Annotated in this window: 50 protein-coding genes, 2 tRNA genes and 2 pseudogenes (1 of these 54 cut by a window edge); 30 read left to right on the plus strand and 24 right to left on the minus strand. The window is 61.4% G+C overall.

The window, feature by feature from the left end; genetic code table 11:
• Positions 1-17 precede the first annotated feature (17 nt).
• Together AC0Z42_RS00005 and AC0Z42_RS00010 are read left to right on the plus strand one after the other, a co-directional pair.
• Positions 18-94 (plus strand) — tRNA-Arg (locus AC0Z42_RS00005).
• 75 nt (positions 95-169) lie between these two features.
• Positions 170-246 (plus strand) — tRNA-Arg (locus tag AC0Z42_RS00010).
• A gap of 76 nt (positions 247-322) precedes the next feature.
• On the opposite strand, the gene AC0Z42_RS00015 is transcribed toward AC0Z42_RS00010, so the two are convergent.
• The gene (locus tag AC0Z42_RS00015) at positions 323-1,177 is read right to left on the minus strand and encodes a cupin domain-containing protein (RefSeq protein ID WP_485466192.1); all 855 of its coding nucleotides are present in this window, start codon (positions 1,175-1,177) and stop codon (positions 323-325) included.
• 119 nt (positions 1,178-1,296) lie between these two features.
• Here AC0Z42_RS00015 and AC0Z42_RS00020 point away from each other — a divergent pair, with 119 nt between their 5' ends.
• The 3 genes and pseudogenes from AC0Z42_RS00020 to AC0Z42_RS00030 all read left to right on the plus strand — a co-directional run.
• A complete protein-coding gene (locus AC0Z42_RS00020; RefSeq protein WP_485466193.1) occupies positions 1,297-2,253 on the plus strand; it encodes a phytanoyl-CoA dioxygenase family protein in 957 nt (318 codons plus the stop codon).
• A 62-nt stretch (positions 2,254-2,315) separates the two neighbouring features.
• Positions 2,316-2,491: pseudogene (locus AC0Z42_RS00025) on the plus strand (alpha-hydroxy-acid oxidizing protein); the annotation flags it as partial.
• Positions 2,471-2,687, plus strand: a pseudogene (locus AC0Z42_RS00030) (alpha-hydroxy-acid oxidizing protein); the annotation flags it as partial. The pseudogenes AC0Z42_RS00025 and AC0Z42_RS00030, both read left to right, overlap by 21 nt.
• Here the strand turns inward: AC0Z42_RS00030 and AC0Z42_RS00035 are convergent.
• Both AC0Z42_RS00035 and AC0Z42_RS00040 read right to left on the minus strand, forming a co-directional pair.
• Positions 2,684-3,202, minus strand: coding sequence for a P-loop nucleotide/nucleoside kinase family protein (locus AC0Z42_RS00035; RefSeq protein WP_485466194.1), 519 nt, complete (start codon positions 3,200-3,202; stop codon positions 2,684-2,686). The pseudogene AC0Z42_RS00030 and the gene AC0Z42_RS00035 sit on opposite strands and share 4 nt — an antisense overlap.
• 35 nt (positions 3,203-3,237) lie before the next feature.
• Positions 3,238-3,900, minus strand: a complete 663-nt coding sequence (locus tag AC0Z42_RS00040; protein WP_485466195.1) for a hypothetical protein — start codon at positions 3,898-3,900, stop codon at positions 3,238-3,240.
• A gap of 100 nt (positions 3,901-4,000) precedes the next feature.
• On the opposite strand from AC0Z42_RS00040, the gene AC0Z42_RS00045 reads away from it, so the two are divergent.
• The 5 genes from AC0Z42_RS00045 to AC0Z42_RS00065 all read left to right on the plus strand — a co-directional run bounded on the left by AC0Z42_RS00045 (position 4,001) and on the right by AC0Z42_RS00065 (position 8,148).
• The gene (locus AC0Z42_RS00045; protein WP_485466196.1) at positions 4,001-4,672 is read left to right on the plus strand and encodes a DUF6630 family protein; all 672 of its coding nucleotides are present in this window, start codon (positions 4,001-4,003) and stop codon (positions 4,670-4,672) included.
• Positions 4,673-4,716: 44 nt separating this feature from the next.
• Positions 4,717-5,277, plus strand: coding sequence for a GNAT family N-acetyltransferase (locus AC0Z42_RS00050; RefSeq protein ID WP_485466197.1), 561 nt, complete (start codon positions 4,717-4,719; stop codon positions 5,275-5,277).
• A complete protein-coding gene (locus tag AC0Z42_RS00055; protein ID WP_485466198.1) occupies positions 5,274-5,975 on the plus strand; it encodes a response regulator transcription factor in 702 nt (233 codons plus the stop codon). Before AC0Z42_RS00050 ends, AC0Z42_RS00055 begins: the two co-directional genes overlap by 4 nt.
• A complete protein-coding gene (locus AC0Z42_RS00060) occupies positions 5,975-7,198 on the plus strand; it encodes a sensor histidine kinase (RefSeq protein ID WP_485466199.1) in 1,224 nt (407 codons plus the stop codon). The genes AC0Z42_RS00055 and AC0Z42_RS00060 overlap by 1 nt, the downstream gene beginning before the upstream one ends.
• A 71-nt stretch (positions 7,199-7,269) precedes the next feature.
• Complete coding sequence (locus tag AC0Z42_RS00065) at positions 7,270-8,148, plus strand: extracellular catalytic domain type 1 short-chain-length polyhydroxyalkanoate depolymerase (protein ID WP_485466200.1); 879 nt, start codon at positions 7,270-7,272, stop codon at positions 8,146-8,148.
• Positions 8,149-8,207: 59 nt separating this feature from the next.
• Here the strand turns inward: AC0Z42_RS00065 and AC0Z42_RS00070 are convergent, their stop codons facing one another.
• Positions 8,208-8,774 (minus strand): glutathione S-transferase N-terminal domain-containing protein, encoded by a 567-nt coding sequence (locus AC0Z42_RS00070; protein ID WP_485466201.1) that lies wholly within the window; start codon positions 8,772-8,774, stop codon positions 8,208-8,210.
• Positions 8,775-8,907: 133 nt separating this feature from the next.
• On the opposite strand from AC0Z42_RS00070, the gene AC0Z42_RS00075 reads away from it, so the two are divergent.
• Positions 8,908-9,228 carry a winged helix-turn-helix transcriptional regulator gene (locus tag AC0Z42_RS00075; protein WP_485466202.1) on the plus strand — a complete coding sequence of 107 codons (321 nt, stop codon included), beginning with the start codon at positions 8,908-8,910 and terminating at the stop codon, positions 9,226-9,228.
• A 23-nt stretch (positions 9,229-9,251) separates the two neighbouring features.
• Here the strand turns inward: AC0Z42_RS00075 and AC0Z42_RS00080 are convergent, their stop codons facing one another.
• Positions 9,252-9,608, minus strand: a complete 357-nt coding sequence (locus AC0Z42_RS00080; RefSeq protein WP_485466203.1) for a hypothetical protein — start codon at positions 9,606-9,608, stop codon at positions 9,252-9,254.
• Positions 9,605-10,399: a hypothetical protein gene (locus tag AC0Z42_RS00085; protein WP_485466204.1), complete on the minus strand. Its 795-nt coding sequence runs from the start codon at positions 10,397-10,399 to the stop codon at positions 9,605-9,607. Before AC0Z42_RS00085 ends, AC0Z42_RS00080 begins: the two co-directional genes overlap by 4 nt.
• 147 nt (positions 10,400-10,546) lie before the next feature.
• Between AC0Z42_RS00085 and AC0Z42_RS00090 the strand changes: the two genes are divergently transcribed.
• From AC0Z42_RS00090 to AC0Z42_RS00100, 3 genes are read left to right on the plus strand one after another with little or no spacing between them, the layout of a single operon-like run.
• On the plus strand, positions 10,547-11,200 hold the full coding sequence (locus AC0Z42_RS00090) for a response regulator (RefSeq protein ID WP_485466205.1): 654 nt from the start codon (positions 10,547-10,549) through the stop codon (positions 11,198-11,200).
• The gene (locus tag AC0Z42_RS00095) at positions 11,197-12,582 is read left to right on the plus strand and encodes a sensor histidine kinase (protein ID WP_485466206.1); all 1,386 of its coding nucleotides are present in this window, start codon (positions 11,197-11,199) and stop codon (positions 12,580-12,582) included. The genes AC0Z42_RS00090 and AC0Z42_RS00095 overlap by 4 nt, the downstream gene beginning before the upstream one ends.
• A 13-nt stretch (positions 12,583-12,595) precedes the next feature.
• Complete coding sequence (locus AC0Z42_RS00100) at positions 12,596-13,096, plus strand: DUF1993 family protein (protein WP_485466207.1); 501 nt, start codon at positions 12,596-12,598, stop codon at positions 13,094-13,096.
• A gap of 15 nt (positions 13,097-13,111) precedes the next feature.
• Here AC0Z42_RS00100 and AC0Z42_RS00105 read toward each other — a convergent pair whose 3' ends face one another.
• Both AC0Z42_RS00105 and AC0Z42_RS00110 read right to left on the minus strand, forming a co-directional pair.
• On the minus strand, positions 13,112-14,095 hold the full coding sequence (locus AC0Z42_RS00105) for a D-2-hydroxyacid dehydrogenase (protein WP_485466208.1): 984 nt from the start codon (positions 14,093-14,095) through the stop codon (positions 13,112-13,114).
• Complete coding sequence (locus AC0Z42_RS00110) at positions 14,092-15,042, minus strand: LysR family transcriptional regulator (RefSeq protein WP_485466209.1); 951 nt, start codon at positions 15,040-15,042, stop codon at positions 14,092-14,094. Before AC0Z42_RS00110 ends, AC0Z42_RS00105 begins: the two co-directional genes overlap by 4 nt.
• Before the next feature lie 200 nt (positions 15,043-15,242).
• On the opposite strand from AC0Z42_RS00110, the gene AC0Z42_RS00115 reads away from it, so the two are divergent.
• From AC0Z42_RS00115 to AC0Z42_RS00140, 6 genes are all read left to right on the plus strand, one after another.
• Positions 15,243-15,410, plus strand: a complete 168-nt coding sequence (locus AC0Z42_RS00115; RefSeq protein ID WP_485466210.1) for a hypothetical protein — start codon at positions 15,243-15,245, stop codon at positions 15,408-15,410.
• Positions 15,407-16,267 carry an alpha/beta hydrolase gene (locus AC0Z42_RS00120; RefSeq protein WP_485466211.1) on the plus strand — a complete coding sequence of 287 codons (861 nt, stop codon included), beginning with the start codon at positions 15,407-15,409 and terminating at the stop codon, positions 16,265-16,267. Before AC0Z42_RS00115 ends, AC0Z42_RS00120 begins: the two co-directional genes overlap by 4 nt.
• A gap of 279 nt (positions 16,268-16,546) precedes the next feature.
• A complete protein-coding gene (locus tag AC0Z42_RS00125) occupies positions 16,547-17,791 on the plus strand; it encodes an efflux RND transporter periplasmic adaptor subunit (protein WP_485466212.1) in 1,245 nt (414 codons plus the stop codon).
• Between the two features lie 3 nt (positions 17,792-17,794).
• A complete protein-coding gene (locus AC0Z42_RS00130; protein ID WP_485466213.1) occupies positions 17,795-20,989 on the plus strand; it encodes an efflux RND transporter permease subunit in 3,195 nt (1,064 codons plus the stop codon).
• Between the two features lie 41 nt (positions 20,990-21,030).
• Positions 21,031-22,479, plus strand: a complete 1,449-nt coding sequence (locus tag AC0Z42_RS00135) for an efflux transporter outer membrane subunit (protein WP_485466757.1) — start codon at positions 21,031-21,033, stop codon at positions 22,477-22,479.
• Positions 22,480-22,643: 164 nt separating this feature from the next.
• Positions 22,644-23,201 carry a fasciclin domain-containing protein gene (locus AC0Z42_RS00140; protein WP_485466214.1) on the plus strand — a complete coding sequence of 186 codons (558 nt, stop codon included), beginning with the start codon at positions 22,644-22,646 and terminating at the stop codon, positions 23,199-23,201.
• Between the two features lie 10 nt (positions 23,202-23,211).
• Here the strand turns inward: AC0Z42_RS00140 and AC0Z42_RS00145 are convergent, their stop codons facing one another.
• The 5 genes from AC0Z42_RS00145 to AC0Z42_RS00165 form a co-directional block, all read right to left on the minus strand.
• Entirely contained in the window at positions 23,212-24,219 is a 1,008-nt protein-coding gene (locus AC0Z42_RS00145; protein WP_485466215.1) for a serine hydrolase domain-containing protein, read from the minus strand.
• 146 nt (positions 24,220-24,365) lie between these two features.
• Positions 24,366-24,689 (minus strand): hypothetical protein, encoded by a 324-nt coding sequence (locus AC0Z42_RS00150; RefSeq protein WP_485466216.1) that lies wholly within the window; start codon positions 24,687-24,689, stop codon positions 24,366-24,368.
• A gap of 55 nt (positions 24,690-24,744) precedes the next feature.
• On the minus strand, positions 24,745-25,077 hold the full coding sequence (locus tag AC0Z42_RS00155) for a hypothetical protein (RefSeq protein WP_485466217.1): 333 nt from the start codon (positions 25,075-25,077) through the stop codon (positions 24,745-24,747).
• Positions 25,078-25,199: 122 nt separating this feature from the next.
• Positions 25,200-26,390, minus strand: coding sequence for a PepSY-associated TM helix domain-containing protein (locus AC0Z42_RS00160; RefSeq protein ID WP_485466758.1), 1,191 nt, complete (start codon positions 26,388-26,390; stop codon positions 25,200-25,202).
• A 5-nt stretch (positions 26,391-26,395) separates the two neighbouring features.
• On the minus strand, positions 26,396-28,528 hold the full coding sequence (locus tag AC0Z42_RS00165; protein WP_485466218.1) for a TonB-dependent siderophore receptor: 2,133 nt from the start codon (positions 28,526-28,528) through the stop codon (positions 26,396-26,398).
• A 244-nt stretch (positions 28,529-28,772) separates the two neighbouring features.
• Between AC0Z42_RS00165 and AC0Z42_RS00170 the strand changes: the two genes are divergently transcribed.
• Positions 28,773-30,092 carry a sensor histidine kinase gene (locus AC0Z42_RS00170; protein WP_485466219.1) on the plus strand — a complete coding sequence of 440 codons (1,320 nt, stop codon included), beginning with the start codon at positions 28,773-28,775 and terminating at the stop codon, positions 30,090-30,092.
• Positions 30,089-30,838 carry a LytR/AlgR family response regulator transcription factor gene (locus tag AC0Z42_RS00175; RefSeq protein WP_485466220.1) on the plus strand — a complete coding sequence of 250 codons (750 nt, stop codon included), beginning with the start codon at positions 30,089-30,091 and terminating at the stop codon, positions 30,836-30,838. The genes AC0Z42_RS00170 and AC0Z42_RS00175 overlap by 4 nt, the downstream gene beginning before the upstream one ends.
• A gap of 56 nt (positions 30,839-30,894) precedes the next feature.
• On the opposite strand, the gene AC0Z42_RS00180 is transcribed toward AC0Z42_RS00175, so the two are convergent.
• Positions 30,895-31,218: a hypothetical protein gene (locus tag AC0Z42_RS00180; RefSeq protein WP_485466221.1), complete on the minus strand. Its 324-nt coding sequence runs from the start codon at positions 31,216-31,218 to the stop codon at positions 30,895-30,897.
• A 309-nt stretch (positions 31,219-31,527) separates the two neighbouring features.
• Between AC0Z42_RS00180 and AC0Z42_RS00185 the strand changes: the two genes are divergently transcribed.
• The 4 genes from AC0Z42_RS00185 to ligD all read left to right on the plus strand — a co-directional run bounded on the left by AC0Z42_RS00185 (position 31,528) and on the right by ligD (position 39,333).
• Positions 31,528-33,888 carry a GAF domain-containing protein gene (locus AC0Z42_RS00185; protein ID WP_485466222.1) on the plus strand — a complete coding sequence of 787 codons (2,361 nt, stop codon included), beginning with the start codon at positions 31,528-31,530 and terminating at the stop codon, positions 33,886-33,888.
• Positions 33,885-35,456, plus strand: a complete 1,572-nt coding sequence (locus AC0Z42_RS00190) for a CHAT domain-containing protein (RefSeq protein ID WP_485466223.1) — start codon at positions 33,885-33,887, stop codon at positions 35,454-35,456. The genes AC0Z42_RS00185 and AC0Z42_RS00190 overlap by 4 nt, the downstream gene beginning before the upstream one ends.
• A gap of 75 nt (positions 35,457-35,531) precedes the next feature.
• Positions 35,532-36,746, plus strand: a complete 1,215-nt coding sequence (locus tag AC0Z42_RS00195) for a hypothetical protein (protein ID WP_485466224.1) — start codon at positions 35,532-35,534, stop codon at positions 36,744-36,746.
• An 82-nt stretch (positions 36,747-36,828) separates the two neighbouring features.
• Positions 36,829-39,333: a DNA ligase D gene (gene ligD / locus AC0Z42_RS00200; RefSeq protein WP_485466225.1), complete on the plus strand. Its 2,505-nt coding sequence runs from the start codon at positions 36,829-36,831 to the stop codon at positions 39,331-39,333.
• A 111-nt stretch (positions 39,334-39,444) separates the two neighbouring features.
• Here ligD and ku read toward each other — a convergent pair whose 3' ends face one another.
• Positions 39,445-40,302: a non-homologous end joining protein Ku gene (ku, locus tag AC0Z42_RS00205; RefSeq protein ID WP_485466226.1), complete on the minus strand. Its 858-nt coding sequence runs from the start codon at positions 40,300-40,302 to the stop codon at positions 39,445-39,447.
• 8 nt (positions 40,303-40,310) lie between these two features.
• Positions 40,311-41,288 (minus strand): SDR family oxidoreductase, encoded by a 978-nt coding sequence (locus tag AC0Z42_RS00210; RefSeq protein ID WP_485466227.1) that lies wholly within the window; start codon positions 41,286-41,288, stop codon positions 40,311-40,313.
• A 126-nt stretch (positions 41,289-41,414) separates the two neighbouring features.
• Here AC0Z42_RS00210 and AC0Z42_RS00215 point away from each other — a divergent pair, with 126 nt between their 5' ends.
• From AC0Z42_RS00215 to AC0Z42_RS00225, 3 genes are all read left to right on the plus strand, one after another.
• Positions 41,415-41,960, plus strand: a complete 546-nt coding sequence (locus AC0Z42_RS00215) for a TetR/AcrR family transcriptional regulator (RefSeq protein ID WP_485466228.1) — start codon at positions 41,415-41,417, stop codon at positions 41,958-41,960.
• Between the two features lie 85 nt (positions 41,961-42,045).
• Entirely contained in the window at positions 42,046-43,686 is a 1,641-nt protein-coding gene (locus AC0Z42_RS00220) for a SulP family inorganic anion transporter (RefSeq protein ID WP_485466229.1), read from the plus strand.
• A complete protein-coding gene (locus AC0Z42_RS00225) occupies positions 43,683-44,072 on the plus strand; it encodes an Imm1 family immunity protein (RefSeq protein WP_485466230.1) in 390 nt (129 codons plus the stop codon). Before AC0Z42_RS00220 ends, AC0Z42_RS00225 begins: the two co-directional genes overlap by 4 nt.
• 6 nt (positions 44,073-44,078) lie before the next feature.
• On the opposite strand, the gene AC0Z42_RS00230 is transcribed toward AC0Z42_RS00225, so the two are convergent.
• The 8 genes from AC0Z42_RS00230 to tssF form a co-directional block, all read right to left on the minus strand.
• Entirely contained in the window at positions 44,079-44,555 is a 477-nt protein-coding gene (locus AC0Z42_RS00230) for a GNAT family N-acetyltransferase (protein WP_485466231.1), read from the minus strand.
• Between the two features lie 59 nt (positions 44,556-44,614).
• On the minus strand, positions 44,615-45,733 hold the full coding sequence (locus AC0Z42_RS00235) for a T6SS immunity protein Tli4 family protein (protein WP_485466232.1): 1,119 nt from the start codon (positions 45,731-45,733) through the stop codon (positions 44,615-44,617).
• 96 nt (positions 45,734-45,829) lie between these two features.
• Positions 45,830-46,969: a T6SS immunity protein Tli4 family protein gene (locus AC0Z42_RS00240; RefSeq protein WP_485466233.1), complete on the minus strand. Its 1,140-nt coding sequence runs from the start codon at positions 46,967-46,969 to the stop codon at positions 45,830-45,832.
• A gap of 3 nt (positions 46,970-46,972) precedes the next feature.
• A complete protein-coding gene (locus tag AC0Z42_RS00245) occupies positions 46,973-48,841 on the minus strand; it encodes an esterase/lipase family protein (protein ID WP_485466234.1) in 1,869 nt (622 codons plus the stop codon).
• A complete protein-coding gene (locus AC0Z42_RS00250) occupies positions 48,838-51,432 on the minus strand; it encodes a type VI secretion system Vgr family protein (RefSeq protein WP_485466235.1) in 2,595 nt (864 codons plus the stop codon). The genes AC0Z42_RS00245 and AC0Z42_RS00250 overlap by 4 nt, the downstream gene beginning before the upstream one ends.
• An 11-nt stretch (positions 51,433-51,443) precedes the next feature.
• Positions 51,444-51,698: a PAAR domain-containing protein gene (locus AC0Z42_RS00255; protein ID WP_485466236.1), complete on the minus strand. Its 255-nt coding sequence runs from the start codon at positions 51,696-51,698 to the stop codon at positions 51,444-51,446.
• A complete protein-coding gene (gene tssG, locus AC0Z42_RS00260) occupies positions 51,695-52,708 on the minus strand; it encodes a type VI secretion system baseplate subunit TssG (protein WP_485466237.1) in 1,014 nt (337 codons plus the stop codon). Before tssG ends, AC0Z42_RS00255 begins: the two co-directional genes overlap by 4 nt.
• Positions 52,672-54,477 (minus strand): type VI secretion system baseplate subunit TssF, encoded by a 1,806-nt coding sequence (gene tssF, locus AC0Z42_RS00265; RefSeq protein ID WP_485466238.1) that lies wholly within the window; start codon positions 54,475-54,477, stop codon positions 52,672-52,674. Before tssF ends, tssG begins: the two co-directional genes overlap by 37 nt.
• Before the next feature lie 180 nt (positions 54,478-54,657).
• Here tssF and tssK point away from each other — a divergent pair, with 180 nt between their 5' ends.
• Positions 54,658-55,768 carry the 5' portion of a type VI secretion system baseplate subunit TssK gene (gene tssK, locus AC0Z42_RS00270; RefSeq protein WP_485466239.1) on the plus strand. Its footprint extends 236 nt past the window's final position, so only the first 1,111 of its 1,347 coding nucleotides appear in the window; it begins with the start codon at positions 54,658-54,660; its stop codon lies beyond the right edge, outside the window.

The following is a 55,768-nucleotide window of genomic DNA, read 5'->3' on the forward strand; positions in this document are numbered from 1 at the left end:
GGTGAAGAGTAAGTTTTGCGGCTGTAGCTCAGCTGGATAGAGTACTTGGCTACGAACCAAGGGGTCGTGGGTTCAATTCCTGCCAGCCGCACCAGTATTACCCGGAGCCTGTTGTACAGGTTTTGGTTGAAGGTTGTGACTTCATGCAGTATGGTGAAGAGTAAGTTTTGCGGCTGTAGCTCAGCTGGATAGAGTACTTGGCTACGAACCAAGGGGTCGTGGGTTCAATTCCTGCCAGCCGCACCAGAATATCGGGGATCAGATTGTAAAATCTGATCCCCTTTTTCTATTCCGGCGCCGCTTTTCGTCCGTTGCCCATCCTTTAGCGGTATTGCTGGCGAAACGCGCGCGGCGTCATCTGCTTGTCGGCGCGGAATTGCCGGTTGAAATGGGCCAGGTTGCGGTAGCCGGCTTCCTGCGCGATGGCGGCGATGCCGTGCTGCGTCTGGATCAGCTGCTGGCAGGCGCGGCCGATGCGCAGCCGCGCCAGATAGGCGCTGGGCGTGCATAGCGCGTGGCGCTTGAAGAAGCGGTGAAACGCGCCCAGCGACAGCGCCGCCCGCTGTGCCAGGTCCTCCAGCGCAATCTCTTCCCTGAAATGCAGGTGCATATGGTCCAGCACGGCCGCCATGCGCTTTTGCTGGCCATCGGCCGCGATCAGCTTGCGCGCGCCGGATGCCAGCGGCCGCGCCTGCACGTCGCCGGCCAGGTCCAGCAGCACGTTGAGCAGCAGCGGCAAGCGCTGCGCCTGGGGCAGGGCTTGCAACTGCAACAGCGTGGCGGCGCTGCGCGCAGCTGCCTTGCTTGTGAATTGCAGCGCCGGCCCGGCCCGCTGCGCCAGTTGCCGCAGACTGTGCAGTTCCGGCAGCACGCTGGCCAGTTGCGCTATCCATTCCAGCGAAAACCACACCACCACTGCCAGCATCGGCTGCGTCTCGTCGATGCGCTCGCTGGCCGACCAGGTATGGGGCAAATTCGGTCCCACCAGCACCAGGTCGCCTGGTTCAAAGTTACCCAGATGGTCGCCGATATAGCGCTGGCCGCGCGCATTCACCGTCAAGGTCAGCTCGAACTGCGGGTGATAGTGCCAGATGAAAGGAATCGCTTCCAGCTCGCGCCACAGCAAGCCCCAGGACTGGCCGCTGGGGATCGTTACTTGTTCATATAAAGGTGTCATCGGGACGTTTTATCAGCCAGGATGATCACGATAGTATCAGTATCGGCTGTTGCCGGCATAGTTGGCCGCTGTGCCAGGGCGCACAATCGGTCCCACAACAATCATCACGGGAGACAGCGATGCAAGACCGGTACCAATATGGCGACGAGCGCCCGGGCAACCCTTCGGTAGCCTATATCGAGCAGGCCCAGCTGCGCGACATCAAGAAGCGGCTGCCGCTGCGCGTGTTGTCCGAGCAGGACTTTCTGCACTGGCAAACCTATGGCTATGTGATCGTCAAGGACGCCGTCAGCCCGGAGCAAGTGCAACGCACCGCGGATTTCCTGTGGCAGTTCCAGGGCCTGGACCAGCATGACCCCGCCACCTGGAACCATGCGCAATTGCGCGATCATGCAATGAAGGAGCTGAACGGTTCGGGCATGGTCGAGGCCTATCACAACCAGACCATGTGGGATAACCGCCAGACGCAGCGCGTATATGACGCCTTTGTCGATATCTGGGACCGCGAAGACCTGTGGGTGACAATCGACCGCGCCAACCTGAACACGCCCAACAATGGCAAGCGCAAGTTTGGCGGCTTTATCCACTGGGACGCCGACACCACGCTCGATCCTCTGCCGGTCAATGTGCAAGGCGTGCTGGCCCTGTCCGACACCTCGCCGGAAAGCGGAGGCTTCCAGTGCTATCCGGAACTGTTCAACAACCTGCTGGCCTGGCGCGAGCAGGCGCCCAAGGACCGCAATCCGTGGCAGCCGGACCTGGACACGGTGCCGTATCCGATGGAATTCATCCGCATGAAGAAGGGCGAATTGCTGATCTTTAACAGCCTGCTGGCGCATGGCATCCGCCCCAATACCTCGACCGACCAGGTCCGCCTGGCGCAATATATCGCGTTTACGCCAGCCCAGGAAAGCAATCAAGCCTTGCGCGACTGGCGCGTGCAAAGCTGGCGCGAGCGCAGTGCGCCACAGGGCTATGCCTTTCCCGGCGACCCGCTGGAGCAGGAAAAGCTGCTTTACCCGCAGGCGCAGCTGAGCGAATTGGGCGAAAAAATCCTCGGTGCGCGCAACTGGTAATCAGCTAGCTGATCGTTACTGGTCGGAGCTTGCCTGACAGATAGACAATCATCGTCAAATGCAGGATCAAGTTTCGCCAGCGCGTCGCCGTCAACCTGGAAAACCGCAGCCTGGCTTCGACCATGGTCGGCCAGCAGGTCAGCATGCCGGTGGCGAGATCCTCGCGGCGCAGGCGGCGGAACAGTTCGGCGTGCCGTTCACCCTGTCGACCATGAGCATCTGCTCGATCGAGGACGTGCTGAAAGCCGTGGCGCTGGGCGCGCGGCGTGTATATCGGCCGGCCCTTCCTGTACGGCCTGGACGCCAGGGGCCGCCCGGGCGTCACCAAATACCTCGATATCCTGCGCAACGAGCTGGACCTGACCATGGCTTTCTGCGGCCTGCGCGACCTGCAGCAGGTGGACAAAAAGATTTTGTTGCCGGGGACGTTTTAAGCCTGGCTTGCCCGCACGATATGGAAGCCTTCGCTGGCGTCGGGCGGCACGAAGTGCCGGGTGATGGCGTCGAATTGCGCCTCGCTCGTGTTAAACGGGTGTAGTCCGCTGGCATTGCGCTGGCGCAACCTGGCCTTGCACTCGGCGTCGCTGACGTCGAGAAAGTGCAGCACATGCGGCGCGCCTGACTGTTGCGCCAGCGCCAGCATCCAGCTGCGCGTGGCCGGCGTATTGGCAGGAAAGTCGAGCACCACCGACGTGCCAGCCTGCAGCATCTGCAGGCACAGTGGCGCAATGGCCGTGCGCAAACGCGCCGACAGGGCAGCATAGTCGGCCAGGCTGGCGATCTGGCCCGGATACAGCTGTGCCAGCAGGCTGTCTTCGCTGACCCTGACCGTACGCGGCAGCGCCGCCAGTTGCGCGCTCAAGGTGGATTTCCCCGAAGCGATTTTGCCGCAGACCAGGTGCAGGGTGGGCGTGGGGAAGGTAACAGGCTGGTTTGATGGTGTCGTCATGATTTGTTTGAAAAGTGGCATGTGCAGGGAAGGGTTCAGGCCCGCGCATCAGCTGCCTTGGCAAAGGTCCATTGTCCCTTGAATGTGTCGGCATCGAGCGCGCGTTCATGCGGATTTCCTGGCTTGAACAGGTCAGTCAACAGCAGGTCCTGGATGGCGCTGGAAAAGCCGCCCAGCATGGCCTTGCCCCATGGCCGCCTGGCGTGGGCAAACACGGGTGCCTGTTGCTTTGCGGCCAGTTGCACCAGCGCCACGCGCACGGTGGCGGCCGCTTCCTGCCCCAGGTCGGCGGCGACCGCGCACAGCAGGCGCTGGCCGAACAGCAGCGGCTTGCCGGCGCGGTTCAAATAGTCTTCATTGAACAGGCTGATGAACAGGTCCGGCGCCAGGTCATCTTTTTCACAGGTGGTCCAGGCGGGCGCCCACGCTTCCAGGCTCATGAAGCGCGCGTCCGTGTTGGCAGCGGCATGCGTCCATTTGGCATGTCCTTTGGCGTCCCAGCCCATGCGCCCGAAAGGGATCAATTTTCCTTGCGGATTGTACTGATGGCTGCGCACGGCACCCTTGCCGCGCGCTTGCGCCACGATGCTGTTGACGGCGTCGGCAAACGGCGTCCATTGTTCCTGCTGCCACAAGCCGGGCGAAGCGGGCGCGGCCAGCAGCAGGAAGACCTCATACTCACGTGAAAAAAACGCCATGGAACATCCTGTGACTGTTGGTAAAATAACTTGCCACACAATTATAGTTGCATGGAATAATAATTTCGTCCGATACACCAAAGCCGAACCGGAGCCCTTGATGCCAGACACCAGCTACGCCGCCCACGCCGCCTTTTTGATCGGATTGGCCGATCCGGCGCAGGCCTGCACCACCTTTTACGATGAAGACGACCAGACCGTGCACGAGTGGGAAGACGGCGTGCTGTCGATCTCGACCGACTTTACCGACTACACCACCTACAAGCTGACGCCGGTGGCGGCCAGTTCGCCGCTGCGCTTCGATGTGGTGGTGGAAAACGAGGACGGCGTGGCCGACTTCGACGACGATGCGCGCGAAGATCTCGCCGAGCGCTTGGAGCGGCTGGTGGCGCAGATACGCCAGTTCCAGGACAAGCGTGCGCTGTCCGATGAAGAGCTGGCAACCTTGCAAGCGATGCTGCTGCCGGCTGGCGAGTGGGAGTGGAAGGAGTGGCCGGAGATCGGCACGCAGGCGGTGCAGGACGCCAGCGCCGTGCATGAGCTTGGCCTGTCCATCACGGCACCCAATGCCAAGCAGCAGCGCGATGTGTTTGCCGGCGACGACTTCAGCACCAGCGTGCTGGCCTGGTTCCGGCAGCAATTGCAGCCGCAGGGCTGGACCCTGGTGGCGGTCACGCCATTTGACGAGCTGCAGAGTTTTTTCCTGGTCAGCAATGACAATGTCGAGACGGTGCGCGCGCTGCTGTATCAGCAGGGGCATCGCATGCTGTAATCGGTCACTCTGAACCCTGAACCCTGAACTTGAGACGGAACCGCATGGCCTATACCAAAACCATTACCACCGCGCGGCTGATCATGCGCCCGCCGCAACCCTCGGATGCGCCAGCGCTGCAGGCCATGCATTCCGATCCGGAGGTGATGCGCTACTTCAGCGAGTTGCCCTGGCAGGACCCGCAGCGCGCCACGCGGCAGATCGCCGACGACAGCGCCGCTTTTGAGAAAGAAGAATTCTTCCGCTTTGCCATTACTTTGACAGGCACCGGCGAGTATTTGGGCAGTTGCACGCTGTTCTCGCTGCATGCGCAAAACCGCCGCGCCGAGATCGGTTACGCGCTGGGCCGCCCGTACTGGGGCCAGGGCTACATGCACGAAGCGTTGACGGCGCTGCTGGAATACGCCTTTGTCGAGCGCGACCTGAACCGGCTGGAAGCCGATATCGACCCCTTGAACATCGGCTCGGCGAACGCTCTGCTGCGCCTGGGTTTCAAGCAGGAAGGCTACTTGCCCGAACGCTGGATCGTCGGCGGCGAGGTCAGCGACTCGGCGCTGTATGGCTTGCTGCGGCGCGATTGGCAGGCGCGGCGCGGTTCAGCGTGACACGGCTGGCCATCCTGCTGATCGAAGACCATGCCGGCATCGCGCGCCAGGTCGCCACTTTCCTCGACGGCCTGCACTGGCAATGTGACCATGCCGCCACCGGCGCGCTGGGCGTGCGGCTGGCCACCAGCAATATTTACGATGTGGTGCTGCTGGACCTGAACCTGCCCGATATCGACGGCTTGCAGGTATGCCGCGCCATCAAGGCGGGCGCACCCAGCAATGTGCCGGTCTTGATGCTGACGGCGCGCGACGCCTACGAAGACAAGGCGCGCGGTTTCAACGACGGCGCCGATGACTACCTGACCAAGCCGTTCGACTTGCGCGAGCTGGCCCTGCGCTGCGAGGCGCTGGCGCGGCGCAGCCAGTTGCATGTGCACCAGGAAATGCGCGTCGGTCCGCTGCTGTTGCTGGCGCGCGAAGGCCGTGCCCGGTATGGCGAGGCGCCACTGGCGCTGACGCAGACCGGCTTCAAGATCTTGCTGCTGCTGTGCCGCGAGCATCCGCACGCCGTCTCGCGCTCGGCCCTGATCGCCCATCTGTGGGGCAGCGAACCACCGGACAGCGACGCACTCAAATCGCATGTCTATGCGCTGCGCAAGCAATTGGACGCCGTCGGTGGCGCCGGCCTGCTGGTGACGATACCGCAGTTGGGCTACCGGCTGGCGATAGCCGCCGGCAGCCAGGCCGGGCAGTGATGGCCAGCACCATACGGCGTGGCCTGTTTGCGGCGCTGGCCAGTTTTGCCGTGCTGCTGTGCCTGTGCTATACCGGCCTGGCGGTGGTGATTTCCTATGTTACCGAAGACATGCTGGTGCAGCGCCTGCTGGAACGCGAGGCTGCGGCCATCGCCTTACGCTTGCGCCAGCAGCAGCCGATGGCGCCGGCCGGCAGCGATCTGATCACCGTCTACCGGCAGTACGGCGACTTGCCTGCACCGGTGCGGCGGCAATTTTTGCCATCGGCGCCGCGCGCCGAAGTATTTACCGATACCGGCCAGCATTACCACGTCATGGCGCTGGACCTGGCGCATGCAGGCAAGCCCATGCGCTGGTATCTGCTGGCCGACGTGGCCCAGTTGCTGGTGGTGTCGCGCCTGGTGCGCGAGGTGGGCGGCGTGCTGATCGGCTTCGCGCTGGCGCTGGTGGGCCTGGCGCTATTGCTGGCCTGGTTGCTGGCCCGCCGGCTGGTATTGCCTTTGCAAAAATTGGCGCAGGAAGCGCGTGCCTTGACGCCGCAGCATCCACCGCAGTTCAGCGCACGCGGCCGGCCGGACGAAATCGGCTTCCTGGCGCGCCGGCTGGAAAGCACCTTTACCGAATTGCAAACCGCCTTGCAGCGCGAACAGGCGTTTGCCCGCGATGTCAGCCACGAATTGCGCACGCCGCTGACCTTGATGCGCAATACGCTGGCACTGGCCAGCACGCGGCCGCTGGTTCCGGAAGAGCAGGCCCAGTTGCAAGAGGGCGTCGATGAGATGAGCAATACGGTCGAGCTGTTGTTCGCACTGGCACGCGCCGAACAGATCGCCAGCGAACCGGTGGAGCTGCGCGGCTGCATCGAACAATGCCTGCTGCGCCTGCTTGAAGAACATGGCTGGGACGCCAGCCTGCTGGCGCTGGACTTGCCCGAGCGCTTGCCCGTGCACGGCCATCGCCAATTGATCGTTTTGCTGCTGAATAATTGCTTGGCCAACGCCCTGTTCCACGGCGGCCCTGCCTGCCAGTTGACCATTTCCTTCAAGCAAGGCTGCCTGGTTGTCCACAATACCGTGCCGGCCGGGCAGGCCGTGCGCGTGCAGGGTTTTTCGCATGGCCAACTGCTGCTGGCACGCCTGGCGCAGGTGATGCAATGGGAGATACGTTTTTATCCGGGCGTGCTGGACTACCGCGTCGATATCGTTCCCGTTGTTGCCGCATAAAGCCGGCAGATTTCACCGATATTTCACCTTGCCCTCCGTATGCTGGCTGCATCTTACTTACGGAGAAGCCCATGAAAATCTTGCTCAGCCTGCTGTTACTGCTCGCCACGACCATTCCGGCCCTGGCCCAGGTGCAAACCCTGCAGCACAAGGAGGCCAAGCGCCGCTATATCGTCTACGCGCCGCCGGCCTACCATGGCCAGCCGCAGCAGGCGTTTCCAGTCGTGTTCAATTTCCATGGTGGCGGCATGACCATGGCCGAGCAGATGCTGTACACGCAGATGAACCGGGCCGCCGACCGCCATGGTTTTATCGTCGTCTACCCGCAAGGCATCAAGCAGGACTGGAACGTCGGTTTCGGCATGGACTATCTGGCCGGCAGCGACGACGTCGGCTTTGTGCAAGCCATGCTGGACAAGCTGAAACAGGATTACCGTGTCGATGCCGGGCGCGTCTATGCCACCGGGCTGTCGCGCGGCGGCTTTTTTGCCCTGCGCCTGGCCGCCGAACTGCCGCAGCACTTCGCCGCCGTGGCCTCGGTCGGCGCGCCGATGCCGGAGCCGGTAGTCGCGCATCACGGCAAACCGGAGAAGGTCGGCATGCTGCTGATCCACGGCACGGCGGACCAGGTGGTGCTGTATCAGGGCAAGGCCGGCGGCTATCTGTCCGCACAGGAAACCTTGCGCTACTGGGCCAAGGTCAACGGCATCGCAGCGAATCCGCCGCAGCCGACCTTGCTGCCAGCCGTGGCCGGCGACGAGTTGAAAGTGAGCCGGCAGGAACAGGGCAACGGCCAGCAAAGCGTGGCCCTGATCAGCATTGATGGCGGCGGCCATACTTGGCCCGGCACCGATGCCTTCAATGTCGGACTGCCAATCGGCAAGACCTCGCGCAGCATCGATGCCAATGAGGTGATGTGGGAGTTTTTCGGCAGGCATGGCGGGAACTAAATCAACCCTTCCTCCCGTAATGCCTGCAGCACGGCCGGCCGTACCTGCATGCGCAGGTATCAGTTGCGTAGATTATCCAGCTGGTCGAAATGGATATCGGCCTTGTAGTACGAGGTCAGCCACGGCGCCTGGCCCCATCCCGTCAGGGCGAACAGATAGGCGTCGGCCACGCTGAAATGTTCACCCATCAGATAGGGCTGCCTGGCCAGTTGCTGGTCGATCCACGCATAGCGCTGTTCCAGTTTCGGCCTGGCCGTCTCGACATATTTCCCGGCCTGCGCCGCATACAGCAGCGGGATGAAGCCCTTGTGTACTTCCGTCGACAAAAAATTCAGCCACTCCTGCAGCCGGTAGCGCTCGAAGCTGCCGTTGGGCGGCGCCAGCCGGGCTTGGGGGCGCAGGTCGGCCAGGTATTGCAGGATGGCCGGTCCCTCACGCAACATTCTGCCGTCGTCCAGCTCAAGCGCGGGGACATAGCCGTGGGCATTCACATCAAAAAAGTTCGCGCCATCGTCGGTCATATGCCGCTTGTAATCGACCTGCACGAGGGTGGCGTCGAGGCCCAGTTCCTTCAGGACGATATGCATGCCCAGCGAGCAGCTGGCGGGGATATGGTACAGCTTCATGATGGCTCCGGTAATCGCGAACTCCAGGTGAGCCCGCCTGGACAGCCATTATAGGCAGCAGGGATAAAAAAGGAAGAAGGCACTATAATGTTCTGTAGGTACATTTTTTATACTTGATGTGGATACTGCTGCCATGAAAGAAAGCGTGACCGGATGTTCGATCGAAGAAGCGATGCGGCTGCTGGGTGGGCGCTGGCGCTTGCTGCTGGTGTCGTACCTGGTCGATGGCCCCAAGCGATTCAACGCACTGCGGCGCGACGTGCCGCATATTTCGCAGCGCATGCTGACCCTCGATCTGCGGGCGCTGGAAGAGGCGGGGCTGGTCGCGCGCACGGTGTATCCGGAAGTGCCGGTGAAAGTTGAGTATGCTTTGACGGCAGACGGCCAGCGGCTGCTGCCGGTGGTGGCCGTGATGAAAGAGTTTGGCTTGTGGCTCAAGGCAAGACAGGTTTGAGGCGAGCCCCGGCGCTGGCGTGACTACAGCGGCTCCTCCATCAACTGGTATTTTTTCACGATACCGGCCCGGTTGAACAGAATCGACAACTCCTTTTTGTTGTCCGCGCTGTTGAGCACCAGATTCACATAAGGCAAGGAATCAACCAGCTTGGGCATGCCCAACTGATACAGCCACACTTCATGGCCATCGGCATAGGTGGTGATGGCGGCCTTGCCGAATGCGGCTTCGATATCTGCCCTGGTCGAGCTTCCTGGAATGATTTCCTGCGCTGCAAGCGCTGGCGTCAGGGTCGGCAGCTTGCCGTTGCCGGTTGATGCGCAGCCACTCAATGCCGTGGCCAGTGCCAGCAAGGCCACCAGGTGCGTGCCGCCGCTCATGGCTGCACCGCCTGCGCGGTAGTGGCCAGGTCATCGTCCATATAGTCGAAGCGCAGCAAGGTGTCGTCGCTCCAGCCTTTCTCGTACAACAGCTTGAACTTGACCGTGTAGACGCGGTCGCGCAGGTAAGGCCAGTCTTCATGACTGGCCATCAGGGCCGAATCGGTGCCGTGCAACATGGCCGCTGGCAACAAGCTGCGCCGTTGACCGTCGATCAGGGTGACGCTGAACAGGGGCCGGTCGGCAAAATAAAACAGATTGATCGGCAGGCTGCTGCAAGGATCGGCCAGCTTGGCCACCAGCATGTTGATGGGGTGATGGACGTAGGCGAACAGGTCGGCGGCCATGGCAACCTTGCATTCGAGCAGCAGGTCGCCCAGGCGGCGCGTGTCCTGCGGCAGGCCGGGGGTGCGGATATCGGCGCGCCAGGCCAGGCTTTTTTCCTTCCGGTTGGAGCGCACGGCAGCATTGTCCCCGGCCGCACCGGCGTCCATCGGCAGCACAAACGTGTGGTCCGCCGCCAGCGCGATCGGCAGCTGCGTGTGTGCTCCCGCAAGCTGAAGCGTCAGCCTGTCCATCGCCACGCCTGCCTGGCGTGGCAGCACCTTGAAGCGCAAGGCGGCGCCCGGCGCCAGGGCGTGCTGCTGTTCGAATACCTGCATGCCGGCCACCATGTCGCGATACGATTTTTGATCGCGTCCGGTTGCCGCGCCCTGAACCTCCACCACCGGCACGCCAGGGTCGGCCTGGCTTGCCGTTGCAAACGAGAAACACAGTAGCAGCGCCGGCATCGACCTGTATCTGATAGCTTTACGCATGTTTTCACCTTGTATGAAAAGGGCTGTCCTGGCCGGGGAAGTGGCAGGGAAACGGACTGGTGCCATTGTATTTGCCACAATCTTTGGCCAAGCTTAAGCTTGCCGCCTTATACTTCTTGCATGCATATCCTGATCATAGAAGACGACCTCGACCTTGGCACCGGCTTGCAGCAGGCGCTCAGGGTAGAAGGTGTCAGCAGCCAGTGGCTGCGCCGCATTGCCGACGTGCCGCTGCCGTCCTGCATCGAGGCCGACTGCGTGCTGCTCGACTTGTCGCTGCCCGATGGCACCGGTCTGGACTTGCTGGCACGCTGGCGTCGTGCCGGCGTCACCGTGCCCATCATTATCATGACGGCGCGCTCCGCGCTGGCGGACCGCCTGGCTGGCCTTGATGGCGGCGCCGACGATTTTGTCGTCAAGCCTTTCGAGACCGCCGAACTGCTGTCGCGCGTGCGCGCCGTGCTGCGCCGCTATGCGCGCCAGGCCAGCGAAGTGTGGACTTTCGGCACGCTGCAGATCGAGCCGCGCAGCTATGCGGCCAGGCTGGACGGGGTGGCGCTGGAATTGTCGCCGCGCGAGTTTCACCTGATGCTGGCGCTGGCGCGCGAGCCGGGCGTGGTGGTGCCCAAAGGGGTGCTGGCGCAACGGCTCGAACCGCTGGGCGACGCGCTCGACTTTGGCGCGGTGGAAGTGCACATGTCGAACCTGCGGCGCAAGATCGGTGCCGGGCGCATCCGCACCGTGCGCGGCATCGGCTACCTGTTCAACGCATGAAGCGCCTGCTGCGGCCAACTTTGGTTATGCGCGTGATGCTGGCCATGGTGCTTGCCTTCCTGCTGGTGTGGCTGGTGCTGATGGCGCGCCAGCTCTACAAGGCGACCGACACGCAGGCGTTGGACCAGAACCTGCACGGCCTGGGCAGCAGCTTGCTGGCGTCGATCACGCCCATCGCGACGCCGGCCGAGGCGCGCGCGGTGGTCGCCGCTACGGCCACCCTGGTCAATGATGGCTACCGCAAGCTGCAGGCGCCCGGCGCCGTGCTGATGGAACTTGGTGATGCGCAGGGCGGGCGTCTGTTCCTCTCGCCCGAAGCCGGGCCAGCCAAGCTGAATGGCGTGGACGGTAGCATCAGCGATGGCCTCGTCGATGGTCAGCGCCTGCGCCTGTATCGCGGCCACAGCGCGCGCTGGACGCTGACGGTGGCGGTGCCCGTGCTCGATCCGTGGTGGATCGCATCGACCATGAGCGGCGGCCTGACCATCGACATGCTGATTGCCTTGCCGTTCGTGCTGCTGCCGCTATGGTTTGCCGTGTCGCGTGGCTTGCGACCGCTGCACCGATTGTCGGCGCAGATCGCCGCCAGGGATGCGGACGACCTGACGCCGCTCGGCGTCATGCCCCGTTACGCCGAACTGAGGCCGCTGACGGACGCTCTGGAGCAGTTGCTGGCCCAGTTGCGCAACAAGGTCGAACGCGAGCATGGCTTCGTGCAGGATGCCGCGCATGAGCTGTGCACGCCCATGGCCGTGCTGTCGGCGCACGCCCATGTGCTGGCCATGGCAGTCGACGCGCCGCAGCGCGCGCAGGCCGGGCATAGCCTGATGCAGGCGATTGCCCGCGCCTCGCATTTGATCCGGCAATTGCTGGACCTGGCGCAAATGGACCGCCCGGCTGCGCTGGCGCCGGCGCAGCATGACGTGGCGCAGTTGCTGCGCCAGGAGTTGGCGTCGCTGGCGCCGCTGGCCTTTGCGCGCGAGATCGAGCTGTCGCTCGATGCGCCCGACACACTCTGCCATGCGCTCGACACGCATGCTTTCCAGACCATCATCCATAACCTGGTCAACAACGCGCTGGCCTATGTGCAGCGACAGGGGCAACTGCGGCTGGAATTGCTGGCGCTGGCCGGCGGCTTTCAGCTGTCGGTGGCCGACGATGGCCCCGGCATTGCAGCCGGCCAGCGCTCACTGGTGTTCGAACGGTTTTACCGCGGCAGCAGCCACGCGGCACCAGGCGCCGGCCTGGGCCTGGCCATCGTGCGCGAAGCCGCGAAGCGCCTGCAGGGCAGCGTGGAACTGGCGGACGGTATCGATGGCAAGGGCTGCTGTTTTATCGTGACCATCGGTGCGCCAGCGGCGCGGTTGCCGGCCACTTCATGAAAGGAACAAGACGATGACCATGCTGCCGATTGCCATTTTTTGCCCTGGCCTGCGCCAGCTGTCGGCCATGCTGGACAAGCTGGCCTCCCAGCCGCAGATATTGACTGCCCGCCTGCATCCGGACATGCTGCCGTTCGCTGCGCAAGTGAACGCCGCCATCAGCTTTTCGCTGCGCGGCTGCTGTCCGCTGGCGGGCCGGGAGGTGGTCAGTTTCAACGGTGGCGGCAGTTTGCAGCAGCAGATTGCGCGCACCATCGCGTATCTTGAAGCGATCCCCGAACAGGCGTTCGAAGGCGCGGCCGAACGCCTGTGCCACGACCGCGCCGGTTTTGCCGATATCGCGCTGTCTGGCGACGAGTTTTTACAGCTGTATATCCTGCCGAATTTCTATTTCCACTTCAGCATGGCGTATGCGATCGCGCGCAGCGGTGGCGCCGATCTTGGCAAGGGCGATTTCGATGGCTATCACGCCTATGCACCGGGCTTTTCGTTTGAAAGCCCGGCGGCGTCGTAATCGGCTAGCGTCGTCTTATGCCACCACGTTGACCGGCGCACCGCGCTCGAACGCTTCCACATTATCGATCAGCATGTCGGCCAGCAGCTGCATCGCTTCACCGCTGGCCCAGGCCGTATGCGGCGTCAGGATAAAGTTCGGCAGTCGTAGCTGCAGCAGCGGGTTGTCAGGTTCTGGCGGCTCTTTCGACAGCACGTCGAAACCGGCGCCGGCGATCACGCCTGTTTTCAGCGCTTCGGCCAGCGCCGCTTCGTCGACCAGGCCGCCGCGCGCGGTGTTGATCAACAGGGCAGTGGGCTTCATGCTGGCCAGCTCTTTGGCGCCGATGATATGGCGCGTCTTGTCGCTCAAGGGCAGGTGCAGGCTGACGATGTCGGAAGTGGCCAGCAGTTCGGCCAAAGACACTTCTGTCACGCCATCCTCGTTGACCGGCGAGCGGTTGTGCACGGCCACTTGCATGCCGAAGGCGCGCGCCAGGTGCGCCACGGATTTGCCCAGCGCGCCATAGCCCAGCAGGCCCAGGCGGCTGCCGGCCAGGTCGCGGATCGGGTGGCCGAACAGGCAGAAGCGGTCCGATGCCTGCCACAGCCCGGCCTCGACGTCAAGACGGTAGGCCACCAGCTGGCGGCGCAGCGCCAGCATCAAAGCCAGTGTATGTTCGGGCACGGTGGCGCGCGCATAATCGCGGATATTGGCGACGATAATGCCGCGCGCGCGGCAGGCCGGCAGGTCGATGATGTCGGTGCCGGTGGCGGCCACGGCGATCATTTTCAGGTCCGGCAATTGCGCCAGCTCGGCTTCCCGCAGCGGCACCTTGTTGGTGATGGCGATGCTGGCGCCACGCAGGCGTTCGACGGTTTGCACGCTGCCTTTGGTGTGCGCGTGCTCGCTCCATTCGTGCACAAAGGCAGGCAGGCGAAGCTTGGCGATCAGGCTGTCGCGGTCGAGAAAAACGATGCGCTGTGGTGATGAGTGTAGCGGGTGCTGTGGTGCTGTCATGGCTGGGCCTCGGTCTGGCCGGCGCGCGCATTTTTGGTCTTCATTTGCGTGGCCGGGTGGTTGGTAAACATGTCGGCGACCCATTCGACAAACACGCGCACCTTGGCCGACAGGTGGCGGTTAGGCGGATAGATCACGTGAATCGGCAGCGGATCGGATTCCCACTCCTTGAGCAACTCGACCATTTTGCCTTGTTCCATCAATGGCGCAAGCATGAAATGCGTCATTTGCACGATGCCCAGGCCCGCCACGCCGGCTGCCGTGTAGGCGTTCGAGTCGTTCAGGGCGATATGGCTGGGCATGGCGATCTGTATGCGTTCGCCGTCGCGCGTGAAATCCCATTCGAAGGTGCGGCCCGTCTTGGCCGAGAAAAAATTCACGCCGCGGTGGCGCGGCAAGTCGTTCGGGTGCTGCGGCGTGCCGTAATGGGCCAGGTAGCCGGGCGAGGCGCAGGTGGTGAAATGCAGCACGCCGACCCGGCGCGCGATCAGGTTAACATCGCCCAGTTCGCCGCCGCGCACGGCGCAGTCCACGCCTTCCTCGATCAGGTCGACCGGGCGGTCGCTGCAACCGAGTTCGAGTACGATATCCGGGTAGCGCGCGAAAAAGTCGGGCAGGGCGGGGATCAGCAGTTCGCTGGCCAGCGCGGTCGGTGCATCGACGCGCAAGCGGCCGCTGGGGTTCAGCCGCGTGCGCGACAGCGATTCTTCCGCTTCGCGCACGTCCGACAAAATGCGCACGCAATGCTCGTAATAGGCGGCGCCGTCGGAGGTGATGCTGACGTGGCGCGTGGTGCGGTTCAGCAGTTTGACCGACAGGCTGCTTTCCAGCGACGCAATCAGGGTCGACACGGTCGCTTTTGGCAACTGCATGTTTTCGGCCGCGCGCGTGAAGCCGCCCGCATCGACCACCTGGATAAACACTTCCATGGCTTGTAGCTTGTTCACTTGAATTCCTGACACTTTCCTTTGCATTGTTCAGAATATTGAACAATCAATTCATCATTGCCTACTTTATCAGATTGTAGAACAAGTTTATAGTTGTTGTACTGCAGCATAAAACCAGCTGGCAGAAACAGTGTTTAAAGCGTTACAGGAGAAAAATCATGGGTCATCGGAATGGAAACTTTGCAGTGTTCGCGCTCGTTGTGAGCTCGCTTGCTCTGTCTTCGATGGTATTTACGGACGCTTATTCGCAGGCGGCGCAAGCCGAAGCCAGCGGCTACAGCGCCCTGACCCATGAAGTCGGCGGCACCTTGCTGTGCGTCAATGACGCCGCCATCGACATGGCCGTGGCGCCGGTGGTGGCGCAATGAATGCGCCCGCCAGCGCAGCCGGCCTGGCGCCTGCCGAGTCGCTGAAGATACGCGATATCGAAGTGCAGGGCGAGGTGGGGCCGCTGGCGGCGCGCATCTATACGGCCGGCGTGCCGGGCGCGAAAAAATCCAGCCTGTTCGTGTTTTTCCACGGTGGCGGCTTCGATGACGGCGACCTGGAAGATGCCGATGATTTCCTGCGCTGCCTGGTGCTGGGCAATGCCGACCAGGTGGTGCTGGCGTCCAATTACACCCTGGCCAGTGTGCGGCCTTTCCCGGCCGCCGTCGAAGATGCGCATGCCGTGCTGCTGTGGGCCAAGAAGAACAAGGCCAAGCTGGGCTGGACCGGCAAGCAGATGCTGGTGTCCGGCATCGAAGCGGGCGCCAACCTGGCGGCCGTGTGCGCCATGATGTCGCGCGACCGCGGCGGCCCCGCGCTGGCCGGCCAGGTGCTGATCATGCCGATGCTCGACCCCGGTTTGTCGACCTGTTCGATGCGTTCGCTGCCGAGTTGCCCGGAACTGGTGGAAGTGGCTGACGCCTGCGCCGCCGCCTACCGCGGCTACCTGCCGAACGCTGCCGACCGCAGCCATCCGTATGCGTCGCCACTGCAGTCTAGCCGCCTGAAAAACCTGCCGCCGGCCCTGATCGTGTCGAGCGAGGATGACCCATTGCGCGACGAGGCTGAACAATACGGCAGCAAGCTGATCGCCTGCGGCATCAAGACGACCGTGCGGCGCATGCCCGCGGTGCCGCTGCAAGACGCCACCGCCCGCAATGAATGCGCGTGCAAAGTGCAAGTTCTCGGTGAAATCGCCAGTTTTGTCGCTGGTCTGAGCAAGGAGCCCGCCTCATGACACCGCCATCCTGCACCACCAAATAAATTACACTTAGCAGTTTACTTTTTGAGTTATGGTTGTTACACTCTGTAGTGTAGTTTCCTGAACACCCCATTCGTCTGCGCTGTGCGTTCGCATAGCCGGCTTTGTCGACCCCGCCTGCTTTTACGCCGCAGGCGGTCCCTTTATCTTTGACCGAGCGCCGTCGGGCGCCATTGCATCTTTATTCACTTTAATCGGCTGGGTGGCTTCCTGTCGCCCATACCATTAGAAATTTTCATAAAACAGGGAAATAAAATGAAAAACGTTCAACAAATTTCTATCCTGCTCAAGCCGCTGGCCGCTTCGCTGGCCGTCGCCGGCCTGGTGGCGTTCAGTCTGGCCGGCTGCGATTCGGCCAACAGCAAGGTGCCCGACGCGCCAGCAGCCGGTGGCCCGCCGATCTCGGCCGCCGCCGTGATTGAAAAACAGATTACCGAAACCCAGGAATTTTCGGGCCGCCTGGAAGCCATCGAGCGCGTTGAAATCCGCTCACGCGTTGGCGGCTTCATCACCTCGGTGAACTTCAAGCCGGGCAGCGAAGTGAAAAAGGGCGACGTATTGTTCGTCATCGATCCGCGTCCGTTCCAGGCCGAAGTGTCGCGTGCCGAAGGCGCCGCCGCCTCGGCCCGCGCCAAGGCCGAACTGGCCAAGCTCGAACTGTCGCGCGCCGAAAAGCTGCTGGCCGAAAAAGCCATCCCGCAACGCGAACTCGATGAAAAAGCCTCGGGCCTGAAAGAGCTCGACGCCAATGTGCGCGCCGCGCAAGCGTCGTATGAAGCGGCCAAGCTGAATCTGTCGTACACCCAGGTGCAGGCGCCCATCAGCGGCCGTGTATCGAAGGCTGAAATCACCGTCGGCAACCTGATCGACGCCACCGCCATCCTCACTTCGGTGGTGTCGACCGACCGCATCTACGCCAGTTTCGACGGCGACGAAGACACCTATCTGCGCGTGGCCGGCACGGCGCAAAAGGGCGCGCCCGTGATCGTGAAAGTGGGCCTGGCCAACGAGTCCGGCTTCCCGCATGAAGGCAAGCTTGAATTCGTCGACAACCAGCTCGATCCGGCCACCGGCAGCGTGCGCATGCGCGCCACCTTCGCCAATGCCGACCGCATGCTGGTGCCTGGCCTGTTTGCCCGCATCCAGCTCGATACCGGCAGCGGCGCGCAGGCGCAAGGCACGGCCTTGCTGATCAGCGACCGCGCGGTCGGCACCGACCAGAGCCGTAAATACGTCTACGTGGTGGGCGCCGACAACAAGGCCGAATACCGCGCCGTCAAGCTGGGCCCGAACGCCGACGGCCTGCGCGTGGTGCGCGACGGCCTGAAAGTGGGCGAGAAGATCGTCGTCAACGGCCTGCAGCGCGTGCGCCCCGGCGCTCCGGTGACGCCGCAAATCGTGGCGATGGACTTCGATCCGACGGCGCCAGTGGCCCCTGCAAAACCGGCAGAAAAAGACGCCAAGGTTGCAGCCAAGGCAGCAACGACCACCAAGGAATAAATCATGAACTTTTCACGCTTTTTCATCGACAAGCCGATCTTCGCGGCGGTGCTGTCGATTGTCATTTTCGTGGCCGGGATGCTGTCGATCTTCGGCCTGCCGATTTCGGAATATCCCGACGTCGTGCCGCCATCGGTGGTGGTGCGCGCCCAGTATCCGGGCGCTAACCCGAAAGTGATCGCCGAAACCGTCGCCGCGCCGTTGGAGGAACAGATCAACGGCGTCGAGAACATGCTCTACATGTCCTCGCAAAACACGTCCGATGGCGCGATGATGCTGACGATCACCTTCAAGATCGGCACCAACGTCGAGCAGGCCGAGACGCAGGTACAGAACCGCGTGCAGCGCGCCTTGCCGCGCCTGCCCGAGGAAGTACGCCAGATCGGCGTGACGACTGTCAAGTCTTCGCCCAACCTGACCATGGTGGTGCACCTGGTCTCGCCGAACAAGCGCTATGACGACATGTACCTGCGTAACTACGCAGTGCTGAACGTCAAGGACCAATTGGCTCGCTTGCCTGGCATGGGCGATATCCAGATCTTTGGCGCCGGCGACTACGCCATGCGCATCTGGCTCGACCCGCAAAAAGTGGCGGCGCGCGGCATGACCGCCAATGATGTGGTGGTAGCGATCCGCGAGCAGAACGTGCAGGTGGCCGCCGGTGTCATCGGTGCGTCGCCAGCGAAAAACTCGCCGTTCCAGCTGACCGTCAATACCCAGGGCCGCTTGCAGTCGCCCGAGGAATTCGGCGCCATCATCGTGCGCACCAATGCCGACGGCGCGGTGACGCAACTGAAAGACGTGGCGCGCGTGGAAATGGGCGCCAACAGCTACTCGCTGCGCTCCTTGCTGAACAATAATCCGGCCGTCGGCATGGGTATTTTCGAAGCACCGAACGCCAACGCGCTGCAACTGTCTTCCGACGTGCGCGCCAAGATGGACGAACTTAAAAAAGACTTCCCGCAAGGCGTGGAATACCGCATCGAGTACGACCCGACCCAGTTCGTGCGCTCGTCGATCGAAGCGGTGATCCACACGCTGCTCGAAGCGATTGCGCTGGTGGTGCTGGTGGTGATCATCTTCCTGCAAACCTGGCGCGCTTCCATCATTCCGCTGTTGGCCGTGCCGGTCTCCATCGTCGGTACCTTTGCGGTGATGCTGGGCTTTGGTTTCTCGATCAATACGCTGTCGCTGTTCGGTCTCGTGCTGGCGATCGGTATCGTCGTCGATGACGCCATCGTGGTGGTGGAAAACGTCGAGCGCAATATCGAAGAAGGCCTGTCGCCGCGCGACGCCACCATCCAGGCCATGAAAGAGGTCAGCGGTCCTATCGTCGCCATCGCCCTGGTGCTGTGCGCCGTGTTCGTGCCGATCGCTTTCGTACCGGGCCTGTCGGGCGAGTTCTACCGCCAGTTCGCGCTGACGATTGCGATTTCGACCGTGATCTCGGCATTCAGCTCGCTGACCTTGGCTCCGGCCCTGTCGGCCGCGCTGTTGAAACCGCACGATGCGCCGAAAGACGCGCTGACGCGTGGCATGGACAAAGTGTTTGGCCGCTTCTTTGCCTGGTTCAACCGCTTCTTCGGCCGCGCTTCGCACCGCTATGAAGCCGGTGTCAAAGGTGTGCTGGGCCGCAAGAGCGCCTCGCTGGGCGTGTACGTGCTGCTGGTGATCGCCGCCGTCTTCGTGTTCAAGGCAGTGCCGGCCGGTTTCGTGCCGGGGCAGGACAAGCAGTACCTGGTCGGTTTCGCGCAACTGCCTGACGCCGCCTCGCTGGATCGCACCGAAGACGTGGTACGCCGCATGTCCGACGTCATCAAGTCGGTGCCTGGCGTGGAGTCGACGATCGCCTTCCCGGGCCTGTCGATCAACGATTTTACCAATGCGCCGAACGCCGGCATCGTGTTCGCCACCCTGAAACCGTTCGACGAACGCACCACCAAGGAATTGTCGGGTGGCGCCATCGCGGCCGAGATCAACAAGCGCCTGGGCGGTATCCAGGATGCCTTCATCATGGTGTTCCCGCCACCGCCGGTCAACGGCCTGGGCACCATCGGCGGCTTCAAGATGATGATCGAAGACCGCGGCAATCTGGGCTACGACGCGCTGTACAACGCCACCCAGGCGCTGGCCGGCAAGGCTTACCAGACGCCGGAACTGGCGGGCGTGTTCTCGGGTTACCAGATCAACGTGCCGCAGCTGTTTGCCGATGTCGACCGGGTCAAGGCCAAGCAATTGGGCGTGCCGCTGGCAACCATCTACCAGACCTTGCAGATCAACCTGGGCTCCTTGTACGTGAATGACTTCAATCAGTTTGGCCGTACCTACCAGGTGCGCGTGCAGGCCGATGCCGAGTTCCGTTCGCATGCGCAGGATATCGCGCAGCTGAAGGTGCGTAGCGACAAGGGCGAGATGATCCCGCTGTCGTCCCTGATGCGCGTGAAAGACAGCTATGGTCCGGACCGCGTGCAGCGCTACAACGCCTACGCCGCAGCCGACTTCAATGGCGGCCCGGCACCGGGCGTGTCGAGTGGCCAGGCGCAAGCCGCGCTGGAACGCATCGCCAAGGAAGTGCTGCCGCAAGGAATTGCGTATGAATGGACCGAGCTGACCTACCAGGACATTTTGTCTGGTAACACCATGATCTATGTGTTCCCGCTGTGCGTGCTGCTGGTGTTCCTGGTGCTGGCGGCCCAGTACGAAAGCTGGACCCTGCCGTTGGCCGTGATTCTGATCGTGCCGATGTCGATCCTGTGTGCCCTCTTGGGCGTGAAGCTGACCGGTGGCGACAACAATGTGTTCACCCAGATCGCGCTGTTCGTGCTGGTGGGGCTGGCGTCGAAGAATGCGATTCTGATCGTCGAATTTGCCCGCGAACTGGAAGACCATGGCCGCACCGTGGTGCAGGCCGCGCTGGAGGCTTGCCGCCTGCGTCTGCGTCCGATCCTGATGACCTCGATCGCCTTCATCATGGGCGTGGTGCCGCTGGTGTTCTCGCACGGCGCCGGTTCGGAAATGCGCCATGCGATGGGTGTGGCGGTGTTTGCCGGCATGCTGGGCGTGACCTTCTTCGGCCTGTTCCTGACGCCTGTCTTTTATGTATTGCTGCGTACCCTGGCGCAGCGTTTCGAGAAAAAACCAGCTGCCGCCAAGCGCCCCGCCGCGCCGGTGCTGGACCTGGAAGGAGATGTATCGTGAAAAACAAACTGAAACCGCTGTTGAAGCCCGTGCTCAGTGCCATGGCCGCCGCCGTGCTGCTGGCAGCCTGCGCCGCGCCCGACTTCCAGCAGCCGCAGATCGCCACCCCGGCCGCTTTCAAGGAAGCGCAAGTGCCGGCAGTGCAGACGGCGCAGGACGGCACCCGCTGGAGCCAGGCGCAAGTCAATTACGCCGAGCGCCAGGCGCGTGGCGAATGGTGGCTGGCGTTTAACGACGCCACCCTGACCAGCCTGATCGGCGAGGCCACGCAGGCCAACGCCAACCTGGCCGTGGCAGCTGCCCGCGTCAAGCAGGCGAGGGCGATTGCCGGCATCGCCGAAGCGGACCGCATCCCGCAAGTGGGCGTGAACGTCGGCGGCCAGCGCAACCGCGCGTCCGCCGTGTCGCTCGGCCTGCCGAACGGCACGCCGGTGGCGGCCACCAATGTCTACCAGGCCAACCTGACGGCCAGCTACGAAGTCGACCTGTTCGGCCGCGTGGCGGCCAATGTCAGCGCCTCGCGCAGCGATGCGCTGGCGGTGGAAGCGACCTACCGCTCGGTGCTGCTGTCCTTGCAGGCCGACGTGGCGCAGACCTATTTCCAGCTGCGCGCCACCGACGCCGAACTGGCGACCCTGGCCGAGACGGTGCGCCTGCGCGAAGAAAGCGTGCATGTGAACCAGCGCCGCTATGACCTGGGCGACATCGGCGAATTCGATCTGTCGCGGGCCCGTACCGAGCTGTCGACGGCGCGCGCCGAAGCGATCGGCCTGCAGCGCCAGCGCGCCACTGGCGAACATGCGCTGGCGGTCTTGCTGGGCAAACCTGCGGCCAGCTTCACGGCGGTCGTCAACCCGCTGCAGGACAGCGCCTTTTTGCCGGTGATCCCTGCCGGCATGCCGTCGACCCTGCTGGAACGCCGGCCCGATATCGCTTCGGCCCAGCGCACCATGGAAGCGTCGAATGCGCGCATCGGCGTGGCGAAATCGGCGATGTTCCCGGCCCTGATGCTGAACGCCTCGGGCGGTGGCGCGGCCGATACCTTCTCGGACATCTTCAAGTGGAGCAGCCGCTCCTGGCTGCTGGGCGCGCTGATGTCGATGCCGATCATCGACGGTGGCCGCAACAAGGCGGCGGTGACGCGCAGCGAAGCGCAGCTGGAAGAGTCGGTCGGCACTTACCGCCAGAGCGTGCTGGTGGCGTTTGCCGAAGTCGAGGACAACCTGGCCGGCCTGCGCATTTTGTCGGGCCAGACGCAGCAGATCGACGAAGCGGTGGTCTCGGCACGCCGCTCGGCCGACCTGGCGCAAAAGTTGTATGACGCCGGCCGTTCCAGCTACCTGGACCTGCTCGACGCGCAGCGCAACCTGTCGGCCGTCGAACGCAGCGCGGTGCAACTGCGCGGCAACCGCGCCGTCACCACCGTGGCGCTGATCCGCTCCCTGGGCGGCGGCTGGGGCGAGCCGGAGCCGCAAGTGGCGGCCAACTGATCCCGGCACTGCGGGCCGGCACACGCCGGCCCGCAACAAGGGACTTTTTCCAGAAACGGCGCAGTGCGCCGTTTTTTTTGTTTTCAATGAGTTGAATCCGATCAGGGAAACCGCGCGTAAATACTCCTGCAATCATGCACAGGCAGTCATCCAGGAGATTCATCATGCGCACCTTTATTCCCGCAGTATTGTTCGCCACTTCCATGCTGGCCACCGGCGCCAGCTTCGCCGCCGACATGAGCACCATGGTCGGTGGCCAGAGCATGCTTCCCTCAAAAGATATCGTCGATAACGCCGTCAATTCGGCCGATCACACCACCCTGGTCGCCGCCGTCAAGGCTGCCGGCCTGGTCGACACGCTGAAAGGCAAGGGCCCTTTCACGGTCTTCGCGCCAACCAACGCGGCGTTTGCCAAGCTGCCCGCCGGCACCGTCGAGACCCTGGTCAAGCCGGAGAGCAAAGAAACCCTGACCAAGATCCTGACCTACCACGTGTTGCCCGGCAAATACGACTTCAAGGCTTTGGCCAAGGAAATCAAGATGCATAACGGCAAAGCCACCTTGCCGACCGCCAGCGGCGGCAAGCTGATGTTCGCCATGAACGGCATGCACAATATCGTCGTGATGGATGAAGCCGGCGGCACCGCCAATATCAGCACCTATGACGTCTACCAGTCGAATGGCGTGATCAATGTGATCGACACGGTGCTGATGCCGAAATAAACCGCCGCGTTCAATCCGCCGCCAGCAGCGCTTTCAGGATATCTTCCGAGCGCCGCTGGCCATACGGCTTGCCATAGGCGCTGGAGGCCACCGCCACCACCATGCGGCGCGCGGGGATCACATAGATCTTGTTGCCGCCATTGCCCGACGCAAAAGACACCTTGACGTTTTCACCGGCGACTTCATAGGTTTTTCCATACCAGAAATAGCCATAGTGATCGGCATAGCGGTCCACCTCGCCGATCGCCACGCGCGGCGCCAGTGCCGCCTTGAGCCAGCTGGCCGCGATCACGCGCCGGCCCTCGGGTCCATTGACCACGCCATCGTCCAGCACCAGTTGCCCTATGCGTGCCATGTCGCGCGGCGTCAACGACAAGTTGCCTTGTCCCTTGGCGTGGCCTGCCACGTCGCGACCCCACTGCCAGTGCGTGATGCCCAGCGGTGCGAACAGCACGCTGCCGGCAAACGTGTCCAGCCCCACGCCGCTGGCGCTTTCCACCACGCGCCCGGCGATATAGGAACCCAGAGAGTTGTAGCGGTACAGCGTGCCTGCCGCATCGGTTTTTGGCACGCCGCGCACAAAGGCGGCGGGGTCCGGCGCTTCGTCCAGCTTGTCTTCATTGCCCGGCGATGCCGCATCTTCGTCAAACGCACCCAGGCCCGAACGCATTGTCAGCAGGTCGTCCAGCACCACTTCGCCGGCCGGACTGCCGGCGACCTCTGGCCAGTATTGGCCGACGCTCCCCGTAATTGCCAACTGGCCGCGCGCAACGGCGGCACCGACCAGCAGTGCGGTGACGCTTTTGCCGGCCGAGCGCATGTCATGCAGGCCGTCTTGCGCCTGGCCGTTGTAATACCGCTCTGCCGCCAGCGCGCCATCGCGCAGTACCACCACCGCGCGCAGGTCGCCATGGCTGTCGGTATCCTGCTGCTGCAGCACCTGTTCCAGTGTGGCGGCAAGAGCGCAAGGACCATAAACGGCGGCAATCAATAACAGGCAGGCGGGCAGGCGGCGCATGGTGCTCTTTCGTATCAGGGTCAAGTCGCACAGTGTCGTGTATTTGCGTGTGCCTGCGCAGAAAGTTGGACTGAGCGGCGCAATCGTGTCCCTCAAACGCAGAAAAGACAGCCTGAGCTGTCTTTTCTGGACCTGCGCGTCAGCGATTATTTTGCTGGTGCTGGTGCTGGTGCGGCTTCGGCGACTTTTTCGTCAGCTTTGGCTTTTGCCTTGGCCGCCTTGTGGTGGGCTTTGGCTTTCTTCACCTTGGCATCAGCCTTGGCACCGGCAACATCGGCTTTGGCATCGGCGGCGACTGTCGCTTCTTTTGCATCGGCCTTGACGACAGCCTTGGTTTCCTTGGCTTCGGCCTTGGCCACTTCCTTGGTATGGGTGGCTTCCGCTTTGGCAGGTGCAGGAGCTGCTGGCGTCTGGGCAAAAGCAGCGGTGGCGAAGACGGTGGCGATCAGGGCGGCGATAGTGTTTTTCATGTCAGTTCCTCAGTATTTAAAATTCAGTGTGCGAGCGGTAATGTGCTTGTCGTGATTACTTGGCCGGTGCTGCTTCGGCAGTGGCCGAGGCCAGCTTTTCATCGGCCTTGGCCTTGGCTTTCTTGGCCTTGTGATGTGCCTTGGCTTTGGTGGCGGTTGCATCGGCCTTGGCGCTGGCGACATCGGCGCCGGCAGCGGCTTCGGTCTTGGCGACTTTCGCATCGGCTTTCACGGCGGTGGTGGTTTCCTTGGCGTCCGCCTTGACGACGGCCTTGGTGTGGGCCGCTTCGGCCTTGGCCGGTACTGAGGCTGCAGGCGCCGCAGGAGTCTGGGCAAAAGCTGCGGTAGCGAACAGGCCGGCGATCAGGGTAGCGATTACTTTTTTCATGGTGCAGTCCTCAGTGGTGGTTTGTCTTTGGTGCCGGGATGATTCCCGTGTCACTGAGGAGAAAACGCGCCCCGAACCCGGGCCGTTGACGAGCATTACAATCACTTACAACTGGCTCGTTTTCAGTGTGTTTTCAAATGCTGCGCGCGGCGCTTGCGCAGCCAGATAATCAGCCCTGTCGCACTGAGCATGGCCACCACCAGCCCCATCGCTGAAATCAGGATGCGCCCCGGCAGGCCGAGGATGCGGCCCGAATGCAGTGGGAATTGCGCCTGCAAAAAGATGTCGCCGGCGCTACCCTTGCCGGGTATCACGCCACCGGCAGGGCTGCCGTCGCGGCCGTCGAAATACAGCCATGCGTTGCCCAGGCCACCGTCGCCGTGATCGTTGTCCGCCTCAAAAAAGCCGACGCCATACAGGCCGTAGCTGGACGAATAAAACACGCCGCCAGCCGGCAAGGGCCAGCCGCGCCGTGCCGCTTCGGTTTTCGCCAGCGCCACCGCCTGTTCGCGCGTCAGCAGCGGCTCGACCGGTTTGTCCGGCGGCTGCGGCGTGCGGCTGTCAAAAGCGTTCGGGCTCAAGGTCGAGAATTTGGCCACCAGCGGCCGCATCACCTGCGTCTGCAGATTCATCGAGACCGAGGTCACGGCCAGGAGCAGCAACAACAGCCAGAGCCACACGCCGCCCGATCGGTGCAAATCAAAATTGAACCGGTGGCCCCCTTGGCGCCAGCGAAAGGCCAGCGACTTGCGCCAGCTGCGCCAGTTGGGGAATGACAGATACAGCGCGATAAAGCAGTCGAAACACCAGACGATGCCGATAATGCCCATGAACCAGATGCCGAACTCGATACCCCAGCCATCGGGGATATGCATGGTGTAATGGAGCTTGTACAAAAACGGCAGCAGGTTTTCGCGCGCCAGCGAGACTTCTCCCCACTGGCGCGTCCCTTGCAGCTTGCCGCTGGCAGGGTCGACGGCCAGCTGGTTGAAACCCAGCGTATACGGCTTGCCGGTGGCCGGATCGATGCGTGCTTCGACCGACATCAGCGCCGTATGGCCAGGTTCGAGCGCGGTGAGCGTGTAGTTGACGCGCAGGCGCGGGTCGCTCGCCTCGACCTGGCGCGCCAGCTCCAGGCCTGACCTGGCACCCGCACGCTGCTCGCCGCTGGCCGCATGGAACAGCTGCGGATTCAGCCAGGCATCGAGCTCGTGATCCCACGAGATCACGGCGCCCGTCAGGCCGGAAATGAACAGGAACAGCGCCACCGCCAGCCCAAACCAGCGGTGCAGCATGACCAGCGGGGCACGCAGCTTCATCAGTACTTCCAGCTCAGGGTGGCGCTGCCATTGCGGCCGGCCGCATACAGCGACTGGTCCCAGTACAGGCTGGTCAGGTGTTTCTTGTCCGTCACATTGTTCAGGTTCAGCGACAGGCTGAGGCTTTTCGTCAGGTCATAGCTGGCCATCAGGCCCAGTTGCGCATAGGCGCCCTGGCGCAGGGTGACGGTCTCCGCCGTCAGCAGGTGGATCTGGTCCTGCCAGCTCAGGTTGGCGCCTACCTTCAGTTTCGGCACCGCCGGCACCAGATACGTGGTCGACAGGTGGAACTGCTTGCGTGGAATAAAGGTGCGCGCATCGCTGCCGTCGTCGCCGGTGATGCGCAGCTGCGCATAGCCGGCGCTGGCCTGCCAGCCTTTGCCCAGTTCGCCCGACGCTTCCAGCTCAAAGCCTTTCGATTCCGAATCCACGCCCTTGTAAATGGTCTTGAAGGTGGCGGTGGTGCCGGCCGCTTCGGCCAGGTTCTGCTGGCGTATCTTGAAAACGGCGCCGGACAGGTTCAGGCGGCCGTCGAACAGTTCACCCTTCACGCCCAGCTCCAGGCTCTTGCCGGTGGCTGCCGCCAGGGTCTGGCCGTTGGCGTCGGTATCGCTTTGCGGATTGAAGATTTCAGCATAGCTGGCATAGGCCGACACCTGGCGGTTGATGTCCTGCACCAGGCCGAGGTAGGGCGTGGTGTCGCTTTGCGAGGTCGATTTGCTGACGCCATAGGCCGCGCCCTTGCTGTCGACCTTGACGGTATTGACGCCGGCCAGCAGCTTCGTGTTGTCGGCCAGGTTGAAGCGTGCGGCAACAAAGGCGTTCTTGCGCGTATCGCTGTAGGCGCTGCCGTCGGTCGACGCATCGAATGTGGGCAGCGGATAGGAGCCGTCGAAGGCGCTGCCGTTCGGCAGCGCGGTGCCGATGCCCTGGCCATAGTACGACACGTCATGCAGGCGCGACTTGGACCAGCTGGCGCCGAAGGTCAGGTCATGCTGGCGGCCGGCCAGGTCGAATTTGCCGGTGGCGGAAATATCAAACAGGCTTTGTTCATTGGAGGAATTGTATTTGGACGGATAGCTGAACAGGCCATCACCGGTGTCGCGGTCCGGCGTGCCGTACACATAGAACAGCTGCGAATCGGAGTTCGCCTTGGTGTACGTCAGGGTCGACTTCACGCTCCAGTCGGGGTTGAAGCGGTGCGTCAGTTCGGCAACGGTGCTGTTGGTTTCCGTGTTCCAGCGCGACCAGTCGGCCGAAGTGGAGGTGGAAATCGGATAATTGGTCTGCGTGCCGTCAGTGTAGTACATCGGCAGCGCGCCCCACATGCCGCCTTTCGCCTTGGTTTTCTGGTAGGTGTGGCCGAGCGTGAGCGCGGTGTCGTTCGTCAGTTTCGCTTCCACCACAGCGTAGGCGATGTCCTTGCCGGGCGAGTAGCGGTCCAGCCAGGAATCGCCTTCCTGGTGCGCCACGACGAAGCGGGCCGACACCTTGCCGTCGGCGCTCAAGGGCGTCGACATATCGGCGTCCAGGCGGCGCGTGTTCCAGGAACCGAGCGTCAGCGCGGCCGAGGCGGCCAGCCCTTCGGTGGGGCGCTTGCGCACGAAATTGATGGTGGCCGACGGGTTGCCGGTCGAGGAGACCAGGCCATTGGCGCCGCGCACCACGTCGACCCTGTCATAGATGGCCGTATCGAGGCCGCCCATCACATTACCGAAGATAAACGGAATGCCCACGCCGTCATACTGGAAATTGGTGATGTCGTAGCCGCGCGCCGTATAGTAGCTGCGGTCCGTTTCCACTTCTTCCACCGTCACGCCGGTGGTTTGCGCCAAGACCTTGTTGACGCTGTCGAGCCTGAAGTCATCCATCTGCGCGCGCGTGACTACCGATACCGATTGCGGCGTTTCGCGCAGCGACAGATCGAGCTTGCTGGCCGACGCGCTCTTGCGTGCGGTGTAGGAATCCTGGTGGGCGCCGGTAACGGTAATGGTCGGCATGGTGCTGTCGTCAGGCGCTGCCGGCACGTCGTCGGCATGCGCCAGGCCGGCGCCCAGCGCCAGCGAAATGGCCAGGGCCAGCGGGCGCAGCGGCAGAGTACAAAGGTGATGCTGGAAGGGATGGGCTTGCATGGGAACGGCTCCTGGAGCTTGGATGAGAATGAGAATAATTCTCAATTATATTATGAGGTGCGCCGCCGGACAATTGTGCAGATCACGAAATCGCCTTTCTTTTCGCATCTTTACGCGCTTTTACATGGCTCGTTGATGCCCGTATCGCCGCATTCATGCCCGATTTTCGCCCGTTCGCCGCATAGTCGCCTGGCGCCAAGCGCGCCGCGCTAGAATCAGCATCCCAGCCATCACCGGCACCGCCATGCACGCCTCGTTCGCCCCCTTGCCAGCCCTGATCGTCCACGATCCGCGCCTGGTGCGCCGCTACCTGATGCAGACGCTATTGCGTTTTTGCTGCGGCATGATGCTGCTGCCGATACTGATCGTGGCTGGCGGCGTGACCGCCTTGCTGCTGCATCTGCCGCAAGGTGCTGGCAGACCGTGGTCACAGGCGCTGCCACCCCTGTTTGCGCTGCTGATGCCGCTGCTGGCGGTCAACGGCATGGTGCGCCAGCAGTTGCGCGTCTTCGAGGAGCAGGGCGTGGTGCTGACCGAGGAGCTGATCTCGGCGCGGGTTACGCGCGAGCTGTCGTCGCCATTCGATATCTTTACCAGCTTTGAGCTGTGCGCCGAAGCCTTGTCGGGGCTGGTCACCGGCCAGGCGCTCGGGCTGGCAGGGCCGGCCGCGTTTGCCCATGATCCGTTCGAGCGCATCATCGTGCTGGGGCGATCACGGCCGTTTCGCGTGTTTGGCGCGACCGAAGTGCGGTTGCGGGCCGAGCCTGGGCAGGGCGTAGAAATTCGCGTGCGCCGCATTCTCAGCGCCGATTTCCTGGTCATGCAAAAAGGCGGCGCCCTGCGCGCGGTGGAAGCGGTCACGGCGCAGTTGCAAGCTGGGCTGGCGCGGCGCAAGGCGGCGTTGGGTGCTGCGGCGCGCGGGCAGGCGGCCGAGCGCGCCGCGCTGCAAGCGAAACTGTCGGCGCTGCAGGCACAGGTCGAACCGCATTTCCTGTTCAATACCCTGGCCAACCTGAAGTATCTGATGCGCACCGAACCTGCGGCCGCGCTTGCGATGCTCGATCACCTGACCGACTATCTGCACAGCGCCTTGCCCGACCTGCGCGCCGTGTCGTCGACGGTGGGGCGCGAACTTGACCTGGCGCAGGCGTATTTGTCCATCATGCGCATCCGCATGGGCGAACGCCTGCGTTTCACCATCGAGGCCAGCGATGCGGTGCGCGCGCTGCCGATGCCGCCGGCGATGCTGATCTCGCTGGTGGAAAACGCGCTGAAACATGGCCTGGAAGGCTGGCCGCAGCCGGGCACGGTGCGTATCGAGGCGGAGCTGGACGATGGCATGCTGGACGATGGCATGCTGACGCTGCGCGTGCATGACGACGGCGCCGGTTTTGGCGGCAGTGCAGCGCAAGGCGCAGGCCTGGGGTTGTCGAATATCCACGCCAGACTGGCCTTGCTGTATGGCGATGCTGCCACGCTGGAGGTGGTGGCGGGTGTGGCGGGCGGCGTCAGCGCCGGCCTGCGCCTGCCGCTGCCAGCTTCGGCAACGCAGGCGGGCGCATGATGGCGCGCGCCGTGATCGTCGAAGACGAGCCGCTGCTGCGGGCCGAGCTGCGCGACCAGTTGCAGCTGCTGTGGCCGCAACTTGAGCTGGTGGGCGAAGCTGCCGATGGCGTGGCCGCGCTGGCGCTGATCGCCGCGCAGCAGCCCGACATCGTTTTTCTCGACATCCAGATGCCGGGCTTGAGCGGCCTGGAACTGGCGCCGCATTTGCCCGCAGATTGCCAGCTGGTGTACGTGACGGCCCATGCGCAGCATGCGCTGGCGGCGTTTGACGCGGGCGCCATCGATTACCTGCTCAAGCCGCTGACCGCCAGCCGGCTGCTGCACACCATCCGCCGCCTGCAGGCACGCGTGGCATCGGCCGCGCCGCCGCAGCAGCCGGCTGTACAGCAGCAGCTGCCGACGCCGATGCCGACGCCGCCAGCAAGCCTGAAATGGATCAAGGCGTCAACCGGCAATACCGTGCGCCTGATGCTGGTCGACGAGATCGATTATTTCCAGGCCGACGGAAAATACACTCGGGTAGTGGGCAGGAATGGCGAGGGCCTGATACGCCTGAGCCTGAAAGAACTTCTGGCGCAGCTCGATGCGGGGCAGTTCGCGCAGGTGCACCGCAGCAGCATCGTCAACCTGCACGCGGTTGAACGCATCGACCGGGATGGCACGGCGATGCTGCTGCACCTGAAGGACGGACGCGGCAGTCTGGCCGTCAGTGAAGCGTACAGCCGGCAGTTCCGGCAGATGTAGCGCGCATGTGCGAAAAGACAGCCGAAGCTGTCTTTTCGCGCACTGAAAAACCGTGTTTATTTGGCGGCTGGTGCTTCGGCCACTGCAGAGGCTTTGGCTTCGTCAGCCTTGGCCTTGGTTTTCTTGGCCTTGGTGTGGGCTTTTGCCTTGGCGGCGCCGGCATCTGCCTTGGCGCTGGCGACGTCGGCTTTGGCGTCGGCGACGGTTGCCGCTTCCTTGGCGTCGGCCTTGGCCACAGCCTTGGTTTCCTTGGCTTCCGCTTTCGTCACTTCCTTGGTGTGCTTGGCTTCGGCTTTTGCTGCTGCTGGCGCGGCCGGAGTCTGGGCAAAGGCTGCGGTAGCGAACAAGCCAGCGATGATGGTAGCAATAACTTTTTTCATGGTGCAGTTCCTCAAGAAGTGGAGTGGCAGTTCAGGAGATCAATTCCCCTGTCACTGAGGAAAAAACGCGCGTTGGAGCAACTTGGTTGACACGGCATTACAAACAGTTACAACTGGGTGGCGCTGTGTTTCCTGTCAGTAGTTTTTCCGCCAATATTGTTTATTTTGATTAATAGCAAACCCGCCATGCGCTGCCTCAATGTTCACGCTGGCGTAGCTGCCGATAATGGATCTTCCGCTGGCGTCGTTTGATATTGCTCAGTGCCGTATATAAGCCACGGCGTTACGACCAGTCCGACAGGGAGGCGCGTGAGCAAATACTACAAAATAGAATTGACTGCACTCGATGGCTTCGAGATGGCCGTGGTGCGTTTCAACCATGATGGCGTGATGACTTACGCTAACCAGGCAGCGAAAGACATGCTTGGGGTATCGAGCCTGGTCTACGTCGATATCGCCATGCTGTTTCCTGACGAACAGGCGCATCGCACCGTGATCGAACAGATGAATGTGCGCTTGCAGGGCCAGTCATCGGCCTATGTCACCACATTCAGGCGGCCAGCGGATGGGCCCGACGCCTTGCCCGTACCGATCAGCATCTACGCCTTCCCCGATTCTGACGGACACGGCAATGTGCTGGGATCGGTGGTGCTGGTGCGCGACCTGCGCCAGGAAAGAGCGCGCATTTCCCTGCATGACGAGATTGAATCGTCGATCGACAATGCACAGCTGTTTGCGGGCGTCACCCGGCAGTTGCGCACCTTGCTGGAGTTTGACGAGTTGCGCATCACCTTGATCAGCCGGGGCCGCAAACACTTGCGCCGCCTGTATTCCAGCGACCCGGCGGCGGCCGAAAAATACCGGCTGCGCTGGTGGCCGATTCCGGCATTTTTCGAACAGGCTCTCGACGACAGCGTGGCGCACCTGCTCGATGTCGCGCAGATGCGCGAAGATCCGCTGTATGCGAGGATGCTGCGCGAAGATGCTGTCACCAGGGCCTTCTTTGATAGCGGGGTAAGGCAAATAGTGAGCTTGCCGGTTTTCGATGACAACCGGGTGGTCGGCTTTATCGGCATCGACTCGCATGTTGCCGCCCGCTATGGACCCGAGACACTGGCCATGCTGGAACGCCTGCCGCTGGGCACGGCGGTGCTGGCCGCGATGCACCGCGAAGAGCGTATCGGCCAGCGCGCCGTGTTTGAATTGATGCGCGGACTGAGCGCCAACGCAACCGATGTGCGGCGCGTCGCGGACGAACTGGTCAATCGCCTGGTTGAAAACTTTGGCTGGGAACACGTGTCGATTTTCCAGAGCAGTGAAAACGGCGATCGCCTGCAACTGATCTGCCAGGCCAACAGCGCCGGCCAGCCGCTCGAGACCTGCCTTGTACTGCCGCGTTCGCCCGAGGCGCATGCGCTGGCCGGCAACGATCAGAATGCGCTGGCGCGCGCCATCAAGACGCAGTCGATCGTGAACGTTGCCGACACGCGCGCGCAGGGGCCGTTCGGTGGTGTTGCCGGTTTTGATGCGCATGGTTCGGGGCTGGCGGTACCGGTGATCGGTGAGCGCACGCAATGGGTACTGAACGTGGAGTCGCCGCTGTCGAACGCGTTTGCGGTCGAAGAAATCGAACTGCTGAGTTTTCTTGCCGTGGAAGCGGGCGCCATACTGTACCGCTCGGCACTGTTTGAATTGCAGCGCGCCGTGCTCTACGCGATCAATGACGCGGTGATCGAGACCGATAATGATGGCCGCATACGCTGGAGCAATCGCGCGGCGAAAAAAATGCTGGGCCTCGATGCCGTATCGTCGTCAGGCATGCAGATAAGAACATTGATCGATGAAGCATGCTTGCGTGACGATCTGGCGCACGCCAACGATTTTTACCATCGGGAACTGGTCTTGTGCGCGCTCAACGGTGACAAAATTCCGGTGCTGCTGTCGTCCTCGCTGTTGCCTGCCCATTTGAGCGGCAGGGTGTATGTCGCCAGTGATTTTACTTTCCAGAAAGAAGTACAGCGGCTGAGTGAGTTGAAGGAAGTGTTCCGTCACGCCGCACTGGAAGGGCGTGTGCCGCTGGCCTTGGCGGTGGCCTGGCTGCAGCAGTCGCGCGAATTGATCGGCGAGCAATCCGCCGATAAAATATTGCGCCAGCTGGGCCGTGCCGACCTGCCGCTCGAGCGCCTGCTGCGGCTGTTTTCGTCCGATGAGACGCACCTGCCCACGGTAGCCGTCGAGCTGGGACGAACCCTCGACCTGACCCTGGCCTCGTTGCCGCCAAGTCTGCAGGATGCCTTGCAGGTACAACAGGGTTTCGGGCCCATGCCGGTCCTGATGGAATTCAGCGATCTGCAGTTTTGCCTGGAATCGTTGATTGCGTTTGGCCTGCGTACGCGTCCCCAGGCCAGCAGGCTTGCCGTGTCTGCCACGCGCGGCGAGGGCAGCGTACAGTTCCGCGTTGCCGGTGACTGGCAGCCGGACTTTCAAAGCGAGCGTGAACCCGGGCCCAGCGAACTGTGGCGGCGTAAATCGTTGCGCGACCTCACCCTGGGCGACGCCGTGATCGAGCGGCTGGTGCGCCAGGCTGGCGGCGCATACCGGCGCCAGCTGAGCGCCGATTTCTTCCTTGAGATCGCATTGCCGCTGGCGCCACAATGGGAGCCGCCATGAAATGGATACTGGTCATTCATGAATATGCGGAAATGACCAAAATGATCGCCGATCTTCTGGCCGAGAAACTGGACGTGCAAACGGTGCCGGTATCGAACCTCGAGGCCGCGCGCGATCAACTGGCCCGCCGTGGCGCGGAAAATTGTCTCTTGCTGGTGGCCAGCCTGTCGCCTCCGGTCGATGCACTATCGCCGCCGCCGGTCGACCGCACCGTTCCGCTTGACGAAGAATTTCTTGCCATACGCGCGCACAATCCTCAACTGCCGATCATTTTTCTTGTCACCACCGACGATGGCAAGCGCAGTGCGGCGCTGAGCATGCTCGACAAGGTCGTCTTGCTGCGCGTCAGTGAAACGCACCAGCAATTGCCACCGCTGGCCGCGCGCTTGATCAGTGGCGACAGCGTGCCGAAGCCGGTACACGAGCTTGATCTCGATATCAAGCTGATCGACAGCCGTTGCCATTGGTCCTTGCGTGGCACCGGCAACAATCCCATCGAAGCGACCGGCATGATCCAGATCACGAAAGAAGAGCTCGACAGGTTGTTGCTGGACTCCAGCCTGGCCCAGTTTGTCGCGGACAACCATGCCGCAGACGCTCCGGGTCACCAACTGATCGACAGACTGGGCCATGACATCTACCAGCATTTCATTGCCAACAACATCAAGAATGAAGGCCTGGCCGAGGCGCTGTTCAGCAGGCTGTACGACAGAACGCTGCTGGCAACGGCCCGCATCCGCTTTCATGTCGACCAGCGCACCAGCCAGTTGCTGGTCGAAACCATGGCGCAGCCCCGCGCGGGCAACGTGACAGCGGCGCCCGACCGGTGGATGTTGCATGCGCCGATATTTCGTAAATTTGGCGGCATGGGCGCGCGCCATCCGCTGTTCAAGGACCGGGCCAGTCGCAGCAGTGCGCTGCGCTGCCTGGTGATTCAGGGCGAGGCGAAACAGTTCAGTGTCGCTGCGCCGCTGGCGCGCGGTTTTGGAAAAATCCCCATGGCGGTCGAGGAGGCAAAGTGGTTGTACGATTATCTTGATACCAATAAAACCGCGTTCAACCTGGCGCCGCCGACCCTGGTTTCTCCCGCCCAGTTTCCAGAAGGCGGCTACGGTGACGCCGTGCGCGACGTCCTGTCGCAGCAGCCATGGCAGCTGATTCATTACACCGGACATTCGGCGCTGGGCGCGAACGGACGGGCCTACCTGGCGCTTGGCGACGGTGTAGACGATCTGCTCGATATCGAAGAATTTTCCCAGCTTGCCCAGCAAGCACAATTTGTATTTTTAAACAGTTGCGGCAGCGCCGATGTCCGCTTCATCATGCGGCTGATTGAACGCAATATTCCTGCTGTGGCCGGTTATGCGTGGCCCGTACTCGACAGCATCGCCTACAAATTTTCCGTGGCCTTTTACAAGAATTTATTCAATGGCCCGGAGCCAAGACGTTTTCTCGAATATGCCTTCATGCGCGGCAAGGCCCATTTATACAATACCAACAGCACCAGCCTGGCATGGACCTCGGTATTGCTGTTCATGCAGACACTGGACCCACAAACCGACGGCTGATACGGTCAACAGGAGCATGCGATGCCTTTTGCTGCATTTTTCGACTATCTTTCGCGTGGCAAAGCCAGCTCGCACGTGACCCTGGCCTTTCCAAACGAGGAGGCGCTACCCGTAACGGACGGCCCTGGCTATTTCCAGGTGCGCCTGAAAGACATGTCGCTCGCGTTTGGCCGCGAGTGGCATCAGGACCTGGTGCCGGCCACTTTCTTGCTTGCCGATTATAACTACGGTGGCAAGCTCATTCGACATCCCTTTTTTGTCAGCAATGCCATGCTGAGCGGCTTGCCGGCGGGTGTCGACGCCGAAAAATTGCGCATCCGCTTTCGCGACACCATGGTCATCGGGCCGACGCCTTATATGGGCGGCGATGTGGCGCTGTTCGTCGGTTTGTTCAAATCCGTGATTGCCGACCGGCGCAAAGATACCTTTACCATTTTTGAGAAATTGTTTGGCAGTGTCGATATTGCCGGCTTTTCGCAATATCTCGCTGTCGCCAACAAGCTCAGCGAGACGATTTTCGATTGCCTGGCTTCCAAGGATATCCAGTGCGTGCTGGCCGAACGCCGCGTGGTTATCGCAGGTGATGCACCGTTGCGCAGCAGTTATCTGGTCATGCTCGGTGCAAGCAACGGTGGCGCCATCAATACGACGGGATTGGTCATGCACAAAGGGGAGTTGATGCGCCAGGATGGCGCCGCGTTCTCGGCGCCGGACGGCCTCGATTTTTGCGTGCTGTCGATCGAAAGAATGGCCCTGCGCGACGATTATGCCGCCTTGCCATTTCACGCCGTCTGGCAACAGGCGCGTGCGATGGCGGTGGTCGGCAAGGTTGCCGAGGCACAGGCCCTGATGCTGCAGTGCGCCGCGCAGATATTCGCTTCGGCCGACCTCAGCGAAGACCACAAGGTGGGCCTGATCGAGTTCTATCAGGCCCGGCTGTTGGCGGTGAAGAGCCTGCTGTCCACAAGCGCCGGGTTTGCCGAGGCGGGCGCAGCGGCCAGCATGGCCAGCCGGAATGACCAGATGGCGCCGGCGCGGCTGATGCAAACGCGCGCTCTTGCCGCCGAGCCCAGCCTCGACAGAAAGAAACTGGACCGGCATATCAAGCGTATCGACACCTTGAGCCATCTGTTTGCCGCCGATGCCGCGCAAGTCCTGGTCGAACAGCCGGACAAAGTATGGCTTGATCAGATCACAAAGTATCTGTCTTGTCGCTCGGACGCGTCCCCTCAGGACGGCGATGCGGCTTTCCTGAACAGCGCGCTGGCGGCGGGCTCCATCGAGGCTTGATCAAACCGCTCTGTTAGCTGGCGTACTGCGCGCGCACTACGTGCGGCCTAGACTTGGTCCATGATCATAGCCTGGGTACGCCATGAAAGACGCCTTGAAGACCTACCAAGCCAAGCGCAACTTCGCCATCACGCCCGAGCCGGCCGGTGGCGACGAGGCCGAGGGTGAACAGCTGAGCTTTGTGATCCAGAAGCACTGGGCCAGTCGGCTGCACTACGATTTCCGGCTGGAACTCGATGGCACCATGAAAAGCTGGGCCGTGCCGAAAGGCCCCAGCTACGACAGCCGCGACAAGCGCATGGCGGTGCAGGTCGAAGACCACCCGATCTCGTATTCCAGTTTCGAGGGCACCATCCCCGAAAAGCAATATGGCGCCGGCAAGGTGATTATCTGGGACAAGGGCACCTGGGAACCGCAAGCGGCCACGCCGGATGCGCGCAAGGCGCTGGCGGACGGCAACCTGAAATTCACCTTGCACGGCCACAAGATGCACGGCAACTGGGTACTGGTGCGCATGAAGGGCAAGGGCGAAAAGCAGCCGGCCTGGCTGTTGATCAAGGAAAAGGACGACTACACGCGGCCCGCGCTTGAATATTCGGTGGTCGACGAATTGCCCGACAGCGTGAAAAGCAAGCCCATGCCCAAGCGCAAAAAGACGCCGGTAAAGGCTCCGGTCCAGAAAGAGGCGCCGGCCAGCGCGCTGCCGGCAACGCTCACGCCGCAGCTGGCGACCCTGGTCGATGCGCCGCCAACGGACGCGCAAGACTGGATATTCGAGCTCAAATTCGACGGTTACCGCATCCTCGCCAGAAGCGACGGCAAGCAGATTGCCCTGATCACGCGCAACGGCAACGACTGGACACATAAACTGGGCAAGCTGCACCAGGCACTGGAAAAGATGGGCTTGCCGCCGGGCTGGTATGACGGTGAAATCGTCGTCAATGGCAAGGATGGCCAACCCGATTTCGGCGCCTTGCAACTGGCTTTCGACAAGGAGGCCACCAGCGACATCGTGTATTACCTGTTCGACGTGCCGTATTTCGATGGCCATGACCTGCGTGGTCAGCCGATCGAGGCGCGCCGCGCGCTGCTGGGGCAGTTGCTGAAGCAGCTGCCCACGTCACCACTGGTGCGTTTCAGCGATGAGCTCGACGCCACACCCGAAAAACTGCTGGCCACGGCCTGCAAGCTGGGCCTGGAAGGCGTGATCGGCAAGCGGCGCGGTTCGCGCTACACGGCGCGCCGCTCCACCGAGTGGATCAAGCTCAAGTGTGGCATGCGCCAGGAATTCGTGATCGGCGGTTATGCCGAGCCGCAGGGTGCGCGCAGCGGTATCGGCTCCTTGCTGCTGGGTACCTATGACGAGGACGGCAAGCTGCATTACGCTGGCAATGTGGGCACTGGCTTCGATCAGGATACCTTGCTTGACCTGCGCCGCCGCCTCGATGCCTTGATCGTCGATACCAGTCCATACGCAGGCAAGGCAGGCGGCGTGCGCCGGCCGGTCTGGGTCAAGCCGACGCTGGTGGCCGAAGTCAGTTTTGCCCAGTGGACCACCGGCGGCGCCATCCGCCATGCCGTGTTTCATGGCCTGCGCAGCGACAAGCCCGCGTCGGCCATCGTGCGTGAACGGCCGCAAGCGGTCACCGCAAAAAAGGAAAAATCCATGCCTGCCGAGAAATCACCTGCCAGCATGCTGCCGGCCGGCCTGAAAATTACCAATCCCGACCGCGTGATCGACAAGGAAAGCAGCGCCACCAAGATGGACCTGGTGCGCTACTACGCGCTGGTCGGCAAGCTGATGCTGGTGCATTTGCGGGGCCGGCCCGTGTCGCTGGTGCGTGCACCGGCCGGCGTGGGTGGCGAACTTTTTTTCCAGAAACATGCGGAAGTATCGAAAATGCCGGGGGTAAAACAGCTCGACGCCAGGCTGGACCCGGAGCACCCGCCGATGCTGGAAGTGGCCAGCGCGCAAGGCCTGCTGTCGGCTGCGCAGTGGAACGTGGTGGAGTTCCATACGCAAAATGCGCTGGCCAGCAACTACGAGCTGCCCAACCGCATGGTATTCGACCTGGACCCTGGCAAGGGCGTGGACTGGGCCGCGATCCAGGAGTCCGCCGTGCTGCTGCGGGCCTTTTTGAGCGAACTGGGCTTGCCGGCGTTTTTGAAGACCAGCGGCGGCAAGGGGCTGCACGTGGTGGTGCCGATTCGCCCCAAGCATGACTGGGACACGGTGAAAGCCTTCTCGCAAGCCATCGTCGCGCACATGGCAGAACAGATCCCGAAACGCTTTGTCGTCAAAAGCGGGCCGGCCAACCGCGTGGGCAAGATCTTTATCGACTACCTGCGCAATGGCCGCGGCGCCACCACGGTAGCGGCCTGGTCAGTACGCACGCGGCCTGGTCTCGGCATTTCCGTGCCGCTGGCGTGGGAAGAACTCGACAAGCTGAAGGCGGCGGATCAATGGAATGTCAGCAATGTCCACAGCCGGTTGGACGTGGGCAATACGCCATGGGACGGGTATGCGCGCAGTGCGAAGGGGATCGATGCGGCGATGAAGAGGCTGGGGTTTGAGGCGGACAGGTAACGCATTTAAACCCAACGGCAAATACTGGGATCGTACCCGACGGGGGAATACGTCCCAATGGGACGTATTCCGATCGCTTAGCGACCGACCCCGGCTGTTCGACGTTGGGGTTCAAGCCGCCTTGCGTTTGCTTGCCGCCGGCTTGCGCGCTGACGCTTTCTTGACCGGCGCCTTTTTACCCAAGCTCTGCTGCAACAGCGCCACCAGGTCGATCACATTGTCCGGTTTTTCCGCTTCCTCGGCCTCCGGTTCAGGCGCGGTAATGGTTTTGGTCTGCTTCGCCTTGATCTTTTTCTTGACCAGCGCCAGCACGTCGTCGCGGTAGGTGTCGCGGTATTGCTCGGGTTTCCACGCTTCGCTCATGCCTTCGACCAGCGACAATGCCATCTTCAGTTCCTTGTCGGAAATGCCGGCCTCTTTCAGGGTGCTGCCGGGCAGGTCGAGATCGTCCATCTCGCGGATCTCATCGGCAAAGCGCAAGGTGTTGAGCACAATGGCCTGGTCGATGCACACCAGCGCGCACAAATGCTGGCGCGTGCGGATAACCACGTTGGCGATGCCGATCTTGCCGGCCTTGCGCAAGGTCTCGCGCAGCAGTGCGTAGACTTTCTCGCCGCCCTTGCCGGGGATCAGGTAGTACGGGTGCTCGTAATAGGTCAGCGGCACATCGGCGGCGTCGACAAAGGTTAGTATGTCGATGGTTTGCGTGGCCTTGACGTTGGCGCGTTTCAGGTCTTCGTCCGACAGCACCACGTATTCGTCGGGCTTGTATTCATAGCCCTTGATGATGTCGTCCCACACCACTTCCTTGCCCGTCTTCTTGTTGTAGCGCTTGAAGCCGATGGGTGCAAAGTCGCGCCGGTCCAGCATCGACAGGTCCAGTTCATGATCGCGGCTGCCCGAGATCAGCTCGACCGGTATATGCACCAGGCCGAAGCTGATCGCGCCTTTCCATAACGCTCGCGGCATAGGGTCTCCTATTCGCCCACGCTGCCGGTGATGGGCAGCACGATGCCGGTGATATAGCTGGCGCACGATGGCGCTGCCAGGAACACATAGGCCGGCGACAATTCCTCGGGCTGGGCCGCGCGGTGCATGTCGGTATCCTGGCCAAAGGTAGTGATCTCGTCGGCCGGCTTGTCGGCCGGGTTCAATGGCGTCCACACGGGGCCGGGGGCAACTGCATTGACGCGGATGCCTTTTTCCAGCAGGTTGCCGGCCAGCGCCATCGTGAACGCGTGGATGGCGCCCTTGGTGGTGGAATAGTCGAGCAGCTTTTTCGAGCCTTTCAGGCCCGTCACCGAACCGGTGTTGATAATGGCGGCGCCGCGCTGCAGGTGCGGCAGCACCGCCTTGGCCATATGGAAGTAGCCGTAGACATTGGTCTTCATGGTCAGGTCGAAGCGCTCTTCGGACAGGTCGAGCAGCGAATCGGCGTGCTCCTGGAAGGCGGCGTTATTGACCAGCACATCGATATGGTTGAACTTGGCCATCACCTGGCTGACGGCTTCCTGGCAGAAACGCTGCTCGCGCACGTCGCCGGGAATCAACAGGCAGCTCTGGCCTTCCGCCTCCACGTAGCGCTTGGTTTCGTTGGCGTCTTCGTGCTCGTTCAAATAAATGATGGCCACATCGGCGCCTTCGCGCGCATACAGCACGGCCACGGCGCGGCCGATGCCCGAGTCGCCGCCAGTGATGATGGCAACCATGCCGGCCAGCTTGCCGCTGCCGCAATAGTCGGGCGCCAGGAAACGCGGTTTCTCCTGCATCTGCGCTTCGCTGCCCGGTTTGTCCAGGTGCTGGGCAGGCAGGGGAGCGCCTGGCTGCGTATGGTTGCCGGTCTGCACGGCTTCCTTTTTTTCCGGTGTGTCGGGTTTGGCGGCGTCGCGCGCATCCTGTTCCTGCTGGATGCTGCGCTGCAGATTGCCGGTCGACTGGTTCTGGTTATCGCTCATGCTGACCTCCATATTGGCTAACTTCCAGTATCAAGGCAGCAGCGACGCGATACGGTGCGCTTCTTAACAGAGTGGAAAAATCCGCTGCAAAGATATATGATGAGTGTAATTATTGTGGGAGGCAGCATGAAAGTAAGCAGAGAACAGGCGGCCCTGAACCGCGAGCGCATCGTCGAAGTGGCGGCGAAGTTATTCCGTGAAAAGGGCTACGATGGCATCGGCGTGGCCGACCTGATGAAAAACGCGGGCCTGACGCATGGCGGCTTCTATGGCCATTTTGCATCCAAGGAAGACTTGATGATCGAGGCCAGCGAGCTGGCCTTGAAGAAGTCGCTGGCCGGCTGGCAGGGAAAAAGCTTGCCGGACATTCTGGAGTCTTATCTGACAACCCGCCACCGCGACGCGCCAGGCGGCGGTTGCCCGGCGGCAGCGATGGGCCAGGACGTTGCGCGCATGCAACCCGGCGCGCAGCCGGCCTTTAGCCAGGCGACACGAAAACAGTTTGAACTGCTGGCCGGCTTGCTGCCGGATGGCACGCCGGAACAGCGGCGCCAGCAGGCGATCGCCACCTTTTCCGCGATGGTCGGCGCGATTGTGCTGGCACGCACCGTCGATGACGAAGCGCTGTCGGCCGAGATACTGGGCGCGGTCAAGGCGCAGCTGCTGGCTTGAGGATAGCGCCTGGATGAGCGCTTTGCCCCTGTCAGCCAGCCTCGGCGCATGATAGGCTTCGGGTTTCAGATTTTGGGATCGCATCATGCTGCTCTGGCTCAGGCAATACCGGCGTCCGCTGCTGGCGGGGGACCTTACCGCCGGTATCGTGGTAGCCATGATGATGGTGCCGCAAGGCATGGCTTATGCGCTGGTGGCCGGCTTGCCGCCCGTGGTCGGCATCTACGCCAGCATCTTGCCGCCGGTGCTGTATGCCCTGTTCGGCAGCAGCATGACGCAGTCGGTGGGGCCAATGGCCATCGTCTCGCTGATGACGGCGGCCGCGCTGGCGCCGCTGGCCGATCCCGGCTCTACCCTGTATATCGTGCTGGCCGCGCAACTGGCCTTTATCAGCGGCATCGTGCTGCTGCTGTGTGGCGTGCTGCGCCTGGGTTTCATGGCCAATTTTTTGTCGCGCCCGGTGATCAGCGGCTTCAGCAATGGCGCCTCCATCCTCATCATGTGGGGCCAGGTCACGCCCTTGCTGGGCGCCACCTGGCCGCACTGGCATGGCCCCAGCATGGCGCTGGGCCTGGCCAGCCTGGCCGGTTTGTGGCTGGCCAGACGCTATTTGTCGCGCCTGCTGCAGCGCTGTGGCCTGGGCAAGACAGCAGCCGATGTCGGCGCGCGCCTGGTGCCGATGCTGCTGGTAATCACCGGTATCTTGCTGGTGACCTATGGCGGCCTGGGCCGCATGGGCGTGCAGGTGACCGGCCATGTGCCGAACGGCTTGCCGGTGCTGAACCTGGCAACGTCAAGCGCGCACTGGCGCACCTTGCTGTCGCCGGCGCTGTTGATCGCTTTTATCATTTTCCTGATGAGCATGTCCGCCGCCCAGACCCTGGCGCAAAAGCGCGGCGAAAAATTGCATACCAACCGTGAACTGCTGGGCCTGGGCGCGGCCAATGTAGCCAGCGCCTTGTCGGGCGGCTTTCCCGTCACCGGTTCCATTTCCCGCTCGGCCGTCAACTCCCAGGCCGGCGCCAACACGCCCTTGGCCAGCATCATCACGGCGGGCCTGTTGGCGCTGGCGCTGGTGGCGCCCACCGGCTGGCTGGCGCTGCTGCCATTGCCGGTACTGGCCGCCACCATTATCTTTGCGGTGGCCAACCTGATCGACTGGGACACCTTGCGCATGGCCTGGCGCTACGACCGCAGCGATGCGCTGGCGCTGCTGGCGACCACCGCCGGCGTGCTGCTGCTGGGCGTGGAGGCGGGCGTGGTGATCGGCGTGCTGCTATCGATGGGCACCCTGATCTGGCGCGCCAGCCGGCCCCATATTGCCGTGCTGGGCCGCATCCCCAACAGTGAGCACTTCCGTAACGTCGAGCGCTACGAAGCTCAAACTGTGCCCGACCTGCTGTTGCTGCGCATCGACGCCGGCCTGTTCTTCGGCAACGTCGAAGCCGTGACCGAGCGCATCGAAGAAGAGCTGCGCGGCCACCCGACAGCGCGCCACCTGGTGCTGGTATTGTCGGCTGTCAACCAGATCGACAGCACGGCCCTGCTGGGCTTGATCGAACTGAACAGCACCCTGGCCAAGCGCAACATCAGCCTGAACCTGGCCGAAGTCAAAGGCCCGGTGATGGACCGCCTGCGCCAGAGCAGCCTGTTGAAGGAGCTGAGCGGCAAGCTCTACCTGAGCACGGCGCTGGCCACCGCCGACCTGAGCACAGGCCAAGCATGATGATGGAACTCAATCTGCATGGCGAAGCCGTCGCCATCGCCTCATTGGCCGATTTGCAGCAGGCGCTGGCCCGCGCGCAGTCGCTGGCGCAATGCGAATTATGGCTGACCCTGGCCGTCGATGCGGAGCAGGGGCCGGCTCTGTGCATGCTGAGGAATGGCGCCAGCGCCTGGCTGATGTATCTGTCCGGCCAGGATGACGCCAGCTATCACTCGCTGGGCGATGACGAGGAGAAGGGCGATTGCAGCTACTGGCTGGCCAACGGCCAGGTCGATGTGTATCCCGCTGAGCGGTGTGTCGAGATGGCGCTGTGCCATCGGGCGATGGCGGCATTTTTCAACAATGGTGGCGCCAGGCCGGCAATGGTCGAATGGCAGCGCGATTGAATACCGTCAGCCGGCAAGCAGCACTTTTTCCATCGCCACGCTGGCCAGCATGATGCCACTCGGATGCGCATACGCTTCCTCGCGCAGCGCAACAAACCCCGCCACGCGGTAAAACGGCACGGCATTCAGCGACGCCGACAAATGCAGGCGCGCAATCCCATGCTCGCTCGCCAACCCCTCCAGCGCCGCCAGCAGCCGCTTGCCGATGCCCAGCCCGCCCTGGGCAGGATCGACAAACACCGCATCGACCTCGCGCTTGCCCAGGTCCAGCATGGCATAGCCGACGATCGCGCCATCGCGCACGGCAACAATCCCGCCACCGGCAGCCAGCATGCCGGCATAGCCAGCCGGCACCGGTGAAGCAGCCCAGACGGCAACCTGTTCGGCGCAATAGTGCGTGGCGCAACTGATCCGCACAGCAATCGTGCGCAGCGCCCACAGGGCATCGATATCAGGGGGCAGGGCGGGGCGCAGATGAACCATCGTTGAGTCCTGAGCAAAAGGCCATGCTAGCGCAATGCCGGTGCGTGCGCCAGAGCGCCTTACTGCGCCGGCCTATCCGGATCGATATAGTAGGAGCCAGGCGGCGCACCGGGCACCTTGACGCGGAATTTCAGGCCGGACAGGAGCTTGTCCCAGAGGGCGATGGCTTCGTCATCGGTAAGCGAGGCAGCTTCAGCCGCGCCGACCATATTGTGGGCAACCTTGGTGTACATCTTGACTTCCAGCACCGACGGATTCGCGATGTCTCTTGGCTTGCCAACCAGTGCCCATTCGAAATCATGCACACCATCGGTTCGGCGTATCAGGGATTCTTCACCCTTCCAATGCTGAATCGCACGCTTGCCTTCACGTAGCAAGGTGCGTTTGGGAAAGCTGCTGCCTTGTATGTCTTTCGCGCCTTGTATCCGATTAAGCAAGGACAATTCTTTGCGCATTTCTGTTTCAAACACCGCAGGCGGGTAGTCACCATAGGCATCCTTGTTTGAACTGATGGAGAAAGTCACATCTGGAAAACTTGGAAGATATAGTCCCACATTGTCGATTTCCTGTTCTGCGTAGTTGTTTTCTGCCAGAAAGCCATGTTCCACGCAAAGTCCCGGATCCTGTGGAATTTCCTCCGGTTGACGTATCCGAATACCCTTGGCCTTGACAAATTGTCTCGCTACCGTAGCAGATTCACTTTCATTACTTCTGACTGAGTCGCCCATGATAAAGGTGTAGTCATCTTTTGTAACAAACGTTCTGAAGAAATGCAGTTTATATTTTTTTGCCAATTCATCCTCATAATAGCGAAATTGCCGAGTTCCTTCAATTGGGCCTTTTTCATTATAGGTAAAATCCGCTGTTTCATCTGTCCACTTGATTTTCTCTATTTCTTCTTTTATTTTTCTTGTTCTTGCATTCAATCCTCCTGTTATGAATTCCAGGGCTGAGCTTCCAATGATGATGCTTGCTTCGTTAGGTATTTTTATTGAATAACGTCCAAAGCATACAATTTTCGTTTGCTCAAAAATTATCTCCAGGCGTTTTCCGAGGGGTTTCGCGTCGTTAATGGACTCAACGTTGCTGGAGTCGCTCGGCGTGCATGCTAATATAAAACTCATCAGCATTGTCGCGACGTAACATAGCCAAAATTTTCGTACAAGAATAATCATCATGCATCCGATTTAATTTTCGCTACGGAACTCAGGCTGTAAGATTTTCAAATAAAGCAGCGCCTATACGTATCATTCCATATAGCAAAATTCAAATAGTCAAGGCGCTGACGACGGCTTTGGTTTGTCGGGATCGATATAGTAGGAACCGGGCGGCGCACCCGGCACCTTGACGCGGAATTTCAGGCCAGAGAGCAGCTTGTCCCACAGAGCGATGGCTTCGTCGTCAGTGAGCGAGGCAGCCTTCGCTGCTCCTACCAGATTATGCTGAACCTTGGTAAACATGCTGGCCTCGAGCACCGATGGGTTTGCGATATTCTTTGGCGTGCCTACCAGTGTCCATTCAAAATCATGGACACCGTCGGTGCGGCGTATCAACGATTCTTCACCGTGCCAGTGTTGGACATTGCGTTTTCCCTCGCGCAGCAAAGTCCGGGCGGGATAATTTTTCCCCTGCTGATCTTTGGCTTGTTGGATGCGGGCGAGTAACGATAGTTCTGGCCGCATCTTTTTTTCGAACTCTGCAGGCTGGAAGTCGCCGTAAGCGTTTTTATTCGAAGTGATTGAAAATGTCACATCGGGATAGCTGGGGAAATATAGGCCAGCGTTGACCATTTCCTGTCCGTCATAAGAATTATCACGCATGAATCCACCTACAAGACAATAGCCCGATTCATCAGGTATTTCATTTATGTCGCGCAAGCGCAAGCTTTTTGCTCTGGCCGCCTGCCTTGCCGCAGCACTTGCAACGGTTCCACCTTCTGGAATTGATCCTCCAAGTGTGAATATAAGATCTCCTTTTTCGATATAGGTTTTAAAATATAGATTTCCGTCTTCTTTGGAAAATTTACTATCATAATATTGTATTTGCCAACTATTTTCGATAGGGCCAATTCCGTTATAGACTATTTCAGATGTATTATTTTGAAATCTTATGTTTTCAATGTCTTCTTTGATTTTTTCATCTTTTGCTAGAATTCCTCCTTTAATTATTTCAATTTTTGAAGGAAAAGATGCGCCTCCGGATATCAATTCCGCTTCAATAGGAACTGTGATCGCATAGCGTCCAAAGCATAAAATTTTAGTTTTTGAGAATAAAATTTCAAGTAAATTTTTGTTTTTTTCAAATTTGCTCATGATTTTCAATGAATTTATATTTTTTTTGGGTTGGGCATTTGTTTGTGTAAAAAATATTGCAGCAATCAGAAAAATTGGAAGTATTTTAATTTTGTTTTTCATCAGTTATCCCCATTTTGCTTTTTTTGCAATTTGCACGATAGAATAAATCATGGATGCGAGTACATTTGGATTGGCATAGCTATTCTGGTGTTCATATCCATTCCCATCACCGTCGCCATGTCTAAATAGCATTCCTTTATCGATGCCGATGTTGATGTGGCGCGCAGAATGCTCTGATGGCACGGTTCCATCACCGAGCGCGTTGGCTGGCATTAGCTTCAACGTCAGTCTTCTGAAACCGGCTTGGACAACGAGTTGACCTTTGGTATCATCTTGTATAAGCACCCATTTTTCAGGCGACTTTTCAAATTTTTCCCAAGGCGCGCCGGGACCACCCTGCATTCCATCAATCAATTTAAAGACCACATCGCCATAACTAAAATAATTTTTGGATGCACAATAGCTTGCGTAGGTGTATGTATGGAAAGTTTTCTCTATCGAAGACATGAATTCTGATGCAAATTTTAGTCGCATGGTTACGTTTTTCATGCCACCGCCATTCTCTGATGAAATGTTCGCCGGGTTTACCCATTCTGGATTAATCAGGCGCCACCAAGCGTTAGGTGGTTTTAAATATATGCTATCGAGAGAGGTTTCATTTTCTTGGGGCCAACTCCAGAGAACCTGATCTTTAATATCAACAATTTTTAACCATTTTTTTCCATATGCTTCGCCCGGCATCATTTCCAGTGGAGCCGGTGCATTGGCCAGGATTGCTGTGGCATGCAACCCGTCGATACCGAGCACACTAGCTTCGATTTCCGCCAGCGACCCTTCTTTTTCCTGGAAACCGAAACGCATGCGCTTGTATGCTCCGGCTGCTCCTATGGTAGGCATGACGTTGTGATAAATGCCAAGAATTTTTACTTCCTCATCATTGACTAAGTTTCCGTAGGCAGGATGAATAAGCGCTCTCGCCAGTAAGCCACCCATGCTATGAGTAATAATTATTACCTCCTTGCATTTAAAGCCGCGATTCACATATCCTTTGACCAAGCCGCGTAGTCTTTTCGCAATGGTTACTGCAGAAACACCGTTGCTTTGAATGAAGTTGTAGCCCATTGCATGTACTGGGTACCAGCATGCTGATATTTTTTTAAGATCATCAATCGTAATGGCTTTTCCGGAAGTGCCACCAAAAACAGTCGGATCCTGCATAAGAAGTGAGGCTACACCAACCTTTTGACGCCATACTGGATGCAGTTTTTTGTCTGCTACCATATTATTTAAATGCAACTCAGCGGTTTTTAACATCTCACCGTAGGCACCTGTGAAAAAAACTTCGCTCCAGCCTCGCCAGCGCGCGATTTGTGCCGGACTTTCGTAGGAGCGAGCCTTTGCTCGTGCACTTGGTGCTGCAGCAGATAGTCGATTGGAACCCATCAGGGGTGGGATGGGCGTAAAGCTGTCTGGAACGTTTTGATGGCGGGCATCGGCAGCTAATGTTTCTTTCCCTTCGGGATCGAATCGGCCATTATTTTCGGTGTAATGGTAGTACTCGATCTCTGTCTCTGTTGGATCGAATACAAGTTGACGCTGTTGTGCCGAAGCATTTTTGAACCAGCCGCCGAGCCCATTTCCTGTGGCAACGGCTGTTTTGCCTCCTACCCCCATCATGTCATCTGGTCGCCAGGCGCGATTATCTTCTCGCTTTAAATCTTCTTGCCGCTTTTTACTCATGCGCAGGTTACTTCCCATTACTCCCGGTAAAAAAATGATGGGTATTACTTTCCGTGGCGGCAAAGTGACTTCATGACGCGCGACATCTTTTGTTTCGGTCATGTGAACAGCATACTCAGCCCATCCACCCACGCCCTGCGTAAATTCTCTCGGATGATTACCGCGTTTGTTCAGATCATCTTTGTCGCTCATGGCAGTTCTCCCTTGTATCGAATCACATAGCTATCCATGCCGGTGGATTTCTGTAACTTCGTCGAGCCGTCGGCACCGCTTTTGCCTGACTGGTTGCCGTCCTCGCGCAGGATTTCAAAATCGATGCCGACGGCTGGCGTATCGTCCACTTCCATCAGCAACACTTCCTGATCAAAGCTGCTGCTTGGCCTTTCATTGAACTCCTGCGACACACTCTTCGGTGCCAAGGTTTCCAGGTTGCCGTTGAACAATACCGGCGACGAGGTAAAAAACTGCACCTTGTCGCTGATTTCCAGCATGTGGCTGGCGCCGTGCAGGCGGATGCCTTTCTTGCCCTTGATATTGACCCAGTCCGCTTCGCTGATCAGCGACAGCACTTTGCGGGCGATGATGTCGACTTCGCCGTCGTGGGCCTCGATGGCGATCTTGCCGGAGGCGGCGATCAGTTTCATGCCGGCCTTGTGGACGAAGATGCGCAGGCTGTGGGCCACGCTGGCGAACAGACTGTGGCCGCTGGCCAGCGCGATGTCCTTGCCGCTGGTCAGTGCCACATGCTCGCTGGCGGCCAGGTGGCTGGACGCCGCGCTGGACAATTCGATGCCGGCCGGGCTGGCCATCACCAGGTGCGGTTCGGACAGTTCCGGGAAGTGTTCGCCGCTGCCTTTGATGGCGGTGTTTTGCCGCTTGATGGCGTCGGCCACTGCGCCTTGCTCGCCGGCGCTGTCCTGGGCGCCGGCATCGACCGCCATGCCGGCCAGGCCATGCTGCAGTTCCCTGGCCTGCGCCAGCCGGGCCAGGGTGTCGTCGAGCTGCTTGACCGATGCGGCGCCAGCCGGTGTTTCGGTGGTGATCAGCATGCCTTTGCCGGCGCGCAGCGCGCCCCAGGCGTTGGTCGCCAGCTCAAAGCCGCTGCCGCGCGCTTCCTTGCGGCCGGCATGGTCGTCGATGCGCGTGATATTGCCCAGCGACAGGCGGCTGTCCTGGTGGCTGCTGCGCAGCTGGGCCTGGATCGCCTGCTGCGTGTCGTCCAGCACCAGGTGATTGGCGCCGGTAGCCCCCAGTTCGCGGCTGCGCAGGCCGGACAGGGCGCGTTGCTGCGGCAGTTGCCAGGGTGGCGGATTGGTGCCGTTGTACACCACGCCGGTCACGATGGGATGGTCGATATTGCCGTCCTGGAATTGCACCACCACTTCCTGGCCCACGCGCGGCAGCGCGATCTGCCCCATCTGCGGCCCGGCCATTGGCATCATGACGCGTATCCACGGCGAACTGCGCTCGTCAAATTTGCCGAGCCGGTCCCAGTGAAACTGCAGGCGGATACGGCCCAGCGCGTCGGTGTGGATTTCCTCGCCGGCCGGTCCCACCACCAGCGCCGTTTGCACGCCGGCCACCACGCAAGGCACGCTGTTGTAGCCGCAGCCTGGCCGCCAGCGCCGGTCCTTGCGCACGCAGACAAAACGGTTTTCATAGTGGGAGGGGGTGTCGCTGCCGGCCTGATAATTGTTGCTGGCGACATGCTCGACCGACAGGATCAGGTATTCGCGCGCCTTGATGTCGTCGCCGCGTTCCTCGCCGCGCTGGTATTGCCTTTCCTGCGCGCTGAAATGGCCGGCCAGGGTAAAGCAGCGCCCTGCCTGCGCCTGACGCTGGTTGCCGGCCGCCTCGAAGTACTGGCGCAAGTGGTCGCTTTCCTCCATGCGGCGCTGCGCCAGCTGCGCGCCATGGTCGCTATCGCGGTAGCCATAAGAACCGGTGTTTTGATACAGTTCATGCGCGAACACATCGCCCTGGCGGTTCAGGCTATGGCCGGTGGCGTACTGCGGCCGCGCGTTTTTATAGTCGAAGCTGGCCAGCGTCAGCAGGCCGGAACCGAGCTGGCGCACGGCCTGCCATTGCTTGACGCCATCGTCTTCCATCGAGCCGGAATCGGCATGAAACCGCATGGCGCCTGCGTCATCTTCGCCATCGATCAGTTCGGCCAGGGTGCTGTCGTCGGCCAGCCAGAGTGTATGGCCGTCAAGGCGGTGTTCATACCAGTAGTGCCAGCCCAGCGCCTCCCAGCGCCGGTGCAGATGGTTGTAGTCGCTTTCGTTGTACTGGTTGGCGCAGGACAGTTGCGGATCGTCGCCTTGCAGGCAGGTCTTCCAGTCGCGTTGCAGGTAGTGTGCAAACGTGGTTTCGGTCAGCTGCATCACGCTCTGGCAATGGAACGAGACATTGTCCTGGCGCAGCCTGGCAAACGCCAGCCACGGCTGCAGCAGCATGCGGTACCAGGCAAAGCCGCCATCGGCGCGCAGCAGGCGGAACTCGCCCACATAGCCGTTGAAATAACGCACGCTGCCATCGTCACGCACCATGCTGATGGTCACCATGCGTCCCATCATGTCGGTCAGGGCGATATGGGCGTCGTCGGACAGCAGTTCCACCTCGAAGCGAAAGTCACGCGACACGGCTTCCGTCGCTTGCAGGGAATTGACCAGCAGCACGGTGTCGGCGGGGCCATCGCCTTGCGGAAAATCCAGGCGCAGCAAGCGCCGCTCCTGCGAAGCCAAACCAAACGCGGACAAGGCCGCCAGGATACTGGTGTTCATGCTTCGCTCCGTCATAAAGAAGTGATCAGCCTGGCGCCACAGGCCGTCTTGTCGCCGTCGTAGGCATAGGCGCGGCCCTGGTGTTTTGCTCCTGCGCCATCGGCTTGGACAGGAAAGCTGCCCTTGCATTTGGGGCAGACCGTCATGTCGCCGGCCAGCGCCGCCGTCTTGCCCATCACGGTAGTGCCGGACGATGCGCTGCTGACCTTGCCGCCATGGTCGGTCTTGTCGCCCAGGCGTATCACGCCGCGTCCCTGGTGTTTCATATGGCCCTCGCTTCCCTTAACAGATAGCGCACTTCGGCGCCGCGCACCTGCCCCTGCCTGGTTGGCAGGAAGGTGTTCCAGCCCAGCCGGCGCTGTGTTGCCGGATCGCTGTTCAGTACTAATGGTGTTGTGCAGACAGCGCTCAACACCAGCCGTATTTCGACCTGCAGGCTCGGTGCGCCAAACAGCGCCAGCATCTGCGCCAGGGCCTGTGCGCCGGGGCCGTGCGGCAGGAAGCGCTGCAAGGCCGCTTCGTCGACCGGCCCCACATGCAGGCGCACGCGCCGGTCGTGCCGCCATAGCCGCAAGCCGACGGTGGCGCCGCGTGCCAGCGTGAAATTGGCGCTGCCGAGCCGGCTCAATCGATCCTGCGGCAAATAATCCCAGGCGCCGGCAAATTGCTCCAGCACGATGGGAACGCGGCAGTGGTCGGCCAGCACCTTGGCAATCGCATGCGCCGAAACGGGGCGGTTGCGCAGCAGCCCTGCATACCAGGCCGCCGCATTGGCTGCCTGATTGCCGGCCGGCGGCGCTACGCCGGCCAGCGCCAGCAGCATCGGCAACTGCTCGTCCTTGGCCTCGGTCGCCAGCCGGTGTTCCAGCCGGTATTTGCCGCAAGCCCGGTAAAACAGCGTCACCATCCTGTGCGAAAAAATATCCAGGAAGGCCGCGGCGCCATCGTCGCCGGCGGCGAGCTGGCTGTTGGCGATGCCTTGCGTGTAGTGCAGGGGCAGGGCGCCGCTGTTGCCAAGCAAGCCGATAAAGGCCGGCGTGATGGCAATGCGGCCATCTTCCTGCTGCGACAGGCGTTCGAGCTGGCTGGCCGGAAAACCCAGCGACAGGCTGTTTCGAAAGCGCAGCACCTGGTCCAGCGCCTGTTCGGGCGGCACGCCCTGCTGGCGCAACCAGCGCAGCAGCAGGCCCACCGCCTGCATGAACTGGTAGCGCCACGGCTCGGCCATCAGGTGCGCGATCACACCAGAGATTGCATGCCGTTTCTTGGTTTGCATCGGATCAGCTCCTCTCCGCTTTGCAGCGACAGCACCACCAGTTCGACAAAGCTGTTGACTTGCACATACAGGCCCAGGAACTGCTCGATGACCTGCACGAACAGATGCATGCTGGTGCCGACAAATGCCTCTTCGTCGAGCGTGATGCGCACTTCGACGCCATGCACCAGCGACGCGCCGCGCGGGTGGCGCAGCCAGGCGGTGGCAGGGCGCTGTTCCAGCGCCATGATGCCGCCTATCTGGCGTTGCGAGGTGGGGCTCTGGGCCAGGTCGTACAGCACCAGCATTTCACGCAGCGCCGGCAGCCCTTCCTGCGTCAGCGCATGATGATTGAGCGCCAGGTGCGACACCAATCGCCAGTGCAAGCCATGCCCTGGCGCGTAGCGGCGCGGCGCACTGGGCCGGCGCAGCAGCCGCACTGGCGCGCCACCGCCGCAAGGCTGCAAGTCTCCCTGCGGCTGGCCGTGTTTGAGGACCAAAGGCAGGTCGCGATTGCTGCAGGTGAGCATCAACGACAGGGTGGTTTTTTCCTGGAGCAGGGGATTGAAGTCGCCATCGACCAGGCTGATGGTTTTTTCATGGCCGGCGCTCTTGAGCGCCACTGCCGGGTCGTCGCGCATGACCCAGTACGGTCCTGGCTGCGCCGCGCATTCGCCATGGCGCAGGCTGTACAGCGGGCGCACTTCGCTCACGCTGCTGTTTGTGCCGCGCTGGCGCAGCAAATGCACCGATTCGATGCCCATTACCTCATAGCCATGCGCATGGGTGGCGTGGGCCAGCACGGCATACTCGGTTTTCTGCTGCGTGACGGCAACCGGCACGGCGGGTTGCTGGAACAGGTTGATGACGGGGCTACAGCCGGGCAGCAGGTTGGCGCCGGACAGGCTGGCCAGCATGCGCGCGCTGTCGCCATCGGCCGGCATGCCTGTCAACACGAGGTGTAGCGTGTAGTCGCGAGAGTCGGCGGGCAGGCGAGCCTGCAGGCCTGCGGTGTCGATATCGACAAAATTGAATTTTTCGGGGCAGGCAAAATACTCGGCCAGGATGCGGTAGGCGCTGTGCGAGCGCGCGCCAAACGGCAGCAAGGCATCGGTTTCGGCAAAGCCCGCCGGCGCCAGCGGCGGCGCAGGCAGGGCCAGCCATCGCCCGTCGCTGCCTTCGACAAAGGCGCAGGCCGCATGCAGGAACAGCGCGTCGTGCAGTGCGGCGGCAAACGAGGGTTCGCCATCGATAAAGAGGCGCAGCGTTGGCGGCGGCGCGCCGTGATGCGCGATGGCGATGCTGATTGCCGCGCTGGCGCCCGCAGGCAGCCGCACGCCCGGTGGTGCCTTGATGCGGGTATCGAAGGTGGCGCCCGTCAATCTCACGTCGCCGGCCGCGATATCGTAGATGGAGCTGAAACGGCAATGCACGCCGCGCACCGGGGCGGAATCCATCAGGGTGCCGGCCGGCAGGCGCAATACCGTGCCATCGAGCGCGGGCGGCGGCAGGCGCACGATCGCGCATGAGGGGAACGGCCGCAGATAATGCGGAAACAGGGTCTCGAACAGGGCGTGCGTGAATTGTGGATAGTCGTCGTCGAGACGCTTCGAGATGCGCGCCGCCAGCAAGGCCACCGACTCGATCAGATGTTCGACGTGGGGGTCTTCGCAGGCCTCGCCCGACATATGCAGTTTGCCGGCGATGCGCGGATAGCGCTCGGCAAATTCCCGGCTATGGCGCCGCAGCAGCACCAGTTCGCGTTCGAAATACGGCAGCAAGGTTTCCATGCCTGGGATGCGCCTGGGCGGCGCCGGTGTCATGTGGAATCGCCAGTATCGAAGTGTTTTCCCACAGGCAATTTGCGATTGCGCAAAATTTAGCGGCAGTTGCTGCGCAACCTCAATGACTTTCGTGCTGGCAACTTCAGACTGGTAACGCGAGATTCCGCCATCACCAGGGAGAGCACTGTGACATTGCCGTCAAAACTATTATGGTCCGAAGGGCTGGCCATCGGCCCGCAGCAGTTCCAGCAGCTGGACCGCTATCATGAAGCGCGTTTGCAGCGGCTGGTATCCTTGATCAGCCCGCACCTGTGGGGTGTGCACGCGCTCGGCTGGAATGCCGATGCGCTGGCCAACAACAGCTTGCGCGCCGACACCATGTCGCTGGTGTTCCAGGATGGCGAGATCTACGAAGCGCCGCTCGGCGACGCCTTGCCCGCCGCGGTCGACCTGTCGCGGCTGCCGTCCGACGAGCACAGCTTTACGTTCTACGCGGCGCTGCCGGCCATGAAGGCGCATGGCGGCAACCTGGCATCCGGTGCGCGTTATCAGCAGGCGGACGTTGAAACTCCCGACCTGTACAGCGAAGCCGTCAGCATGCCGGTGGCCTACCTGAAAAAAACGGTCCGCCTGCTGTGGCACGGCGAACCGTTGCACGACTACCTGGCCATACCACTGGTGCGCCTGCGCCGCGGCGGCCGTGGCGGCTTCGAGATCGATGCGTCCTGGTTGCCGCCATGCCTGGCCGTCAATGCGAACGCGGCCTTGCAACAGATGCTCGACTCGCTGATCGAGCGCCTGGGCGCAAAAATAGCGTCACTATACAGCCGCCACCGGCAGCCGGGCCACCATGCGGTCGAGTTCCACGGCGGCGACATGTCCTCGTTCTGGATGCTCAACACCCTCAGCACGGCAATCGCCACCCTCAGCCATTGCGCCTGCCACGGCCGCCACCATCCCGAGCAGCTGTTCGGCCACCTGACGGCGCTGGCCGGCGGTCTGATGACGTTTTCCAGGAAATACGCGCTGGCCGACCTGCCGCGCTACCGGCATGACGACCCCGCACCCGGCTTCGGCAAGCTGGACTTCATCATCCGCGACCTGGTCGATACGGTGTTGCAGTCGCGCTATTTTCCGATCGCGCTGGAAATCGACCCGCAAAGAAGCACCCACCATCACGCTACCCTCGATGCGGAAAAAGTCAATCTGCAGACCACGCTGTGCCTGGCCGTGAATGCGGACCTGCCGGCGCTTGAACTGGTGGCCCTGGTGCCGCTGCAACTGAAGATTTCGTCGC

The organism is Janthinobacterium sp. 1L-D-8-B-C4 (assembly GCF_057291295.1).

What these genes read in the sequence shown, in the direction of transcription:
- AC0Z42_RS00015 (WP_485466192.1), bottom strand. Translation starts at nt 1,177, where the DNA reads ATGACACCTTTATATGAACAAGTAACGATCCCCAGCGGCCAGTCCTGG.
- AC0Z42_RS00020 (WP_485466193.1), top strand. Translation starts at nt 1,297, where the DNA reads ATGCAAGACCGGTACCAATATGGCGACGAGCGCCCGGGCAACCCTTCG.
- AC0Z42_RS00035 (WP_485466194.1), bottom strand. Translation starts at nt 3,202, where the DNA reads ATGACGACACCATCAAACCAGCCTGTTACCTTCCCCACGCCCACCCTG.
- AC0Z42_RS00040 (WP_485466195.1), bottom strand. Translation starts at nt 3,900, where the DNA reads ATGGCGTTTTTTTCACGTGAGTATGAGGTCTTCCTGCTGCTGGCCGCG.
- AC0Z42_RS00045 (WP_485466196.1), top strand. Translation starts at nt 4,001, where the DNA reads ATGCCAGACACCAGCTACGCCGCCCACGCCGCCTTTTTGATCGGATTG.
- AC0Z42_RS00050 (WP_485466197.1), top strand. Translation starts at nt 4,717, where the DNA reads ATGGCCTATACCAAAACCATTACCACCGCGCGGCTGATCATGCGCCCG.
- AC0Z42_RS00060 (WP_485466199.1), top strand. Translation starts at nt 5,975, where the DNA reads ATGGCCAGCACCATACGGCGTGGCCTGTTTGCGGCGCTGGCCAGTTTT.
- AC0Z42_RS00065 (WP_485466200.1), top strand. Translation starts at nt 7,270, where the DNA reads ATGAAAATCTTGCTCAGCCTGCTGTTACTGCTCGCCACGACCATTCCG.
- AC0Z42_RS00070 (WP_485466201.1), bottom strand. Translation starts at nt 8,774, where the DNA reads ATGAAGCTGTACCATATCCCCGCCAGCTGCTCGCTGGGCATGCATATC.
- AC0Z42_RS00075 (WP_485466202.1), top strand. Translation starts at nt 8,908, where the DNA reads ATGAAAGAAAGCGTGACCGGATGTTCGATCGAAGAAGCGATGCGGCTG.
- AC0Z42_RS00080 (WP_485466203.1), bottom strand. Translation starts at nt 9,608, where the DNA reads ATGAGCGGCGGCACGCACCTGGTGGCCTTGCTGGCACTGGCCACGGCA.
- AC0Z42_RS00085 (WP_485466204.1), bottom strand. Translation starts at nt 10,399, where the DNA reads ATGCCGGCGCTGCTACTGTGTTTCTCGTTTGCAACGGCAAGCCAGGCC.
- AC0Z42_RS00090 (WP_485466205.1), top strand. Translation starts at nt 10,547, where the DNA reads ATGCATATCCTGATCATAGAAGACGACCTCGACCTTGGCACCGGCTTG.
- AC0Z42_RS00095 (WP_485466206.1), top strand. Translation starts at nt 11,197, where the DNA reads ATGAAGCGCCTGCTGCGGCCAACTTTGGTTATGCGCGTGATGCTGGCC.
- AC0Z42_RS00100 (WP_485466207.1), top strand. Translation starts at nt 12,596, where the DNA reads ATGACCATGCTGCCGATTGCCATTTTTTGCCCTGGCCTGCGCCAGCTG.
- AC0Z42_RS00105 (WP_485466208.1), bottom strand. Translation starts at nt 14,095, where the DNA reads ATGACAGCACCACAGCACCCGCTACACTCATCACCACAGCGCATCGTT.
- AC0Z42_RS00120 (WP_485466211.1), top strand. Translation starts at nt 15,407, where the DNA reads ATGAATGCGCCCGCCAGCGCAGCCGGCCTGGCGCCTGCCGAGTCGCTG.
- AC0Z42_RS00125 (WP_485466212.1), top strand. Translation starts at nt 16,547, where the DNA reads ATGAAAAACGTTCAACAAATTTCTATCCTGCTCAAGCCGCTGGCCGCT.
- AC0Z42_RS00130 (WP_485466213.1), top strand. Translation starts at nt 17,795, where the DNA reads ATGAACTTTTCACGCTTTTTCATCGACAAGCCGATCTTCGCGGCGGTG.
- AC0Z42_RS00135 (WP_485466757.1), top strand. Translation starts at nt 21,031, where the DNA reads ATGGCCGCCGCCGTGCTGCTGGCAGCCTGCGCCGCGCCCGACTTCCAG.
- AC0Z42_RS00140 (WP_485466214.1), top strand. Translation starts at nt 22,644, where the DNA reads ATGCGCACCTTTATTCCCGCAGTATTGTTCGCCACTTCCATGCTGGCC.
- AC0Z42_RS00145 (WP_485466215.1), bottom strand. Translation starts at nt 24,219, where the DNA reads ATGCGCCGCCTGCCCGCCTGCCTGTTATTGATTGCCGCCGTTTATGGT.
- AC0Z42_RS00150 (WP_485466216.1), bottom strand. Translation starts at nt 24,689, where the DNA reads ATGAAAAACACTATCGCCGCCCTGATCGCCACCGTCTTCGCCACCGCT.
- AC0Z42_RS00155 (WP_485466217.1), bottom strand. Translation starts at nt 25,077, where the DNA reads ATGAAAAAAGTAATCGCTACCCTGATCGCCGGCCTGTTCGCTACCGCA.
- AC0Z42_RS00165 (WP_485466218.1), bottom strand. Translation starts at nt 28,528, where the DNA reads ATGCAAGCCCATCCCTTCCAGCATCACCTTTGTACTCTGCCGCTGCGC.
- AC0Z42_RS00170 (WP_485466219.1), top strand. Translation starts at nt 28,773, where the DNA reads ATGCACGCCTCGTTCGCCCCCTTGCCAGCCCTGATCGTCCACGATCCG.
- AC0Z42_RS00175 (WP_485466220.1), top strand. Translation starts at nt 30,089, where the DNA reads ATGATGGCGCGCGCCGTGATCGTCGAAGACGAGCCGCTGCTGCGGGCC.
- AC0Z42_RS00180 (WP_485466221.1), bottom strand. Translation starts at nt 31,218, where the DNA reads ATGAAAAAAGTTATTGCTACCATCATCGCTGGCTTGTTCGCTACCGCA.
- AC0Z42_RS00190 (WP_485466223.1), top strand. Translation starts at nt 33,885, where the DNA reads ATGAAATGGATACTGGTCATTCATGAATATGCGGAAATGACCAAAATG.
- ligD (WP_485466225.1), top strand. Translation starts at nt 36,829, where the DNA reads ATGAAAGACGCCTTGAAGACCTACCAAGCCAAGCGCAACTTCGCCATC.
- ku (WP_485466226.1), bottom strand. Translation starts at nt 40,302, where the DNA reads ATGCCGCGAGCGTTATGGAAAGGCGCGATCAGCTTCGGCCTGGTGCAT.
- AC0Z42_RS00210 (WP_485466227.1), bottom strand. Translation starts at nt 41,288, where the DNA reads ATGAGCGATAACCAGAACCAGTCGACCGGCAATCTGCAGCGCAGCATC.
- AC0Z42_RS00215 (WP_485466228.1), top strand. Translation starts at nt 41,415, where the DNA reads ATGAAAGTAAGCAGAGAACAGGCGGCCCTGAACCGCGAGCGCATCGTC.
- AC0Z42_RS00220 (WP_485466229.1), top strand. Translation starts at nt 42,046, where the DNA reads ATGCTGCTCTGGCTCAGGCAATACCGGCGTCCGCTGCTGGCGGGGGAC.
- AC0Z42_RS00225 (WP_485466230.1), top strand. Translation starts at nt 43,683, where the DNA reads ATGATGATGGAACTCAATCTGCATGGCGAAGCCGTCGCCATCGCCTCA.
- AC0Z42_RS00230 (WP_485466231.1), bottom strand. Translation starts at nt 44,555, where the DNA reads ATGGTTCATCTGCGCCCCGCCCTGCCCCCTGATATCGATGCCCTGTGG.
- AC0Z42_RS00235 (WP_485466232.1), bottom strand. Translation starts at nt 45,733, where the DNA reads ATGATGATTATTCTTGTACGAAAATTTTGGCTATGTTACGTCGCGACA.
- AC0Z42_RS00240 (WP_485466233.1), bottom strand. Translation starts at nt 46,969, where the DNA reads ATGAAAAACAAAATTAAAATACTTCCAATTTTTCTGATTGCTGCAATA.
- AC0Z42_RS00245 (WP_485466234.1), bottom strand. Translation starts at nt 48,841, where the DNA reads ATGAGCGACAAAGATGATCTGAACAAACGCGGTAATCATCCGAGAGAA.
- AC0Z42_RS00250 (WP_485466235.1), bottom strand. Translation starts at nt 51,432, where the DNA reads ATGAACACCAGTATCCTGGCGGCCTTGTCCGCGTTTGGTTTGGCTTCG.
- AC0Z42_RS00255 (WP_485466236.1), bottom strand. Translation starts at nt 51,698, where the DNA reads ATGAAACACCAGGGACGCGGCGTGATACGCCTGGGCGACAAGACCGAC.
- tssG (WP_485466237.1), bottom strand. Translation starts at nt 52,708, where the DNA reads ATGCAAACCAAGAAACGGCATGCAATCTCTGGTGTGATCGCGCACCTG.
- tssF (WP_485466238.1), bottom strand. Translation starts at nt 54,477, where the DNA reads ATGGAAACCTTGCTGCCGTATTTCGAACGCGAACTGGTGCTGCTGCGG.